The organism is Nocardia arthritidis NBRC 100137, assembly GCF_001612765.1.
In the GTDB taxonomy this organism is placed as follows: Bacteria; Actinomycetota; Actinomycetes; order Mycobacteriales; family Mycobacteriaceae; genus Nocardia; species Nocardia arthritidis.
In genome coordinates this window covers 56,888-114,558 of record NZ_BDBB01000013.1, presented here as the reverse complement: position 1 = coordinate 114,558, position 57,671 = coordinate 56,888, and the positions used below count along the sequence as shown (strand labels likewise).

Sequence of the window (57,671 nt, the reverse complement as noted above, 5' to 3'; positions counted from 1 at the left end):
GGAATCGACGTACCGGAGACGCTCGGTTCGAGGAGCCGCGACACCATGTCGGGCTTGGGTCCCGAGCCGTTGAAAGAGGGCGATCGCCTCCCGGTCGGGCCTTCTCCGAACACGATTCCGGTCGTGGACGTCGCCCCGGTCGCCGAGCTACCCGCGGACCTCGTCACCGTGCGCACGGTCCTCGGTCCGCGCGACGACTGGTTCACCGATGCCGCGGCCTTGTTCGAGGGTAAGTGGGAGGTCTCCACCGACACCGACCGGATCGGCGCTCGATTGGCCCGCCGGACCGGTCCGCCGCTGACCCGCAAGGTCATGCGTGAAATGCCGACCGAAGGCATGGCACTCGGCTCGATCCAGGTGCCGCCGAGCGGAGAGCCGGTCGTCTTCCTCGCCGATCACCCGGTCACGGGCGGCTATCCGGTGGTCGCGGTGGTCGTCGACGCCGACGTCGACGCCATCGCGCAGACCAGGCCCGGTCAGCCCGTGCGGTTCGTGCGTGCGGGCTGACCCTTGTTCGGGCTCGGCCGCAGCCGGGCGTGCATGAGATACACGTTGTAGCTGTCCCACGCCGAGAGCGTGAAATACAGGTCCTCGCCGGTCGACCACGGATGAATGAACCCGCCGTAGGACTTCGGATAGTCGGCGGTGGACACCAGCGGGATCGCATCCGTCCACGCCCCCTGCGGGCTCGCCGCGGTACGCAGCACGATCGCGCCCCGGGCGGAATCCAGGTAGACCATCTGCCACTGCTCGGTCTCCTGGTCGTAGCGCACCGAGAGCTCACTCGCCATACCGAGGATCAACGGGGTGGCTCGATTCTCGGCCGCGGGCGCCCAGCTGCCGCCCACCCAGTACTGATAGGCGGACTTGTTCAGGATCTGGCGCTTCGGGACCCTGGCCAGTGCGATCGTGCCTATGCGTCCGTTGGGCGTGCCGAACATGTAGACGTAGTCACCGTGCGGCACCATCGCCGCGACCTGGAACTTACCGAGACCGAACAGGTTCTCCCATTTGGCATGCTGATCTTTCTTCCAGGTGCGCCCGCAATCGTCGGAGTAGGCGATGCCGCCGTAGTTCGTCCACCACAGACCCGGGATGCGGCTCCACCTGTTCACCGACATATAGCTGAGGTACTGCCGGTTCCCGACGGCGAACCCGGAGGTCGGAATGGTGGTGGTCTCCCAGTTCTTGATCTTGCGGCTGCCCAGGATCTCCGCGGCGTGACAGCGGCTGTCCTGCGCGAAGGTATCCAAGGTCAGGCCGTCGGCCAGCTCGCGGTCGGTGCTGAAACCGATGACGTTGCTGCGCCAATCCTGGTCGTCGTTGCCCGCGCCGCCCACGCCCCAGCCTTCGCCGAAGGTGTCGCCGAAGACAACGGCGATCTCACCGGGCGCGGTCTCCCACATCAGGCCGAGATCCGTGCCGTCGACCTGCCAGCGCATGTCGGTGCGGTTCGGCGAACCGTGCCCGGTCACCTGCTCGACCAGCTCGACCGACTCGACCGCAGGCGCGGTCACCGGCGCCGTGAGCGGACCCGGTTCGGCCGGATGGACCACCTCAGGTGGAGCCGGTTGCGGCTCCTCGCCGGGACCACCGGGCACCGGGACCGGAATCGGCTCGACCTCCGGTTTGAACTCGATGCGCGGGAGTTTCACCGGCGCACCAGAGCCCGAGCCGGAGCCGCTGTCCGAACCGGATCCCGAGGCGGAGCCGGAACCACTGCCCGAATCGGGCGCCGAGGCGGAGCCGGAGGAACCGGTTCCCTCGTCGGTGCCGGTCTCGGGCGTCGGCCTCGGGTCGGGATCGGGTTCGGGGTGCTCGGGATAGTCCCTGATGTCCGGGCACGGGTTGTCGCACGGGTTCTCCGGCAGCGGGTCGGGGACGATCCGCGTGTTGTCCTGCGGCGGGTCGGGCACCGGAACCGGCGTGAGTTCCGGGATCGGCACCGGGATGTCGATCTGCGGCGGCAGCGGCGGCGGAGGCGGTTGCGCGGGATCGGGCTCGCGAGCGAGCGGGTCGAACCCGACCTCACCGCAGCTGTTCACCGGCGGCGGCGCCCACGGGAACGGCGCGCCTTGTGCGGTGGGTGGCGGCACGATGAGGACGCCGACGAGCAGTGCGCCGAACATGACCGGTGCACAGGGGGTTTTGATTCCACAGGTGCGCATCAGGTCGGCCCGGCCGCGGTCATCACGCGATCGGGTGCCCGGTGACGGACCGAATTTCCCACGCGCCCAGCAGTTCTCTTACCGCGTCGGGGTCGTGCACCGGAAAACCCATGTCGTATCGACTCCTGTCGGTCGGCCGCTGACAGGTCAACTTACCGGAACAACCACTGTGAACGGGGGACGGTGAATCGAAAAAGCGCCGCGTGATGGAACCCGCGCCGCACCGCGCGCGTCCAAGAACATATGAACGAGATCGAGTACGTGTTCGGTACCGGTGACGGACCCGTGCACGTCTGGACCAGCCAGGCCGATCTGCAACTCGGCGACACGGGCGCGGCCGACGCGGTGCGGCTGGACTTCGACGGAGACGGCATCGCCGATGACGCGCTGTGGGACCCGGCGGATTCGGGCCGCGCCGGCATCGCGGCGCTGGATCTCGACGACGACGGTGTGCCCGACCACTTCTTCACCGATCCCACCGGCCTCGGCACGTGGAACCACCAGATCACCGGCCTGCCCGGCGATGCGGCCAGCGAGCCGCTGGACTGGATCGTGCGCACGGAGGCGGACGTGCCTGATCGTGCGCTCGGCGACACACGACTATCGGAGGCACAGCCGAATTCCGATTCCACGGCCACATCGCCCGGCGATTCGGCGACCGAGAGTATGCCCGAGCACCTGACCCACCGGCTCAGCCGTGGCGTGCGCAACCTCGGCGACGAACCGTTCATCAGCTGATCGCGCGGCGGCGCGTGTTCAACGCGATGGCGGCGATTCCCGTGGCGTAGGCGGCGGCGCCGGTCAGCACCACGATCGCCGATCGGCCGTCGTCCGGAATGATCAGGGCCGCGGCCGCGATCGCCAGTACGAAGGTGATGTTGAAAACCGTGTCCTGCAACGCGAACACCTGACCGCGGCGGGCGTCGTCGATATCGATCTGCATGGTCGCGTCGCCGGTCAGTTTGATCGTCTGCCCGGCGAGTCCGAGCAGGAAGGCGCCGGCCAAGAGGAGTTCGTGCGCGCGCTCCACCGCGGCGACCGAATCGGCGAACGCGATCGGCGTGACCAGCGTCAGCTGCACCAGCATGGCGGTGATCAGACCGGCGACCACGGTGCGCGCCCGTCCCAGCCGGGGAATGAGCAGTGGCGCGACAACGGCGGCCACCAGCATGCCGGCCGCGGTCGCGGCGATCGCCACGCCGAAACCGACCAGACCACCACTGAGTCCGGTGCCGTCCACCGGGGCCTGGCGCAACACCAGCACCATGATCAGCGTATTCACGCCGAAGACGATCCGGTGGGTGCCGATGCCCAGCATCGCCGTCGTGACCGCTCTCGATTCCCACACCGCCGTGGCACCGGTACGCAGACCGGTGGCGATCGCGTGCACGGTGTTCTCGCCCTTCGCCGCGTCGGGGGCCGGACCGAGCACCCGCGGCCGGAACCCCGCTGCCAGCGCTGCGCCGAGCAGCGACCCGGTCCCGCTGATCGCGACCGCGACCGCCGAGGCGAAGTCACCCGCCCCCATCAGCCCGATCATCCCCACCGCCACAGCCGCACCCGCCCCGGCGCACCCGGAGGCGACCGTGGCGAGCACCGAGTTCATCGGCACCAGCCAGGACTGCGCCAGCACCCGTGGCAGCGCGGCCGAGACGCCCGCCAGGACGAATCTGCTGACGCCCACCACCGCCAAGGCCAGCAACAGCAGCGGTGTCTCGCCGACTCCGGCGAGCAACCCCACGCCGACCAGCGCGATCAGCACCGCGCGCAGCACGTTGGCCACCAGCAGCACGGCGCGCCGGTCCCAGCGATCCAGCAGCGCGCCCGCGTACGGTCCGATCAGCGAATACGGCAACAGCAGCACCGCGAAGCCCGCCGCGATGGCCAGCGGATCGGTCTGCCGCTCGGGGTTGAACAGGATCGCGCCCGACAACGCCGCCTGGAACATCCCGTCGCCGAACTGCCCGGCGAAACGCACCACGGCCAGACGCGACACGCCCGGGCTTTCCCGAAGTGTGGCGCGCAGTCCACCCGGCCGCTGCTCCGCGGGAGTGAGGCCTTCGGCGTGACCAGTCGACACATCCGCGAGCGTACTGCGTTCGCCGATGGCGCCGCGCGACCGCGCGTCGGCCGCGAACAACACGGCGCGCGAGTCAGACCCGGTCGACCAGCGCGCTCACCGTCGCGCGCATATCCGGCGCCATCGGCAGCTCGCCGAGCGCGCCCGCGTCGATCCAGGCGTACGCGTCGTGCTCCCCTGGCGCGAGGACGACATCGCCCGGCTCGGCCTCCACCACGAAGCTGTATTTCCGCACTTTCGACTTGGTTCGGGTCGCGTAATCGAATCCACCGAGGAAGTCGAGGACGGCGCGCAGCCGCAGCCCCGTTTCCTCCAGCAATTCCCGCTCGACGCACTCGGCGAAAGTCTCTCCCGATTCGACTCCTCCGCCGGGTAGTTCGTACATACCGCCGTGATAGTCGTCGGCGACCCGGCGCACCACCAGGAGCCGACCTCCGCGGAACACCGCGACGCCGATCACGAAATGCGCGATGCCATCGCGGCGCGCTTCGCTACGGAGTTGCTGCTCGATCCGGGTCAGGTCATCGGATTCCAGCACGTCGTTCCCTCCGGTCGGCGTTGTGGCGCTTGGCAATCGGGGCCGGACGACGATATCCGGCGAGGTGGCCCGACGTTTCGACGTACCGGTTGGTTCTGCTCGCCTCCCGTTCACCTTCCGGTCGCTCGCGTAAAATGCCGAGTGCGGCACAATTTACTAGGAACGCGGAGTACCGCGGCGGAAGTGCTCCTACCCTGAATGGCGATCGGTGCACGGTCCCGAGAGGAGGACCATGATGTCCACACTCACGACACCACACATCGATGTCCACCGCGGCGGCGACCGTATGAAGACGCGGGTCTCCTGGCTGGATTCGAAGCATTCGTTCTCCTTCGGGGAGCATTACGATCCCGACAACACCCACCACGGCTTGCTGCTGGTCAACAACGAGGACGTCGTCTCGCCCGGGCAGGGTTTCGACACCCATCCGCACCGGGACATGGAGATCGTCACCTGGGTGCTCGATGGCAGTTTGGTGCACCAGGACTCCCTGGGCCACAGCGGTGTCATCTATCCCGGGCTGGCTCAGCGGATGAGCGCGGGCACCGGCATCCTGCATTCGGAGAAGAACGACGCGTGGCGGCTGGACGGCCGCATCCGCGAACACGAGCAGCCCGTGCATTTCGTGCAGATGTGGGTCGTGCCCGACGAGCCGGGTCTGACTCCGGGCTACGAGCAGCTCGAGATCGATGACGAACTCGCGGGAGGCGGTCTGGTCACGGTTGCCTCGGGTCTGCCCCGATACCGTGATCGCACCGCCATCGCCATCGCCAGCAGCCATTCGGCGCTGCATGTGGCGCGCATGGCCGGCGCGGAGCCGGATGCCGAGCCGGTGATCGATCTGCCCGATGCGCCGTACCTGCACTTGTTCGTGGCGCGCGGGGAGGTGGACATGGAAGGAGTCGGCCCGCTCTATGAGGGCGATGCGGTGCGTTTGACCAGGTCGGGCGGCCAGCGTGTGGTGGCGCGGCGGCCTTCGGAAATCCTGGTCTGGGAGATGCACGCGCGGCTGGGCGCCCAGTAACCGGTTCGCATTAACATCCGTCCGCGGGGTGCGCGATCAGTAGGCGACGGCCGCGCCGCCCCGGACCACCTCGTCCGGACCGAGCACCGCGAGGCACCGACGGAGAGGAAGTCCATGTCGCAATATCCGCCCCCGCCCCCCGGCCAGTACCCGCCGCCTGGTCAGTACCCGCCGCCACCCGGCGGCCAGTACCCTGGCCGGCCCGCCTATTGGCAGGAATCGCCGAAGGGCCGAGGTCTGGCGATCACCGCGCTGGTGCTCGGCATCCTCGCGTTGCTGTTCTTCTGGACGATCATCGGCGGCTATGTCTGCGGCATCTTCGCCGTCATCCTCGGCATCGTCGCGATTTTCAAGGCCCGCGCCGGCACCGCGGGGGGCATGGGAATGGCGATCGCCGGTGTCGTTCTGGGTGTGCTGGGCATCGTGGGCGCCGTCCTGCTCACCATCGTGGGTTACAGCTTCTTCGTCGACTCGGGTGGCAAGGACTTCGTCGACTGCGTGAACAAAGCGGGCGACGACCAGTCCAAGATCGAACAGTGCGAGCGCGACTGGAATGAGAAGCTGCAGGACAAGTACAGCATCACGCTCACTCCGCCGCCCGCGCCGACACCCCGGTAGCCGCGGCGCACGCCCGGGTCGTGGCGATCACCTCGGCGAAGTCGCGGCGGAAGTCGCGGTCGGGCGCCGCGACCCAGATTCGGTAGCCGCCGTGCTCGTCGGCGGGTGACGGCAGCACGAGGTGGCTGCCCGGCAGTGCGATCGCGGCGCAGATCCGGAACAGGTCGGCGAACAATCCGGTGTCCAGGTACGAGTTGTCGGTGGGGCCGGTCAGGAAGGTCCATCGGTTCGCGCGCGGATGCGCGATGATCGGTCCCGGCCGGGGCTCGGGCCCTGCGGTCAAGCGTTCGCGCACCCGGCGACCGAACTCGGCGGGCATCACGACCGCTCCGACCGAGCCGACTTCCAGCATGATGCGACCCAGCATCGGTTCCACCAGGCCGTACAACCCATTGTGCTCGCGATAGGTTCGGCAGCGAGCGAACGCGTCCTGGATCGACGGGAAGTCCGTGGACGCGAGATGTCTGCCCGATTCGATGCGCGATGTACTCATGTCGAACAACCTCGCCTCGCTGTGGTGGACGCGTGCTCGGAAGAAACGATCGCTGCCATGACCCTAGCCGTGGGCAAGTCGCTTGACAATAGTCACCCGGGGCGCGCGTCGGCGTGGGCGTAGCATCCTGCCCATGGCACCCCTCTCGCCCACCGTTGCCCGCTGGGAGCTGGTGCTGCGGTTGCGTGAACTGCGGGAACAGCGGGGGTTCGACTCGGCGGGCTTCGCGAGGCGAGTGGGCTTCACACCGGCCAACTGGTCGCACGTGGAGAAGGGCAGACGGGTACTCACCACCGAGACCATCGGCCCGGTGCTCGAACTGCTCGAGGTGGAAGCCGAGGAGCGTGCGGAGCTGCTGACCCTGTTGGAGGCCAGCAAGCAGCGCGGATGGTGGGCGAAGTCCTCGGCGTTGATCGGACCGGAACTGCAGCGGCTCTACGGCATGGAATACGGCGCGCAGAGCATTCGCAGCTATGACAGCCTCGTCGTGCCGGGTTTGTTGCAGACCGAGGACTACGCCCGCGCGCTGATCAGCGCCGATGTGATGATCCGGCCGGTCCAGGTCGAGCAGTTGGTGGCGATCCGGATGCGGCGCCAAGAGCGGCTGCGCGGCGCGGATCCGGTGGAACTCACCGCGGTGTTCGGTGAGGGCACACTGCTGCAGCAGACCGGGGGCCCGGATGTGCTGCGCGGACAGCTGAACTACCTGGCCGCGTTGATCGAGGAAGTGGACACCGTGGAGGTGCGCGTGATCCCGTTCGCGGCCACCGCGGGCGCGGTGCTCGGCGGCTCCAGCTTCCACCTCATCGACTTCGCCGGTGAACAGCTGCCCACGTTCGGCTGGGTGGAGAGCGCGGTGTTCGGCGGGGCCGTCGAAGATCCGGATCTGGTCCGCGATCTGCGTTTCGCGTACCTGCGCGCGGTGGACCAGTCGCTCTCACGAGCGGAGTCATTAGCCCTGATCAGACGCTATTCTCGCGTGTAAAATCCTGCCCATGGCCATCACCGCACGGCCGGCACGCACCGGCTGGTTCACATCGACCAGATCGAACAATGGCAACCAATGCGTGGAGGTCAGGTTCGATGGTGACGCGGTGCTCATCCGTGACAGCAAATATCGCCGCAACCCGGCGAACCACCCCGGCGACGAGCCCGTCATCACCGTGACCGCAGCCGAGTGGATCGCTTTCCTCGACGCCGTGCGCACCCGCGGGCGATCGAATGGCGAACTGCGCGCGCACCCCGTCGCCGACGGTCACACCGCACTACGTCACGGCGGAATCACCCTCACCTACAACTCCGAGGAGTGGAACGCCTTCCTGCTCGGCGCACATGACGGCGAGTTCGATCGCGCCGTCGTGTCCGCCTGATCTCCCCTACTCGCCCCCCCCGGGCCCGTCGTGCCCGGGGGCCGACGCACACTCTTGTCGGCATACTGGACACCGTGACTTCCGAACTGACCCGTCCTTCCGGTATCGACCTGTCCCACCTCGACGAGGACGTGCGGGTGCAGGACGACTTGTTCGCGCACGTCAACGGCAAATGGCTGGCCGACTATCAGATCCCCGCCGACCGGGCGGTGGACGGCGCCTTCCGTGCGCTGTACGACCAGGCCGAGCTGGACGTGCAGGCAATCATCCAGAACGCCGCGGCCGCCGACGCCGAGCCGGGCAGCGAAGCCCGCAAGATCGGTGACCTGTACTCCAGCTTCATGAACACCGACGCGGTGGCCGCCGCCGGGCTCGCACCGATCGCGGCCGAACTCGCGGCGATCGCCGAGGTCGGCGACAAGGGGACTTTCGCCTCGCTGCTCGGCCGGCTGCAGCGCACCGGCGTCGGGGGCGCTGTCGGCGTTTTCGTCGACACCGACGACAAGGACTCCAACCGCTATCTGGCGCACGCCACCCAGTCCGGCATCGGCCTGCCCGACGAGTCGTACTACCGGCAGGACGAGTTCGCCGAGATCCGCGCGAAGTACATCGCGCACATCAACCGCATGTTCGCCTTGGCCGCCGCCGACCCGCAGGTCGCCGGGCTACTGCCGGACGACCTCGGCACCGTCGGAGAACGCGTCTTCGAGCTGGAGCGGAAATTGGCCGCCGGGCACTGGGACGTGGTGCGCCGCCGGGACGCCGAACTCAGATACAACCTGACCACCTTCGACGCGCTGGTCGCCGACAACCCTGAGTTCGACTGGGCCGCGTGGACTTCCGCGCTGGCCGAAGGCGCGGAAGCGGCCGGGCCCGAGCTGTTCGCCGAGTCGGTGGTGCATCAGCCGGATTATCTGCGCACGTTCGCCCGGCTGTGGGCCGACGAGCCGCTCGCGGACTGGCAGGCGTGGGCGGCATGGCGAGTGCTCCGCGCGCGGGCGCCGTATCTGACCGACGAGGTGGTCGAGGAGAACTTCGACTTCTACGGCCGCACGCTCACCGGCGCCGAGGAGAACCGGGAACGCTGGAAGCGCGGCGTCGCGCTGGTGCAGAGTCTGCTCGGTGAGGCGGTCGGCAAACTGTATGTGGCCGAGCACTTCCCGCCCGAAGCCAAAGCGCGCATGGTCGAGTTGGTGGCCAACCTGCAGGAGGCATACCGCCGCAATATCGCCGAACTGGAGTGGATGGGCGAGGGCACCAGGCTCGCCGCGCTGGCGAAGCTGGAGAAGTTCACCCCGAAGATCGGCTATCCGGACAAGTGGCGGGACTACTCGGGCGTGGTGATCGACCCGGCTGATCTGGTGGGCAACTACCGCAGAGGCTATGCGGCCGAACATGATCGGGATCTGAAGAAGCTCGGCGGTCCGGTCGACCGGGACGAATGGTTCATGACCCCGCAGACGGTGAACGCCTACTACAACCCCGGCATGAACGAGATCGTCTTCCCTGCCGCCATCCTCCAGCCGCCGTTCTTCGACATGGACGCCGACGACGCCGCCAACTACGGCGGTATCGGCGCGGTGATCGGCCACGAGATCGGGCACGGCTTCGATGATCAGGGCTCGAAGTACGACGGCGACGGCAACATGGTGGACTGGTGGACCGACGAGGACCGCGCCGAATTCGGCAAGCGGACCAGGGCGCTGATCGATCAGTACGATGTGCTGTCCCCGAAGGACCTACCGGACGAGCACACGGTGAACGGCGAGTTCACCATCGGCGAGAACATCGGCGACCTCGGCGGCCTCTCCATCGCGCTGGAGGCGTACAAGATCTCGCTGGGCGGCGCCCCCGCACCGGAGATCGACGGGCTCACCGGCCTGCAACGGGTGTTCTTCGGCTGGGCGCAGGTGTGGCGCACGAAAGCCCGGGCGGAGGAAGCCGTCCGCAGGCTCGCCACCGATCCGCACTCACCGGCGGAGTTCCGCTGCAACGCGGTCGTGCGCAACATCGACAGCTTCCACGAGGCGTTCGACCTGAAACCCGGTGATGCGCTCTACTTGGATCCCGCTGAGCGTGTGAAGATCTGGTGATCCGCCAGCCGAGGCGGTCGCGAGCGGTCGTCTCGGCTCGGACGGGCGTGGGCCGCGGGACAACCGGTCACCGGGCCGCACCTGAAAGCGGCGGTCGACTCTCGCGACCACCATCCGAAAAGAGCGAAAGCCGAACATCACGATCGACCGCTTCGAGGATCGATCGTAATGTTCGGCTTCGCGCCGATCCGGGGTTACCGACTCGTCAGTTCCAGTCGCCGAGGCCGTCGCTCGCGCTGAGCGTGCCGCCCTGGGTGTTCTGCACGATCACCGGGTCGCCGCGGCGCGCGTTCTCGAAGAACCACTTGGCGTCCTCGGTGCTGACGTTCAGGCAGCCGTGGCTGGCGTTGGACACGCCCTGCTGCGCGACCGACCAGGGAGCCGCGTGCACGAAGATGCCGCTGTTGGAGATGCGGGTGGCGTACTCGACCTCGAGCTTGTAGCCCTCCGGGTCGGTGACCGGCACGCCGTAGGTCGACGAGTCCATGGTCATCTTGCGCAGCTGCTCGCCCACGATGTAGGTGCCGTTCGGCGTCTCGTGCTTGGGCTTGCCCATCGAGGTGGGCATCTCCTTCACCACCTCGCCGTTGCGGGTGATGGTGATGGTGTGGGTCTCGTCGTCGGCGGTGGTCACGAAGGCGTCGCCGATGCGGAAGGAGCTTGTTGTGCCGCCCGCCTGGACCTGCACGTCGGTGTTGTCCGGCCAGAACTCGTCCGGACGCCAGCGCACCTGCTTGTCACCACGCCAGTAGAAGTGGCCGGGGGCGGCCTTCGACGAGGTGATCTGGATGGCCTTCTCGGCGGTGGCGTGGTCGGTCACCGGCTCCTTGAAGGTGATGATGATCGGCTGCGCGACGCCGACGACCTCGCCGTCGGCGATGTTGATCGAGGGCGGGGCGAAGTTCGCCTGCGGCGCGGGCTCGGTGGCCGCGGCGGCCGATCCGGTGCCGAGACCCGGGATCGGTTCGGCGTGAGCAGGCGCGACGAGCAGAACACCGGCCGCCGCGATAGCGGCGGACAGCAGGGCGCCCTCGCGCATCCGGCGGGTCAGCCGCGCTCCCTTGCGGCGAGCAGGCAACGATCCGGTGTGCAAAGCGGCATGCATAGGTTTCTCGTCCATTCCATCTCTCGCGCGCACGCGTAAGCGCGCGTGGCGAGATCTTTCATTTCAGCGCGGAGCCAGAAGAGCGCCCCACTGGTATCGACGGCCCGACCCGTCGTCCATTCCTACCGTCCCGGCGCGCCCCCTAGCCACCGGCGTTTCGGAGTGATACATCAACCGTGCTCGTTGTGGCTTCAGTCACAATCACTTCCTTTGGGTATCGGTGTGGGCAAACCTCCCGGTCACAACGGAACGGACAGCATCGGCGCGGAGCCGACAAGTGCGTGAAAGTTGGTTCACCGCAAACCAGTTAGTGACCAAGCTCACTGACGACTTCGAACGAAATCGGGCGACGCGGACCGGTCGCGATGTTGTGCGGAACCGAGCGCGGGACGCCTCTGCGCGCATATCGCGGGGGCAGCCGCAGGCTTACCCGCCCGAGGATGGTGGCCAGCGCGATCCGCAACTCGTAGTCCGCGAGGGCCGCGCCGACGCAGCGCCGGTGGCCGCCGCCGAACGGGGCGAACTCGAACGGCCGGTAGCGGCGCTCGGTGAAGCGACCTGGGTCGAAGCGCCGCGGGTCCGGCCACACCTCCGGATCGGAGTGCAGCAACGGCACGGCGATCCCCATGGTGTCCCCCGGGGCGAGCGCCACTCCGCGCAGCGCGAAAGGCTCGATCAGGCGACGCAGGACGATCGGAACCGGCGGGTGCAGCCGCAGCGTCTCCTGGCAGACGGCATCCAGGTAGGGCAGTGCGGCCAGTTCCGCCGGGCTCGCCTCCGGGCCTGCGTCGCGCAGCTCCCGCCGGAGCCGGGCCAAGACCTCCGGCGCGCGGTGCAGCCGCAACAGCGCCCAGACCAGGGTGGTCGCGGTGGTCTCGTGCCCGGCCACCAGCAAGGTGCGTATCTGCTCGCAGAGCTCGTCGTCCGCGGCGGTGCCCGGGGACGCGGACAGCAGCACGTCGAGCACGTCGCCGGACTGGGCGCAGACGTGTCCGCGCCTGCGTGCGATGTCGGCCCGGATCAATCGATCCAGTCGTTCGCGCGCGGCGCGAAACCGGTCCCAGGGTCCGTGCCCGCCCAGTCCGTGCCGCAGCGCCGGCACCAGGAGCAGCGGCCCGGAGAACGCGGTGAGGAATTCCGTCACCGCGGCGGTGTACTCCGCTTGCCGCCGCGGGTCGCACACGCCGAACACCGCCGTGGCGATCACCCGAAGCGTGAGCGCACGCGCCGCCGCCCGCGCGTCGACCCGCGCGCCCGCCGCCCATACCTGACCGCTCTCGCCGGCCAACTCCCGCAGGGTGGCTTCCCGGATGAGCGCGCCGTACCGCCGTATCCGTGCGCTGTGGAAGGCCGGGGCGAGCAGTGCGCGGTCGCGGCGGTGGCGCGTGCCCGAGGCCAGAATCAGCGACGCGGCGCCGACCATCGGTTCGATCGGGTTCGGCCGGGGTGGCTCGGAGAAATCCGCTGGCGAGCGGAAGATCTCCTGGGCGCCGACGGCCGTCCCGGTGAACAGCACGGCGCCGAATCCCGGAAAACGGACATAGAAGGGGTCGCCTTCGCGCGCTCTGCGCCACCGGAAGTACCGGTCGAAATCGATCCCCGCGGCCACGGCGTGCAGTGCGGTCGAGCGCGGCACATGCGGTCCGGCGCGGTGGTCATCACCCCCGTCGGCTCGACGCATGCGCACATCCATACTGAGAACTACGAAGCCGCCACCGCAGCGGTTCGACGCTAGCCCGGGGCCTGCTTGTGCTTGCGCACCGTGGTCTGCGCCGTCGCCGCAAGCCGCGCAAGCCTGGCGTCGCCGAGTGCGGTCACCATGCTGCCGAGCCCGTTGGTCACGAACGCGATCGACATGCCGAGATCCGGGTCCGCGTACGCGCCGGAGCCGCCCACGCCGTAGTGGCCGAACGCGTGTCGCGGTTGCTGCTTGGACATCAATACCGGGCGGTGATAACCGAGCGTGAAGGTGATCGGCAGACCGAGCACGTAATCGCGGCTGTGGGCCGACTGCGCCCGGCCGATCGTCGCGATCGTCTCCGGCGCCAGGAACCGCACGACGCGCTCGGATCCGGTCGCGCCGACCTCGCGCACGCCTCGCCCGGAGAGGCCGGCGTAGACCACTCCGCCATTGGCCAGCGCACCGTACATCCGCGCCAGTGCGCGCGCCGAGAAGACGCCGTTCCAGCCCGGCATCACCGCGTCGTGCACCCGGGGGTCGCGGACCAACTCGTCGAAACTCTCCGGCATGCCCGCCTCGGCGAGCCCGCGCACCGGCCGCACCCAGGACAGCACCGAGGAGGCGGTGTTCCAGCGGATGCCCGGCGGGCCGAGGGGGCGGAAGATCTTGGCGATCCGGTGTCGTTCGGACTCCGGGACGCGGAACCAGTACTCGTCCAAGCCGAGCGGCTCGGCGATCTCGGTGCGCAACACGTCGGTGAACGGTGTGCCCGTCGTCCGCTGCACGAGTTCGGCGACCAGCCAGCCGAAGGTGATCGCGTGGTAGCCGGAGGTGCGGATGCGCCGGGGGTCCGGCGGGCTGTCGGCCAGCGCCCGGACCACGGCGTCGTAGTGCAGGATGCCCTCGCGGCCGGGCACCAGGCCGCGCACCCGGTGCAAGCCGGCGCGGTGACAGAGGACGTCGCGCACCGTGATGTCGTCTTTGCCGTGCGCGGCGAACTCCGGCCAATACGCGGCCACCGGGGTGTCGTAACCGATCAGACCCCGTTCGGCCAGGCGGTGGACGACGGTCGAGGCAACGCCCTTGCCGGTGGAGAAGGTCAGCGCGACGGTATCGCCGTTCCAGCGCCGCTCTTTGTCCGCCCAGCCGGCCCAGATGTCGACCACGGGTCTGCCGTCGAGGTAGACCGCCAGCGCGCCGCCGCCGCGCGCGGGTTGGGCGAACATGCCGAAGAATTGATCGGCCAGTCGGATGAAACGTGGGTCGACCAGCATCTCGCGCGGTGCCGCCAGCTTCTCGCGGGCCGAATCGGCGGGTTCGAAGTCGTCCGCCGCCATTGCCGAAACCATGGGGTCACCTCCTGACCGCCGTTATCCGGGCTGGTCAACCAGCGTAACCCGTTCAGTGGGTCTGCCAGAGCCCAAAAGGGGTGGCAAGGCAGGCGTGGCCGCTGTCGGCGTTCCACGCGAAGGCCGCGACGCCCAGGCAGACGACCGACTGTTCGGCGGTTTCCACCCCCGCTCGCGATCCTTCGAGTGCGATGGAGATCGCGAACGTCCGTGCCGCGGGGTCATCGTTGGTCGAGGTCAGCGCGACCGCGTCCGGGCCGAGGCCGACCGCGACCGGAACTCCGCCCGCGCCTTCGCTCGCACCGACGCCGCCCGCCGCGCCGATGCCGATGGCCGTGGCGCCGAGAGTCGCGTTGGCATACCCGACCCCATCGATCCCGCTGGCCCTGGCCGATCCGTAGCTGTCGGTCGCCGCACGGCAGGCCGTCTCCCCATCGATGACGGTGATGTCGGTCCCGTGGTCCGATCGGCAGTGCACGTCGGCCGCGCCCGCCGTCCCCGGAACGACGAGGGAGCCTCCGATCGCGGCGGTCGAACACACGATTGCGCTGATCAGCTTCACCGGGGGACTCCTCTCGGACCAGAAATCCCACCATACCCAGACTCGTTGGCCGTGGTTCGTTTCCGCCTTCGGCTCGACGTGCGCTCGGTCCATGGTGTATTCATGGCGTGGTATTTCAAGCACAGCCAAGGCAACTTCGGATCACGGGGGCGTGAGTTCGCCGGCGTTACAGCTCGGGAGGACTGTACGTGTCTCGTCAACTGACCTGGGGGCGTCTCGCCTTCGCCGGATTCGCCATCGCGGCGGGATTGTCGTTGGTCGGCTGTAGTTCCACGATCAGCGGTACCGCCCAGCCTGCCGTGGACAACGGGACGATCGACGCGGTGTCGGTGACCAGCACGCCGAAACCGTCGTCGGGCAAGCCCACTCCGAGCACCAGCAAGCCGACGACGAGCAAGCCGAGCGGCAATACCGACTTCGACGCGAACGTCAACGACTGCGTGAAACTCGGCGGCACCACCACCAACGCCACCATCGAAAAGGCATCGTGCGGCAGCCGTGAGTCGAACTACAAGGTGATCGACAAGAAGGCGAAGAGCTCGCAGTGCAGCAGCGACGCCGACAACTACTACGCCGAGACCATCAACGGCATCGAGCAGGGTGCGTTGTGCCTGGACATCGACTGGGTGGTCGGCGGCTGCATGGACGTCGGCGGTGACGACCCCAAGCGCATCGACTGCACCGGCTCGTCGCCGTCGAAGGGCGTGAAGGTGGTCAAGATCCAGCAGGGCGCCGATGACGTCAGCGTCTGCGGCAGCGGCACCGGATACGTCTACGACAAGCGCCGGTTCGTCGTCTGCGTCCAGGAACTCTGACCGGGACTTCCCATCGCCTGCGGGCCGCTAGGTTGGGTTGGTGAGCACCACCGAGCTACCGCGGCTGCAATCCGGCACCGGTCGCTGGATCCTGCTGGCCACCATCCTCGGCTCGTCGGTCGCCTCGCTCGACGCGACGGTCGTGAACATCGCGTTGCCGCGGATCGGCGAATCGCTGGATACCGATGTCGCCGGGCTGCAGTGGACGTTGAACGGGTACACCCTGACCCTCGCATCGTTCATCCTGCTCGGCGGCTCGCTCGGCGACAAGCTCGGCCGACGCCGGGTCTTCGTGTGGGGAACCGTGGCGTTCGCGTTCACGTCGGTGTTGTGCGGCGTCGCGACGACCATCGAGATGCTGGTCGCGGCCCGGATCCTGCAGGGCGTCGCGGGCGCGATGCTCACGCCGGGCAGCCTGGCGCTGATCTCCTCGTCCATCGATCGGCGCGATCAAGGCGCGGCGATCGGCCTGTGGTCGGGCTTCGGCGGCGTGGCAGGCGCGCTCGGGCCGTTCCTCGGCGGCTGGCTCATCGAGGTCGCGGGCTGGCGGTCCATCTTCTTCCTCAATGTTCCGCTGACCCTGGTCGTCGTCCTGGTCGCGCTGCGGCACGTGCCCGAGAGCCGCGATCCCGGCGCCGCCGACGAACTCGACGTGCCCGGCGCACTGGTGGTGGCGCTGGCACTCGGTGCGCTGACCCTGGGACTGATCGACACCATGCCTTCGCTCATCGTGGCCGGTGTCGTGCTGCTCGGGGCCTTCGTCCTGATCGAGCTGCGCAGCGGTCACCCGCTGGTGCCGCCCGCGCTGTTCGGCTCGCGGGTGTTCACCGCGGCGAATCTCGTGACGCTCGCGGTCTACGCCGCCCTCGGTGGCGTGTTCTTCCTGCTGGTGCTGGAACTGCAACTGGTGGCCGGATACTCGCCGCTGATGTCCGGGGTCGCGACCGTGCCGGTCACCGTCATCATGCTGGCGCTCTCGGCTCCTGCCGGACGCTGGGCGCAAGTGCACGGACCGCGCATTCCGATGACCGCCGGACCGCTGCTGGCGGCGGCGGGGCTGGTGCTGCTGCTGCGCATCGGACCCGAGACCAGGTACTTCATCGACGTGCTTCCGGGCGTCCTGGTCTTCGGGCTGGGGCTCGCGGTGCTGGTCGCGCCGCTCACCGGCGCGGTGCTCGGCGCGGTGCCCGCGAGCGAGGCGGGCATCGCCTCGGGGGTGAACAACGCCGTCGCGCGCACCGCGCAGCTGCTCGCGGTGGCGGCGCTGCCCGGGATCGCGGGCATCTCGGGGGCGCTGGGTGATCCGGCAGCCTTCGACGACGGCTTCGCCACCGCTATGTGGCTGTGTGCCGGACTGCTGGTGACCGGCGCGGTGCTCGCCGCCGTGCTGTTGCGTCCCGAGCGGCACGCACCCGCGTTGGACAGCGTCGACTGCATGCCGCAGTGCGCCGTCGCGGGTCCGGCGGTGGCCCCGGCTCCCGGCGAAAGATAAGCGGCCCGAACGGATCGCTCCGCTCGGGCCGCAAGCCGAAAGTGTGGTCCGCTCAGATCGGGACGTAACCCGTGCCGACGCCGCCGCGCGCGTTGATGTCGGCCACGATCGCGCTCATGTTGGTACCGACCTCAGGACCGAAGCACGCGAGGGCGAGGTAGGCGTTCACCATGCCCACCAGCGTCGTCCCGACGACCACCGGCGCACCGGAGTCGCCTTCCACCACGCACATCTGGCTCCAGGTCTCGACGTTCGTCCGGAAGACGTCACCCCAGGCGATACCACAGGTGTTGCCGGTGGTGCGCCCTTCCTTGCACACGATCTGCGGGAAGCTGGCCGGTGCGCCCAGGCCGGTGATGGTGACGTTGCCGATCCGGTTCACCGGGGTGATCTTGCCCGGATCGAACTGGATGACGGCGTAGTCCAGGTCGTGGTTGGAGTAGGCGAACCGGCCGATCACGCCCGCCTCCCGATCGGCTTCGGCGTAGACCTGCGCGCCCGGGTCGCCGCAGTGGCCCGCGGTCAAGCCGACCAGACGTCCCGCGTTGTCGTGGCCGACAGTCGTGACCGTGCACTCGAATTGGTTGTCGATGATGATGCCGGATCCACCGCCCAACACCGGCGGGCCCGTTTGGGCGTTCGCGGCCCCTGTGCCCGTGCCGAGCAGCGCCGCGCCAAGGGCGACGGCGAAGGCGGCGTTGGCCACCTTGGCGAGTTTGCTGAACATGTCCCTCCAGACGTCGGAAGCCCGCACGATATCAATCTGTCGCACCCATCGTGTCAGTAAACGGTCTCGGGCGCGTCACCACTACGGGGTTGTCCCCACTGCTCCGCGCTTCAACCCTATTTCATACAACTGAGATGAGATGTATCTTACGCGCCTAATAGCATTCGGCTATCACAATTGTGAAAAGGCCGTGCCCGTTAGTGTCCGGGTGATAGTAAGGAGCCGTTGTGTTGGTCTCCGGAAACAAATCTGATTTTCGATGAGAATTATCCAAAGAAATTAGCCGAATCGCCGTCGTGGATCCCGGATTCGTGCAGTTGGGCTGTAGCTTGTGCCAGAGGTCGGGGCGCCTTCTTTGGGTTCGTTCCCAATGTTCCACGGCTTAACCATTGCTTTCCGGCATCGGTGAGCCACATCTATGACTGCGATCACAAGTGGATGGTGTGTTCTGCACTACTCCGTAGTAAGGTGCGTCAAGCAAACGAGTCGCCGGGGCAGCCAACCGGCGTCGAGGAGGATTAGCCAGTGCAGTCGACCGAGAGTCCACCATCAGGGTCACGGTTCAGCGGTGCGGTCGATTGGACGAGGTCTTACTGGCAGGATCATCCGAAGCGTTCGCTGGAGACCTTCGGCAGGCAGATCACGATGGGCTTCGCCGCTGTCGCCGAACTGTTCGTCTCGATTTTCCGCAGGCGCTTCCCCTTCGCCGAATTCGTCCGGCAGTGCGCGTTCATGGCCAGCGTCTCCGCGGCGCCGACGCTGCTGGTCGCCATCCCGATCGGCGTCATCGTCTCCATCCAGGTCGGATCGGTCGCCGGCCAGGTCGGCGCCACCTCGTTCATCGGCGCGGCCAACGGCCTCGGCATCATCCAGCAGGGCGCCCCGTTGGTCACCTCGTTGATGATCGCGGGCGCCGTCGGCTCCGCGGTCTGCGCCGATCTCGGCTCGCGCACCATCCGCGAGGAGATCGACGCCATGAAGGTCATGGGCGTCGACCCCATGCGCAGGCTGGTCGCCCCGCGGCTCGGCGCGGCGATGCTGGTGAGCGTGCTGCTGTGCGGCTTCGTCGTCTTCGTGGGATTCCTGACCGGCTACATCTTCAATATATTCGCGCAGAACGGCACGCCGGGCTCCTATGTCGGCACCTTCTCGTCGTTCGCCGTTACCACCGATCTTCTTGTCGCGCTGGTGAAATCGCTGATTTTCGGTCTGCTGGCGGCAATCATCGCCTGCGATACCGGATTGAACACCCGCGGTGGTCCCGGCGGTGTCGCGAACTCGGTGAATTCCGCGGTGGTGGGCTCCACCATCATGCTGTTCGGGGTGAACCTCATCATCACCCAGGTTTACAACGCACTATTCCCGTCACAGGTGGTCTGAGCCGGTGTCATCAACCTATGTACCGCCGCTGTTGCGGCCTCTCCAGACGATCCGGAAATCGGCCCAGGCGCCGGTCGATTGGCTCGCCAGGCTCGGCCACCAGGTCTTCTTCCTGTTGCGCTCGATCGGCTCGATTCCGCTGGCGCTCAAGCACTACCCCAAGGAAGTGTGGCGCCTGCTCTCCGACGTCACCTGGGGCAACGGCAATCTCGTCGTCGGCGGCGGCACCATCGGCGTCGTCGTCATTCTGAGCGCCTTCGGCGGCATGACCGTCGGGATCCAGGGCTACAACTCGCTGAACCTGCTCGGCCTGAGCCCGATCACCGGCGCGATCTCGGCGTTCGCCACGACTCGCGAACTCGGCCCGCTGCTCGCCACGCTGGCCTTCGCCGCTCAGGCGGGCTGCCGGTTCACCGCGCAGCTCGGGGCCATGCGCATCTCCGAGGAGATCGACGCGCTGGAATCCATCGCCATCCGGCCGCTGCCCTACCTGATCAGCACCAGGATGTTCGCGGCGATGATCGCCATCATCCCGCTGTACTGCTTGGGCCTCACGATGGCCTACGTCTCCTGCTCGGTGACCGTGCAGCTGATCGGCGGTACCGCCGCAGGCACCTACCAGCACTACTTCTATCAGTTCCTCGTTCCGGCCGACGTCGTCTATTCGCTGATCAAGGCGATCCTGTTCGTCGCGATCACCACGTTCATCCAGTGCTACTACGGCTTCTTCGCCTCCGGTGGCCCGGAGGGCGTCGGCGTGGCCGCGGGCCGCGCGATCAAGATGTGCATCATCGCGGTCGTTTTCGCGAACTTGTTCATGACATTGGCGATCTGGGGCGTCAACCCCGGCATCCGGATCTCGGGGTAGACACCAGATGATCATCGATCCCAGTGGGCGCGGGCCCACGATGCGGCAGCTGTTCATCGCAGGCGTGTGCGGTCTGGTCGTGTTCGCGCTGGTACTCAGCTTCCTGATGCTGCGCTACAAGGGGTTCTTCCAGGAAAAGGTCAACGTCACCGCGAACCTGACCACCACGGGTGACGGTCTGCCCGAGCAGGCCGACGTCAAGTTCCGCGGCGTTCTCGTCGGCGCTGTGAAGACCGTCGACGTCGCGGCCAAGGGCGAACTGCAGAAGGTCCGGATCGAGATGAAGCCGGAGTTCGCCGACGACATCCCGGCCAACGTGACCGCTCGCGTGGTGCCGAGCAACCTGTTCGCCGTCACCTCCGTCGAACTCGTCTTCAACGGCCCCGCCGACCAGTACCTGCACGAGGGTTCGGTCATCGAGGAAGACCGCAGCAAGGGCACCATCGCGCTGCAAGACACGCTCACCACGGTGCGCAACATCCTCGACAAGATCGATCCGGTGCAGTTCGGCCGGGTGCTGGGCACCCTGTCGCAGGCGCTGGACGGCAGCGGCCGGGTGCCCGGCTCCACCGTCGAGCGGCTGGACCGCTGGCTGCTGGCCGTGGACGAGTCGATTCCCGATCTCGGTGCGCTGCTGGGTGACTTCTCCGCCTCGTTCAACGCGCTCAACCAGTCCGCGCCCGAGCTGGTCGACGTGCTCGGCACCTCGGTGCAGACCGCGCGCACCATCGCCGACCGCCGCAGCGAGCTGGTCGCGTTGATCACGGGCACCTCGGGCACGATCGACACGGTCAACGACCTGTTCGCCCGCAACCCGAACGTGGGCATCGAGGTGACCGCCGGCACGAACGACATGTTCGGCGCACTCGCCGCGGACCCGGACGCGATCACCAGGAGCCTGCTGAACCTCAGCGAGACCATGCGCCGGATGGACACCACGTTCAAGTGGGGCCCGCAGAAGCAGCAGGTCTGGGACGCGGGCATCACGCTCACGCCGTACCGGCCCTACACCGTGGCCGATTGCCCGCGCTACGGCGACATGGTCGGGCCGAGCTGCTACACCGCTCCCGCCGTCGCCGACGTCGGCGAGCTGCCCGAACAGCTGAAGCCGCGCGCGCTCGCCTCGGCCGCCGGGCTTCCGCCGGTCGTGCCGATGCCGGGCCTGCCGCTGATCCCCGGCGTCACCACACCGGACCCGAACCGCGCCACCGCGGCCGCCCCCACCGGCGGTGCACCCGCTCCGTTCGCGGGCACTCCGCTCGAAGGCCTGTTCCCGATGCTGCCGCCGGGTCTGCTCCCGCCTGCCGCGGCTCCGGCGCCCGTCGCGCCTGCCGCCGCGCCCGAAGGCACCCCCTCGGCGGCGCCGATCTCCTACCGGGGTGACTCGGCGATCCCCGCGCTGCTCGGCCGCAAGCCGACCACCGCCGAATATCTGCTGCTGAGCTCGATTCTGAAGGGCGGAACCATGCAGGTGTCCGACAACGGTGCCGGACGATGAGCATTCGCAAGCCGCTGATCGGCTTCACCATCTTCGCCATCGTGTCGATCCTGGTCACGGTGGTGGTGTGGAACACGCTGGCGCGCATCGTCAACGGCGACACCTACACCTACTCCGCGACGTTCTCCGACGTGCTCGGTCTGCACGAGGGCGACGACGTCCGCATGGCGGGCGTGCGGGTGGGCAAGGTCGAGAAGATCGAGCGAGGCCGCGACGCGAATCTGAAGAAGTCGGTCGCCAAGGTGACCTTCGTCGTGCAGCGCGACCAGACGCTCTACAACGACACCAAAGCGCTGGTCCGCTACCAGAACCTGATCGGCCAACGGTACGTGGCGCTGGCTCCCGGCAAGGCGTCGAGCCCGGCGCCGCTGAAAAACAACGGTTCCATCCCGATCGATCGGACCGAGCCGTCGTTCGACGTCTCGGGTCTGCTCAACGGATTCCAGCCGCTGTTCCAGGTGTTGCAGCCCGAGCAGGTCAACCGGTTGTCGGAGACCTTCATCCAGGCATTGCAGGGTGACGGCGTCTCGTTGAGTGCGTTCATCGTGCAGGCCGCCCAGCTGGCCACCGACTTCCAGCGCAGGGACGCGATCCTGTCCGATGTGATCACCAACCTGTCGGGCGTGATGTCGGGGTTGGCGAAACGAGGTGATGAATTGGAGACCCTGGTGACCCAGACCCGGGCCTTGATCGGCGGGCTGTACGAACAAGGACAGTCGTTGCTCGGCTCGACCGAGCAGATCGCGACCGCGACCACGTCGCTGGTCGGCATGATGGACCGGATCCAGCCGAGCCTGCGCACGGCGCAGAACTCCACCAGCGCCGCGCTGACGCTGCTGCTGGACAACGGCGCCAAGCTCGATCAAGCGGCGATCGACCTGCCGAACGTCCTGTCCGCGGCGGGCAGGCACACCTCGGAGGGCGGTTACGCCAACGCCTACCTGTGCGGGCTGGACGTGTCGCTCTACGGCGTCCTCTTCCCCCGCGGTCTGTTCTCGCAGATCGGTGGCACCTCGCACTCGGCGGTGTGCCGCCCATGATGACGAAGCTCAGGTCCAGGTTCGACAGCAACCGGTACTTCTGGTTGGGCATCATCGGCGGTGTCCTCATCGTGGTGCTGCTGGTGGTGTCCAGCGTCTACAAGCTTCTCGGCGTCGGCGAGCAGTCGATCAAGGCCGAGTTCGTGCAGGCCGCCGGCATCAGGGTCGGCGACAAGGTGAACATCGCGGGGGTGTCCTCCGGGCGGGTGGTCGACGCCGAACTCGAGGGCAGTCACGTGCTGCTCACGCTGAGCGTCAGCGACGACGTGAAACTCGGCCCGGACGCGCGCGCCTCGATAAAGATGGCCACGCTGCTCGGCGCCAGGTACGTCGACCTCGAGCCGGGCGACGGTTCGGGCCTCGAGGGCAAGCGGATCCCGGTGTCCAACACCTCGGTGCCGTACAACCTGGCCGACGTCGTGCAGATCGGCACCCCGAAGTTCGAAGCGCTCGACACCAAGAAGCTGTCCGACTCGCTGAACCTGATCAACGAGCAGATGAACGGCTCGCCCCAGCTCACCGCCCAGGCGCTGGACAGCGTCGGCGCGCTGGCCAAGGTGATCGACAGCCGTAAGGCCGAGGTGGACACCCTGCTGAAGGACTTGGACCGGGTCACCCGGATCCTCGGCGACAACCGCAACAGCATCCTGCTGGTGATCACCCAGGGTGAGGCCATCGCCAATCGGGTGATGGAGCGCCAGGCGCTGCTGCGCCAGTTGCTGGACAACGTCGCCGCGCTGACCAAGCAGCTGGAGGCGATCGGCGCGGAGAACAACGATCAGCTCGGCCCGACCATCCAGCAGCTGAACACCATGGCCGAGGGCCTGCAGAAGAACAAGGACAACCTGGATCGGATGCTGTCGATCATGCCGCCGACCCTGCGCTACCTGGCGAACTCCTGGGGCGGCAGCGGTCCGTACGGCGATGTCGGCCTGCCGTGGCTGTTCCCGGACAACTGGTTGTGCTTCGCCCAAGTCATCGAGGGGTGCCAGGGATGAGATTCCGCACGGGCTTTCCGCTGAGGAGCGCCGCTAAGGCGCTCATGATCAGCGCCGCCGCGCTCACGATCGGCAGCTGTTCGCTGCTGCCGAGTTCGGTGAACAACACGCTGGGCACCACACTGCAGTTCACCGCGGACTTCGACAACATCGCGGGCATCTACGAGGGCAACCCGATCACGGTGCTGGGGCTCGATGTCGGCAAGGTCGACAAGATCGTGCCCAAAGGCACCCTGATCGAGGTGCACATGTCCATCGACAAGGACGTGAAGGTCCCGAAGGACGCCATCGCCGCGATCATCTCGCCGTCCATCGTGACCGACCGGCACATCGAACTCACCCCGGTCTACACCGGCGGCGCGACCTTGTCCGACGGCGCGCACCTGCCCAAAGCCCGCACCAAGACGCCGGTCGAGCTGGACACGATGATCAAGACCATCGATCAGTTCGCCGCCGCGCTGAAGCCGGAGCCGGGCCAGGAGGGCATCGGCCCGCTGTCGGGCCGGGTGCTCTACCCGATGCTCAACGGCAACGGCGAGAAGATCCGTGACACCCTCAACGCGCTGTCCAGCGCGCTGAAGGTCGGTGTGGACAACAAGGACGCGATCTCCAGCATCATCATCAAGCTGAACGACCTCACGACCATGCTGGCCGAGAACGACCAGTCGGTGCGCGATTTCAGCAACCGGGTGACCCAGATGACCGGTCTGCTCGCCGACCAGGCGCCCGGCCTGCAGGCCACACTCGATCAGCTGCTCGCCTTCCTGCGCAACACCAGCACCACGCTGACGCAGTACGAGAGCCAGTTGTCCGGCACGATGACCGGCCTGACCAACGTGACCCAGCAGTTGCGCGACAACGCCTACGGCCTCACCGAAGTCGCCGACTTGGCGCCGATGGTCATGCAGAACGTCGACAACATCATCAACCGCGAGCACGGGTACGTCCGGCTGCACGCGGTGATCGGCACCGCGCTGTCGGGTGAGATCGTCAGCCTGTTCTGTGAGCGCATCCAGATGAAGGCCGACGGCTGCCGTACCGGAAACATGCAGGACTTCGGACCCGACTACGGGCTCACCGCCGCACTGCTCGGACTGACGAAATGACGTACCGAATGACGATCAAGGCACGCAGGGCGCTGGTCGCCGTCGCCGCGGTAGCCGGTGTGGCGGTCACCTCCGGCTGCGGGCTCACCGTGGAGAAGCTGCCGTTGCCGAAACCGGGCCAGGGCGGGGAGACTTACACGATCCACGCGGTCTTCGAGAACGCGCTGAATTTGCCCGACCAGGCGAAGGTGAAGATCGGTGGCTCGGACGTCGGCGTGGTCACCGACATCAAGACCAAGAACTTCCAGGCCGTCGTGGACTTGACCATCCGCAAGGACATCGAGTTGCCCAAGGGCAGCACGGCGGAACTGCGTCAGGCCACCCCACTGGGTGATGTGTTCGTCGCGGTGTCCAAGCCCAAGACCGAGCCCGGCGCGGAAATGCTGCACGACGGTGACACGCTCACCCTCGACAGCACCTCCGCGGGCGCGACCGTCGAGCAGTTGCTCATCTCGGTCTCCATGCTGTTCAACGGCGGCGGCATCGCCAGCCTGTCCAAGCTGGGTTCCGAGCTGGACTCCATCGTCGGCGGCCGCGGCGAGCAACTCGCCCACCTGATCACCGAGATGACCGGCGTGGTCGGCAGTTTGAACGACAACTCCGCTCGGGTGGACAGTGTGCTCGGTGAATTCAGCACCCTCGCCAACACCATCGAGGGCAGGCGGTCGGAGCTCGGCGAGGTGGCCGACACGCTGCCGCAGATGATCGGCGCCATCGCCGAGAACAACCGGGCCCTCGGCGATCTGCTCGCCAAGTTGTCCACCGCCAGCGCGGCCCTCGGCGATTACGCGAACACCTCGACCGAGAGCTTGAACGGGCTGCTGGAGAACACCCACCAGCTCATGGACGCGATAGCCAAGACCGGTGACGGCTTCGGCGTCCTGCTCGATCGGCTGCGGGTGCTGCGGCCGAAGGTCGACGCGACCTTCCGCGGCAGCAGCTTCGCGGTGTACGCGACCGCGACCAACCTGGACATCAGCGCGCTCACCGATCCGCAGCACGGCAAGCTCCAGGACCTCAACGACCTGCAGGACTTCGCGGGCAGCCTGATCCAGGTGCTGCAACTTGTGCAGGGCCGGGTGGGAGGACAGCGATGACCTCGGCGCGCAAACTGTTCGGAAGCAAGATCTTCCTGTCGAACGTCGGCCTGGTGCTCGTGCTGCTGGTCGGCGCGACGTACCTGCTGCTGAACGTCATGCGGGTGAACCCGCTGCGGTCCGACTACACCGTCACGGTGAATCTGGACCGTTCCGGCGGTCTACAACCCGGCAACGACGTGACGTTGCGCGGGTGGCGCATCGGCAAGGTGACGTCGATCGAGCTGACCGATCGCGGCCAGGCCATCGCCGCCACCGCGCAGATCGAGTCGAAGTACAAGATCCCGGTGGACACCCAGATCGCGGTGCAGGCCCTGTCGGGCGCGGGTGAGCAGTACATCGACTTCCGGCCGAATGCCGAGCAGGGGCCGTTTCTGGCCAACGGCGCGGTGATCAAGTTCGATCCGGACAAGATCCACACGCCCACGCCGGTGTGGTCGGTGCTGGACAACTCCAGCGCCCTGATCGCGCAGATCAACCCGGAGCACTTCCAGGTCATCCTGAACGAGCTGGACATCGCGCTCAGCGGCGGCCCGGATCAGCTGCGCGGCCTGGTCAACGGGATCAGCCTGGCGACGGCGGGCCTGGACTCGTTGCTGCCGCAGACCACCAACCTGATCACCAACCTGCGCACCATCGCGAGTACCACGTCCAACGCACAGCCCGACCTGGCCACGCTGACCCGCAACTCCGGCGTGCTGTTCGAGCAGTTCGACAACGCGAACGCGGAATTGCAGCGCGTGCTGGACCAGGCGCCGGGTCAGCTCACCAGCCTCGGCGCGGTGGTGGACCGGACGGCCGATCCGATCACCAGCCTGGCGACCAACTTCCAGGCCATCACGAAGGCGGCGCAGCTGCGGCTGCCGGCGCTGCGCGCGCTGTTCCCCTCGCTCGCGCTCGGTGGCGAGGCGCTCGGCGTCCCGGCGCACGACGGCGAATTCCACGCGATGATCGACATCTGGCCGCGGCCGTTCTGCACCTACAACACTCCGAAGATGCGCAACGAGGTCGTGCAGGACGGCACGATCCCGATGTGGAACTACTGCGAGAACCCGCCGCCGGGTCAGCAGATCCGCGGTGCCGCCAACGCGCCGCGGCCCGACGTGCCCAACAACGGCGCGCACATGCCGCCGGGTGTGGATCCGAACGAGCGGACCCTGCCTCCGGTGCGGTGAGTCCCACCCGGCCCGGCGGTCCTCCCCTCGGCCGGGCATACTCGCCGGTGGAACGCGTAAGGCTCGCTGCCGCGGGCCGCTGAAGCCAATCGGTGCGCACCGATGCGCGCCGGGAAAGTGCAGGTTTTATCGATGTCTACCGACGACGCCGAGACCGACAAGGACGCCGAGACCACGGCCGCCACCTCCGACAAGGGCACCGACGCGGTATCCGGGAAGTCGGAGGACACCGCAGGCGCGGCGAAGCCCGAGCTGTCCAAGGCGGAGAAGGCAGACAAGGCCGAGGCCGGCACGAAGCCGGGCGCGAAGAGCGACTCGCCCAAGGCGGCCCCCGCGCGGGCCGGCAAATCCACCTCGCTTCCGCTGGTGGCCGCGTTCGTGGCCGGCGTGCTCGCGGTCGCGGCGATCACCGCGGTGGTGGTGTTCTTCTTGCAGGGCAAGGATCGCGGCGACAAGCTCGACGCGATCCGCGACTCCACCAGCGCCGCGTGCACATTCGGCAAGGACGTCTCGGTCTACGACTACTCGAAGAACCTGGACGACTACTTCACCACCGTGAAGGCGGGCTCCACGGGCGAATTCCTCAAGGAGTTCGACGACGCGACCAAGGCGCTGAAAGACGCCATGGTGCAGGCACAGGTCAAGTCCTGGGCCGACGATGTGCAGTGCGGCTACCAGGCCGGTGACAAGACCTCGGCCAAGGTGCTGGTGACCCTCACGCAGTATCGGACCAACTTCACCCAGGCCAACCCCGAGCGGCAGTTCGTCGTGGTGATCGCCCAGCTGCAGAAGTCCGGCGACAAGTGGCTGGTCGAGAAGCTCGATTCGCCGATGCTGAAGGGTGCCGGCACCGGTCTGCCCGGCGCTCCCGCCCCGGGCGCTCCGCAGCAGGCGCCGTCCGGGCAGCCCGCACCGTCTGGTCAGCCCGCACCGCAGCCGGGCAACTAGCCGAGCGCCTCCGGCGGTGGGCCGAGCCACCACCGCCGGAGGTCATTCGGGCAGCCTGCGACGATCCGGCGGATCAGAACAGCGTCAAAGCCTGTGGCGCCGACGGCGCGGCCGCCTTCCCCGCGGCCTTGTCTTTCGGCGCTTCCGGCGCCGTCGACGCTTCCTCCACAGTCACCGCGAGCATTTCCACGGTGTTCGCCTCGGCGACAGCCGCGGTGACCGCGGCCTGCCGAGCCGCTTCTCCGGCCAGCGCGTCGGCTTGCTCGTTGAAGTAGTTGCCGACATGACCGCGGACCCAACGGAAGCGGACCGGGCCCGGCCTGCTCGAGATGGCCCGATCGATCTGCCGGACGAGTTCGACATTCTTCACCGCGCCACCGGTGGACGTGCGCCAGCCGTTGAGCCGCCAGCCCGACACCCATTCCGAGGCGCATTTGATCGCGTAGAGCGAATCGCTCTCGATGAGCAGGGGTTCGGACCCGGGATGGGCGACGATCGCCTCCAGCACCGCGCGCAACTCCGCGACCTGGTTGGTTCCGGACGCGGCCCCCCCGCTGGCGGAGGAGCCCTGATGATTGACCCAAGCCCAGCCGATGGCGCCGCCGGGATTGCGGAGGCAGGATCCGTCGGTGCTCACGATGATCATGGGTGGCACCCTACGCAATCCGACCGACAAGATCGGTACCGTGGAATTCCTCTATCTCCCTCCGTAACCGGGCCTCCGTACGCCGCAGCGCCGATTTGACCGCGGCGTCCACCATGCCGGTGCTCAGGCGCCCGACCACTCCGCGAGGTGGACTGTACTCTGCCTCGGAGGTCAGCACCGAGCGTCCGTAACCGAGCGGGTCGAAGCGTAGCCTCAGCGTTCCGGAGAACCGTCCGCGCAGCGTGTACCCGATCACCGCGTTGTGGCGGTGCTCGGTGATCTCGCAGGTGGAAGTCGGTTGCCAGATCGCGAGGCGGGTGGTGGTGGCGAAGACCGCGCCGAGTCCGCGGTCCTGGTCGCCGGTCGGTACGAAGTCCGCGATGCCGAACATCCAATCCGGTACGAACAGATGGTTGTCCGTATAGCTGAAAGCGACCTCGACGGGCGCTCCGACGTCACTCGCGTACTTGATGTGGCCCATAGGCCCTCCCTGTCCCACGACTGGCGTTAAAAGTACTACAGCTCTCCTCTTTATTCGAGGGCTCTGCGGGAATTCGTCCGTTATTTCGCCAGGTTGCGACCGAATGGTTGCTTGGGAGGGAAGTCGTTCGCAGCGTGCTCAAAGCTGGTCGACGAGGTGCTCCGCGATCGGCATGGCCGAGGTCGCCGCAGGTGAGGGGGCGTTGAGCAGATGAACCGAGCGTTCGGTGCGCTCGATCATGAAGTCGTGCACCAACGTTCCGTCCCGCAGCACCGCCTGGGCGCGAATGCCCGCCACCCGGGGCCGCAGATCGGCGAGCGTCAGCTCCGGACAGTAGCGGCGGCACTGCTCGAGGTATCCGCGCTTGAACAGCGAGTTGCGCAGTTCCCGTAGACCGGTGCGAACATTTGCCTTGGCGACGCGATGGAATCCGGCGAATCCGAGCACTTCCCGCGCGTCCCGCAAGTCGACACTGCCTTTGCGGTAGCCCTCCCTCGACAGTCCCAGCACGGCGTTCGGCCCCACGGTCAGCGCTCCGTCGATCGTCGGACTCAAATGCACGCCGAGGAACGGCAATCCGGGATCCGGGATCGGATAGATCAATGTGCTGACCAGCCCGTGGCGCTCCTGCGGCAGCTGGTAGTACTCGCCGCGGAAGGGAACGATGCGAAAGTCGGTGCGCAGCCCGGCCGCCCGCGCCATCCGGTCGGCTTGCAGGCCCGCGCAGACCACCGCGCGGCGAGCCGTCCACGAGCCGGCCGGTCCCGCGGCGGTCACGGCATCCGAAGTCTCGGTGAGCGTGGTGATCTCGGCGCCCAGCACGAATTCGCCACCCGCGCCGCGGACTTCCTCGGCGAGCGCTTCGGTCACCCGGGTGAAGTCGACGATGCCGGTGTCCGGGACGAAGAGGGCCCCCACTCCGGTGACGCGCGGTTCCCGCCGCGCGAGTTCCGCGGCGTCGATCAGCTCGACGGCCACGCCGTTGGTGATCGAGCGTTCGTGCAGCGCGAGCATGCGTCCGTATTCGGTGTCGTCCGTGGCGACCAGGAGTTTTCCGCAGACGCGGTACGGAATGTCGTGGGCCGCCGCGAAGTCCTTGGTCCAGCGAGCGCCCCGGCGGCACAGCGTGGCCTTCAGGCTGCCGGGCGGATAGTAGATGCCGGAGTGGATGACTCCGCTGTTGTGGCCGGTCTGATGGGCGGCCAGCCGCTGGGCTTTCTCCAGCAGCACCAGGCTCGCACCGGGATTGCGCGCCAGGATCCGGTGCGCGGTCGCGACGCCGACGATGCCGCCGCCGATGACACAGAAGTCGTAGGCGCTCATGCCGAGCAGGGTAAGCGGTGGCTCACACGGCGGTGGAATCCGCTCCGCCGTGCGCGGGCGCGCGTTCGGTGGCCCGCTGTTCCAGGCCGGCGCTGGGCGCGGGCGTGGCGTGCCGGTTCAAGCGCAGGTCGTGCTCGCCCAGTCGCGGATCGGAGAAGGCCATGCGCACTTCACCGCTGTGGGTATCGAGGTCGGTGCGCATCGTGGTCACGCCCGGCGTCTCCGACGTGGGGCCGGAGCGGAGGTAGCCCGGCAGCATGATCAAAGCGTTGGTGTCCACGGTGACAGAGACGGTGTCGTCCTCGACCTGTGCGACTTGCGCGCCGACGTAGGCGTCGCCGAACCGCACCTTGCCGCCGACCGGTGTGGGCGCGGTCGGCGCGGCAGGCGAATCGACATGCGACTCGGCGGTTTCCGGCTCGGTGTCACGTGGAACCGAAACCGCCGCGGGCAGGGCGAAACTGGTGCCGGTCAGTACCGGATAGGGGATGTACCGGCGGCCATGGTCGGGCTCGTCCGGGGCGGGCGGGGTGACCGGCGCGGCGATCCGAGTCTCCGGGCGCTGCATGTCGGCGATCTGGTGTACGACATACGCGCCCGCCACGACGGTCAGGCTCAAGCTGGCGGCACCGGCGAGCACAATGGCGGCATGCCGCGCGACCTGGGCAGGTCGATGTGCTGTCACGATGCGGTTCCTTTCGCTGCGACGCTGCTCCCCACAGCGACCAGCACCGTGGGAAGCTGTACGCCCGTTCAGATTACCTGGGGGGTCGGGCGGGGTGCCGCATCGAAGAGAGCAGGATCACAGCCGGCGCGAAGGGTGGCCGGTCCGCGCGGTTCGGCGTGGTCGCGATTGGAATGACCAGGCGTCACCGCGGCGTACATGGCGTCGATGTTTCCGTGAACGCACCGACGGGTAAATAGTCGGGTAGCTGGCGAGCGCCATTCTCGACTGCCACTCGAGACACCCGGCCAACGGCGTCCGGCCGTCGACATGAAAACGGCGCACCCAAGTGTGGCGCTCGCCCGCTCCCGAATCGCCATCGATCGGGTCGGGTGTGGGCGGGTCAGGCGAACTGGCCCGCTGTCCTTCCCGCACCCGTCGGGCCCGCGAAAGCTTGTGCGAGAGTGAGCCATTCGGCGGCGTCGGCGCCGTGCGCCACGAGCGCCAGATCGTCCGGATGGCGGCGCTGGGTTACCAGCAGGCAGAAATCGAGCGCCGGTCCGGTCACGCGCTGTTCGGCGTCCTCCGGGCCCCACGACCAGATCGTGCGATCGGGCGCGGTCAATTCGATCCGGAATTCCGCTGCGGGCGGCGTCTTTCCGTGCACGGTGTAAGCGAAGTTCCTGGTGCGCACGCCGATGTGAGCCACGGTGCGCAGCCGCGCCGTAGGCATGCGGTGTACGCCGAGGGCGTCGGCCACGTCCTGTCCGTGCGCCCAGGTCTCCATGATGCGGGCGCTGATCATCGACGCTGCGCTCATCGGCGGACCGAACCAGGGCAACTTGGCGCCCGCGGGCGCGGCGCGCAACGCGGCGATCAGCGAGGCGCGTCCGCGCCGCCATCGATCGAGCAGATCGGCGGGCGGTTCGGTCGCGGCCTTCTCGGCGGCCTCGTCGACGAATGTGAGCGCACGGGGCCCCGCTTCGGTCAGCAACTCCCCGAAGCGCGCGGCATCCGCGGTGGCGATCGTCGCGATCTCGTCGGTCCAGGCCAGGTGGCCGATCTGATGGGCGATGGTCCAACCGGGCGCGGGTGTGGCGCGCGCCCACTCCTGTGGCGCCAACGGGCCGACGAGTCGTTCGAGGTCCGCGCATTCGTCGGCGTAGTCGCCGAGCAGCGCCTCCAGGTCAGCCATCAGTTCCCCTGCCGGTTCCGGGCGCACCGCCTCGTGCGCCGCCGCCGTCCAGCATCGCAGCGAGGCCAAAAAAAGGCAAGCATGCTTGTTTTATATTGGCCGGCGCGGGACCGCTACCAGCCGAAGATGAGCAGGTGGGCGGCTCCCACCACGAGACCGAGGACCGCACCGTGCAGATACAACAGCCACGCGTCCTGTTCCACGGACGCGTAGAACATCTCCATGAACTCCCCCGGCGTGAGCCGCCGCAACTTGCGCGCCGCGAATTCATCGATGGTCTTGGCCTGCTCCCGATTGAACTCCTCGTCCTCGACCAGGGTCGGGGCCAAGCCGACCGCCGCGCCCGCCGCGCCCACCGTGAGGTTGTCGAACTGGCGGCGTCCCAGGGCGGCCCGCACCAGTGTGGTGGTCGGGCCGAGCTGACGGTTGATCTCGTCGGCGATCAAGCGCTCCAGCAGCTGCCTGGTCTTGTCCCCGTTCGGGCCCTCCAGCAATTCCTTGGACAAGTTGGGCAGCGTCAGCACCTGGTAGGCCAGGATGTGCGCCAGATCGGTGGCGGCCTGCGGCTGCCGTTTCGCCAGCAGCGCTTGCTTCCACAGGTACTTGTACCTCGGTTGCGGGTCGCCCGGCTCGAATACCATCTTCACCGCTATGACGTTCACGATCACACCGATCGCCGCCGAGGCGAGCAGGACGATCACCCAGCCCGGCACCCAGCCCAGCACCGGAATGTTCTGGTGCACATGCATGTACAGCGCCAGCAGCACGCCGAAGGGCGCGCCGAGCAAGCCGACGCGGACCATGAATCGCAGCTCGGGCGCCGCGATGGTGGTGGTGAGGTCCTTCAAGATGGTCGGGTTGTCCTCCAGGTAGCGGATCACGAACCCCTTGATGCCGATCAGCTGGTCGACGTTGTCGCCGAGCGAGGCGAACGCGCGCCGCGACAGGGCGGGCAGTTCGCGATCCACCCGCTGGTAGATCAGCTGCTTGGCGGCGCGCGGCACGGTGCGCCACAGGTCCGGGTTATCCCGGTACATCAGCTCGTCCACCAGCGGTCGCACCTGTTCGCGCGCCAGCACCGCGATGTAGTCGGCGATACCGTCGAGATCGAGTTCGTGGATGAAGTCCTTCGGACTGCCGATCCGCATCAGCGCCTTGTCCACGCAGATGCTGGCCATCTTCTCCGCGCGTGCCGGGATGAAGCCCTGGAAGCCGAGGCGGCGGCCGTCGCCGGAAAAGGTCGGCAGCACCTGGACCCGGCGCGGGAAGTACGGGTAGAGCACGTGCAGGCCGGGAATGCGGACGCCGCGAAACCGGATCGGCCAGAACAGCATCAGCACGCCGGTCCAGTTGGTCAGCCAGCCCGCCAGCGCGCTGAAGATCGGAAACGTGATCAGGTCGACCACGAACTTCGGCTGCCCGGTCAAGTTCTCCCAGTCGATGAACACGCCAGCGGCGAGCGACGACATCGATGGGACTCCCTAAGCCGATCCGGCGGTACCGCCGGTATGAGATACCAAGGTCCCCACGTTCTCATTGCCTTGGACGGGGTGTCAACGCGAAGCGGGACTTCGCCGTCAGCGAACGGACCGGTCGGGGCGGAACAAACCCGGGTACCCCCGGGTTGAGTAGGCATCGCTCAACTTTTGGAAGGGTCGAAGACGTGACTACACCACAGAACCTGCCGGTGCTGTTCCTGACCGATCCGATCGTGCTGCCGGGCATGGTCGTGCCCATCGAACTGGACGAATCGGCGCAGGCCGCGATAGATGCCGCACGGGCCGCCAAAACCGAAGCCGTGCTGCTCGCGCCGCGGCTGAACGAGGGCTACGCCACCTACGGTGTGGTCGCCACCATCGAGCAGGTCGGTCGTATGCGCGGCGGAGCCCCGGCGGCCGTCCTCAAGGCCGAACGGCGCGCCAAGATCGGGCACGGGGTCACCGGCCCGGGCGCCGCGCTGTGGGTCGAGGCCGAGCCGGTCGAGACGCCCGCCCCGGACGGCCGCACCAAGGAACTGGCCGCGGAGTACAAGAAGCTGGTCGTCTCGGTGCTGCAACGCCGCGAGGCCTGGCAGATCATCGACGCGGTCAATCAACTGACCGACCCGTCGGCCATCGCCGACACCGCGGGCTACGCCCCGTACCTGACTGCCGAGCAGAAGCGGGAACTGCTCGAGACCCCCGACGTGGCCGAGCGGCTCACCACCCTGATCGAGTGGACCAAAGCGCACATCGCCGAGGCCGAGATCAGCGAGAAGATCAGCGAGGACGTTCGCGAGGGGATGGAGAAGAGCCAGCGCGAATTCCTGCTGCGCCAGCAACTCAACGCCATCCGCAAGGAACTGGGCGAGGATGAGCCGGACGGCGCGGACGACTACCGCACCCGCGTCGAGCAGGCCGATCTGCCCGGCGCCGTCCGCGAGGCGGCGCTGCGCGAAGTCGGCAGGCTGGAGCGGGCCAGCGATCAGAGCCCGGAATCCGGCTGGATCCGGACCTGGCTGGATACCGTGCTGGAGCTGCCGTGGACGGTGAAGACCACCGACAGCGCCGACGTCTCGGCCGCCCGCGCCGTCCTGGACGCCGACCACCACGGCTTGGACGAGGTCAAGGACCGCATGGTCGAGTACCTGGCCGTCCGCGCTCGCCGGGCCGCCCGCGGCCTGGAGGTCGTCGGTGGACGCGGGTCCGGCGCGGTGCTGGTGCTGGTCGGCCCGCCCGGCGTCGGCAAGACCTCGCTGGGTGAGTCCGTGGCGCGCGCCCTCGGCCGAAAGTTCGTCCGCGTGGCCCTGGGTGGCGTGCGCGACGAAGCCGAGATCCGCGGCCACCGCCGTACCTACGTCGGCGCGCTGCCCGGCCGCATCGTCCGCGCCATGAAGGAGGCCGGTTCGATGAACCCGGTCGTCCTGCTGGACGAGATCGACAAGGTCGGCTCGGACTTCCGCGGCGACCCGGCGGCCGCCCTGCTCGAGGTGCTCGACCCGGCGCAGAACCACACGTTCCGCGACCACTACCTCGATCTGGACCTCGACCTGTCCGACGTGCTGTTCATCGCGACCGCGAACGTCATGGAGACCATCCCCGGCCCGCTACTGGACCGGATGGAACTGATCACCGTCGACGGTTACACCGAGGACGACAAGGTGGCCATCGCGCGCGACTTCCTGGTGCCGCGGCAACTGGAGCGCAACGCGCTGACCGCTGAGGAGGTGACGGTCAGCGAGGAAGCGCTGCGCGAGATCGCCGCCAACTACACCAGGGAGGCGGGCGTCCGGCAGATGGAACGGCTGATCGCCAAGGCGCTGCGCAAGGCGGCCACCCGGCTGTCCGAGCGCGAAACCGTCCCCGCCACGGCGGGTTACGACCCCGAACTGGGTTACGAGGTGGATACCGACGCCTTGACGATCGGTCTGGCCGACTTGAAGGACTACCTGGGTCGCCCGCGCTTCACCCCCGATTCGGTCGAACGCACGGCCGTCCCGGGTGTGGCCACCGGCCTCGCCGTGACCGGCGCAGGCGGCGACGTCCTCTACATCGAGGCGAACGCCGCCGAGGGTGAGCGCTCGCTGACCCTCACCGGCCAGCTCGGCGACGTCATGAAGGAGTCCGCGCAGATCGCGCTGACCTACGTGCGCTCGCACCTGGAGGAGATCGGCATCGAGCCGACAGTGCTGGATCGCAACATCCACATCCACTTCCCGGCCGGCGCGGTGCCCAAGGACGGTCCGTCCGCGGGCGTCACGATGGTCACCGCCCTGGTGTCGCTGGCGCTGGGACGGCAGGTGCGATCGGACGTCGGCATGACCGGTGAGGTCACGCTCAACGGACGGGTGCTGCCGATCGGCGGCGTGAAGCAGAAGCTGCTCGCCGCCCAGCGGGCCGGATTGAAGACGGTGTTCATCCCGGCGCGCAACGAGCCGGATCTGGACGACGTCCCGGCGGAAGTGCTGGCCGCGCTGGATGTTCGCCCCGTCGCCGACGTGGCCGACATCCTGGCCTACGCCATCGAACCGGTGGCCGAACCCGCGTTGGGGCCCGCCTTCGCGGCCACTGCCTGACCTGGGCTGGAACGGCCGGGCACGGGAACTCCGTGCCCGGCCGTTCGCATGCTGCCGAGCGGGGCGGACAGACGCGGGCTGTGCGGTCATAGGCGGCGGCTCACCGGTCATCGGTCAGTAAGGTCGGCCTCCGCGAGCCGGGTGGTGCCTTGGGCCACTGCGCACAGAACCGGTTCCCGGCCCGGGCTTTCCGCCCAGATCTCGCAGTGGGCGACCGCTTGGCGGCGCGTCGCACCGGTGACAGCTGCCTCGACGCGCAAGCGCTCGCCCGCGGCGGGGCGGAGGTAGGTGATGGTGACACCGCCGGTGAGCACATTCGCGCCGAGCACCGTACCGGCGGCGAAGGTGAGGGCGTTGTCGGCGGCGTAGGCGAGCACGCCGCCGTGCACGTAGCCGAATTGCTGGGCCAATTCGCGGCGGACGGGGACGATCAGGGTGGCCGCGCCGTCGCCGAACGCGGTGATCTCGGTGCCGACCAGGGTGGCGAAGGGCTGGGCGGCCAGTACCTTCTTGGCGCTGTCGAGATCGAGGGTCATGGTTGTCGTCATCGGGAGACCTCCGCTGCGGCTCGGGTGCGATCGGCGGCGAGGGCGAGCCAGGCGGCGTCGGCGAGTTCACCCGCGACTTCGGCCGGGCCGACGCGCATTTCGCCACCCAGCCACTGTCGCGTGTATTCCTGCGCCGGGCCCAGCCACAGCGCGTAGACCAGATCGATCGGAAGATCGCGCACCACCCCGTATCCGGCGTGCGTGCGCCACCACCGCGTCACGTCGGAAAGGAAGCGGCGATTGCTCTCGCTCTCGCGCACCCCTGGCGGACGCGCGGAGGTGAGCACGGTCGCGCGGTATTGGTTTTCGCCGACCCACCGCAGGTGCTCGCGCACGCCCTCGGTGACGCCCGCGCGCGCGTCGGTGCTGTCGCCGACCGCTGCCCAGAAATGGTTCTGGTAGTCCGCGAGCGCGTTGGCCCACACCTGCCGGTACAGGTCGGCCTTGTCCGGGAAGTGGTGATAGAGCGCGCCGACGCTGGCGCCCGCCGCGGTGCGGATCTGCGTCAGCGTCGCGTCGAGCGCCCCGTGCTCGGCGAACTGGCGCTCGGCCGCCGACAGCAACCGATCTCGAATCTTCATAAACAGAACTTAGTTCTGTTCTGTGGTCGGCGCAATGCGCGATGTCGTCGGCGCGATGCGCGATGTCACGGCCCTGGGGTAGAACGGGATGTGGCCAAATGGCTGTTGCACGTCGATCTCGACCAGTTCCAGGCGGCGGTGGAGTTCCGCCGCCATCCGGAACTGCGGGGACTGCCGGTCATCGTCGGCGGCCACGGCGATCCCACCGAACCTCGCAAGGTGGTGACCTGCGCGTCCTATCCGGCGCGCGCGTTCGGCGTGCGAGCCGGGATGCCGCTGCGCAGCGCGCAGCGCAAGTGCCCCGACGGCGTGTTCCTTCCGCTCGACATGACCGCCTACGAGGATGCCTCGGACGAGGTCATGGCGCTGCTGCGGACGTTTCCGGGACGGGTCGAGGTGTGGGGCTGGGACGAGGCGTTCCTCGCCGCCGACACCGACGACCCGGAGGCCCTCGCGCAGCGGGTGCGCGGCGCCATCGCCAAGCTCGAACTGACCTGCTCGATCGGCATCGGTGACAACAAACTCACCGCCAAGCTCGCGACCGGGTTCGCCAAGTCATCGGGCAAGTCGTCGGCCGAGCCCGTCGCCGGTGCAGGCGCGGCCGCGGGTGTCTTCCGGCTCACCGCCGAGAACTGGACCGAAGTGATGGCCCATCGCCAGACGGACGCGCTGTGGGGTATCGGCACTCGGATCGCCGCACGGCTCGCCGAGCTGGGCATCCGAACCGTCGGCGACCTGATGGCCGCCGACCGGCATCGTCTCGCCGCGGAGTTCGGGCCGAACACCGGGCCGTATCTCTGGGTGCTCGGCCACGGCAAAGGCGATACGGACGTCACCACCGAACCACGAATACCCGTGGGCCGCAGCAAGTCCGAGACGTTCCCGCACGATCTGACCGATCCCGGCGAGATCCGCGCGCAAGTGGCGCGGCTGGCCACCGAGGTCGCCGAGGAGATGGCCGCGGCGGGCCGGATCGGCACCCGGGTTTCCGTGACGGTGCGCACCAACACTTTCTACACCCGCAGCAAGCAGGAGAAACTGCCCGAACCGACCATCGACGTCGCGCGGATCGCCGAGACCGCGCTGCGCATCGTCGAACGGTTCGACCTCGACCGCCCGGTTCGCCTGCTCGGCGTCCGGCTGGAACTCCTGCCGCAGTAGCTCCCGGACCCGTCCGGACCCTCGTATGCTCGTGCGCATGGAGTTCTGGGCGATGGTGGCACACGAGACGGATAGCGGGATCGTCCTGACCCGGCAGCAGGTCAACGAGGATTTTCTCGGGCCGGGCGACGTGACGATCAAGGTGCACTACTCGAGCGCGAACTACAAGGACGCTCTGGCGATCACCAAGGGTGGCGGTGTGGTGCGCAACTACCCGATCGTGCCGGGGATCGATCTCGTCGGCGAAGTGGTCGAGTCCGCCGACGACGATTTCGCCCCCGGCGACCAGGTGATCGCGCACGGATACGACATCGGCGTTTCGCACAACGGCGGCTTCGCCGAATACGCCAGGGTGCCCGCCGAGTGGGTGGTCAAGCTGGCGGACCTGAGCCCGCGCGACGCCGCCGCGCTCGGCACCGCGGGTTTCACCGCGGCCCTGAGCGTGCAGGCCCTGCTCGATCGCGGCCTCACCCCGGACGCGGGCCCGGTGCTGGTCACCGGCGCGACCGGCGGGGTCGGCAGCGTGAGCATCGACATCCTCTCCGGGCTCGGCTTCGAAGTGATCGCATCCACCGGCAAGACCGACGCGAACGACCTGCTCAGCGAGATCGGCGCGAACGATGTGATCGGCAGGTTGCCGGAGGAGCCGAACGCCAAGCCGCGGCCATTGACCAAAGCGCGGTGGGCCGCGGCCGTGGACAGCGTCGGCGGCGCCTCGCTCGCCTATGTGCTGAGCGCGATCGGCTACGGCGGCGTGGTCGCGGCCAGCGGGCTCACCGGCGGAGCGGAACTGCCCACCACGGTGATGCCGTTCATCCTGCGCGGCGTCGCGCTCGAAGGCATCGATTCGGTCAACCTCCCGATCGACCGTCGCCGCGAGGTATGGTCCCGGCTCGGCAAAGAGCTTCGCCCGCAGCATCTTTCCTCCTTGGTGAACTACGCTCCGATCACCGAGGCCGAGAAGGTGTTGCGCTCCATCCAAAGCGGCAGCCACCGCGGGCGAACCGTTATCGGCGTCCTGGGCGAATTCTGACCCGCCAGTTCTCGGTGTACTTCGGCAGGGCTCGGACGAATCCGCACCCGGTGGACGCATGGTCGTAGGACCGACGAAGCCCGGCTCGAGCGAATCGAGCCGGGCTTCGCTGATCGGTCTCACGCTGCGAAGGACTACGCGCGATGATCTTCGCACCGTGGATGGCTCGCGAGCCGAACACGCCGCGCGGGGGAAGACGCTGCCACCATCGCGTGCCCTGATCCGCTACGGTTCTTCGGCAAGCATGTGATCGCACCGGCCGAGAGGCGAACTTCGTTGTCCGCGAATCTGTTCTGGCGTTCGATGTCGATAGTGGCGGTTTCCGCGCTGCTCGCCGCGCCCACGTACAGCCGGGCCGATCCGGTGGCCGACCCGCAGCCGAACAGTTCGGACCGGTTCTATCGCCAGACGCTCGAATGGAGGCCGTGCGGCGTCGAGAATCTGGACAAGGCAGGGGGCGAGTGCGCGAACGTCCAGGTGCCGCTCGACTACGCGCGGCCCGGCGATCGCACGATCACCCTGGCGATCTCCCGGGTGAAGGCGAGCGATCCGGCACGGCGGCGGGGAATCCTGCTGTCCAATCCCGGCGGTCCGGGCGGCCCGGGGCTGGACAGTGTGGATCTGCTCGGTGACGTGCTGTCGCCGGACGTGCTGGCGAGCTACGACCTGATCGGGATGGACCCGCGCGGGGTCGGCGAGTCGAGCCGGAGTCCGCGATGCGGGTGGCCGGTCGGCGAGATGATCCGGTCGGCGGGCCTCGACCCGCTCGGCTTCCTGCACGACACGGTCCAATCCGCCGGCATGGCCGCTACGTGCGTCGTTCGCGATCCAGAGCTGGTGCGGCAGTTCACCACTCGCAACACGGCGCGGGACATGGACGTGGTCCGAGCCGCCTTGGGCGAACAGAAGGTCAATTTCTACGGCTTGTCCTACGGCACGTATCTCGGGGCGGTCTTCACCCAGATGTTCCCCGAGCGCAGTGATCGCATCGTGCTCGACAGCGCGATCGACCCGGACCGGTACTGGGAGGGCTTGGTCCAGGACTGGGGTCCCTCGGACGAGGTCGCGCTGGACGATTGGGCGGTGTGGGCCGCCGCCCGGGACGAAGAGTTCCGGCTAGGTGCGACGCCGCAGCAGGTGCGCGCGAAGGTCGAGGAGCTGGTCCGCGTCGTCAATCGCAGGCCGATCGTCGTCGATGACTTCGCGATCGACGACCACTGGTTGCCGTTCATCCTGCACTCCTTGCTGTGGAACTTCCGGTTGAACGAACCGTTGGCCGCGACGGTGCGCGAGCTCGCCGATGACGCAGGCGGCCCGCCCACCGTCTCGCGCACGCCGCGGTTGCGCGCCATCGTGGCGGCGTTGCGGGACAACGAGAACTCCGTCCTGGCGCAGATCGCCTGCGGTGATGTCGGCGCACCCATCGACCCGACCTGGTACTGGCGCAACATCGAGGAGAGCCGGGCCACGCAGCCGGTGTTCGGCGCGCTGGCGGGCAACATCCAGCCGTGCGCTTTCTGGCCTCGGCCGGTCGAACCGCCGACCGTGGTCCGGAATGCGGTGCCCGTGCTCATCGTGCAGGCGGCGGGAGATCCGCGCACTCCCTACGCCCACGCCGTCCGGCTGCACGAGTATCTGTCGGCGTCGCGGATGGTCACGCTGGAAGGCGTTCGCATCCACATGACCTTCCGGCCCGAGTTGAGCAGCTGTGTGAATAACGCGATCAACGGCTACTTCGGCGCGGGAACCCTGCCGGACACCGACACCACCTGTACCGCGGACCAGACGGCGAGCTAGGACGGCGGGTCAAGCCGCCGTCGTAACGGGCTCCTCGGCGAACTGGGTGCGGTACAGCTCCGCGTAGCGGCCATCGGCGGCCAGCAGTTGGGTGTGCGTGCCGCGCTCGATGATCCGGCCCTCCTCCAGCACCAGGATCTGATCGGCAGCGCGGATCGTGGACAGCCGGTGTGCGATCACCAGCGCGGTCCTGCCCTCCAGCGCTTCGGAAAGCGCCTCCTGCACGGCGGCTTCGGAGGTCGAGTCCAGTGACGCCGTCGCCTCGTCCAGGATCACCACGCGCGGTTGCTTGAGCAGCAGGCGCGCGATGGTCAGCCGCTGCCGCTCACCGCCGGAGAGCCGGTAGCCGCGCTCGCCGACCACGGTCGCCAACCCGTCCGGCAACGACGCGACCAGCTCGCGCAACCGGGCGCGTTCCAAGGCGTCCCACAACTCGTCCTCCGTGGCCTCCGGGCGCGCGAGCAGCAGATTGGCCCGGATGGTCTCGTGGAACAGATGCCCGTCCTGGGTGACCAGGCCGACCGTCTCGCGGATCGACCGGGTGGTCAGCTCGCGCACGTCCGCGCCGTTCAACCGCACCGCGCCGCCGTCGACGTCGTAGAGCCGGGAGACCAGCTGGGCGATGGTCGACTTGCCCGCACCGGACGAGCCGACCAGCGCGATCAACTGACCGGGCTCGGCGCGCAGCGACACGTTGTGCAGCACCTCCACCCCGCCGCGAGTGTCCAGATTCGCCACCTCCTCCAGCGAGGCCAGCGACACCTTGTCGGCCGACGGGTAGCCGAAGCTCACCGCGTCCAGCTCCACCGCCACCGGACCGGCCGGAACGGGCTTCGCGCCCGGCGCGTCCTCGATCAGCGGCTTCAGGTCGAGCACTTCGAAGACGCGCTCGAAGCTCACCAGCGCGGCCATGATCTCCATCCGGGCGCTGGCCAGCGCGGTCAGCGGGGTGTAGAGCCTGGTCAACAGCAACGACAGCGAGACAACCGCGCCCGCGTCCAACTGCCCGCGCAACGCGTACCAGCCACCGAGCCCGTACACCAGGGCGATCGCCAGCGCAGAAACCAGCGTGAGCGAGGTGACGAAGACGGTTTGCAGCATCGCGGTGCGCACGCCGATGTCGCGCACCCGGCGGGCCCGCAGCGCGAACTCGCCGGACTCCTGCTCCGGGCGGCCGAACAGCTTGACCAGCGTCGCGCCCGGCGCCGAGAACCGCTCGGTCATCTGGGTGCTCATCGCCGCGTTCAGCCGCGCCGCCTCCCGCTGCATGTCCGCCAGGCGGTTGCCCATCCGGCGCGCAGGAAACACGAACACCGGAAGCAGAACCAGCGCGAGCAACGTGATCTGCCACGAGATGCTCAGCATCACCCCGAGCGTCAGCGCCAGGGTGACCAGGTTGGCAACCACGCCGGACAGGGTGTCGCTGAACGCCCGCTGCGCGCCGATGACGTCATTGTTCAAGCGGCTGACCAGCGCACCGGTCCTGGTGCGGGTGAAGAAGGCGACGGGCATCTTCTGCACGTGGTCGAACACGGCGGTGCGCAGATCGAGGATGAGCCCCTCGCCGATTCGTGCCGACATCCATCGGGTCGCCAGCCCGAGCCCCGCGTCGAACACCGCGAGCACGCCGATCACCAGCGCGAGGACGACCACCACCCGCGCCGCCGCGCCGCCCACGATGTCGTTGACCACCCGGCCCGCCAGCACCGGCGTCGCCACGGCGAGAACCGCGGACACCACGCTGAACAGCAAGAACGCGCCGATCCTGCGGCGGTGCGGCGCCGCGAACCGGATGATGCGCCGGGCGGTGGCGAAGCGGAACGGCCGCTGTTCCTGCGGCGCGTTCGCCCGCCGGTACATCTGGCTCCACGCCACGGATTCGATGCTCACGTTGCTCTCCCTCTCGCTCCCCACCCATCCAAGACCTGGCCACCGACACTAGAACCTCAACAATGGTTGAGTTCAAGTCGATCCCGGTCCGATCCGATTCCGCCAACAGCGAACGTCTACAGGCAGGACGGTGTGCGCAGCGGGAGATGGCAGGCCACCGGTTTCGCTCGCCAGAAGCACCCCGCTCTGCACACACGGGTTACGTGGTAAGACAGATGTACGGTGCGGCGGACCCGGTCGTCGAAGTTTTGAGCGAAGTTCCACTCCACAACCACTGATCGAGAGTATTCGGGCAGAATCAGCCATTCGAGCGTGTTTGTGCCAGAAGTGATTGCGGGCAAGGCGCGCTCCAACGACTGATCGCTGGCGATAACGTCCCAGTCGGGGCTGGTGTGCTCCTCACCGCTGGGGCTTGCATCGATGTGTCCGACCACGCGCAGTTCGCGCCCCGGCTCACATCCGAGTGGTCGCCACGTCCGCGACGCGGACGCCAGCGGTGGGGCGCTCGGGCGCGAGCACGAAAGGGGCCGCGAACACCCAGCGCGGCAGGCGCTGGAGAATTGACGATGTGACCGAGAACCGGATGGCGGCACTGCGCGGCACGATCGCGGGTGAGGTCGATACCTCCGAGCGGCGGCGGGCGGAGTACTCCTCGGACGCGTCGAACTATCGGGTTCTCCCGGCCGCGGTCGTCTTTCCCCGCACCGAAGAGGACGTCGCGATCACCCTGGAATTCGCCCGCGATCACGGCCTGCCGGTGACCGCACGCGGCGCGGGAACGTCGGTGGCGGGCAATGCGATCGGTCCCGGACTCGTCCTCGACTTCAGCAGGCATATGAACCGGATCGTGTCGATCGATCCGGCCGCGCGCGTGGCCACCGTGCAACCGGGCGTGGTGCTGTCGGAGTTGCAGCGGGCGGCTCGTCCGCACGGCCTGCGCTTCGGGCCGGACCCTTCGACCCAGAATCGCTGCACCCTCGGCGGCATGATCGGCAACAACGCCTGCGGACCGCGCGCCGTGGCATGGGGCCGCACCTCCGACACCGTGCGCCAACTGCGCGTCCTGGACGGCACCTGCACCGAACGCAGGCTGGCCGCCGACCTGTCGGCGGTGCCGGGCCTCGCGGAATTCGGCCGGGCCAATCTCGCCGTGCTCCGCACCGATCTGGGGCGCTTCGACCGGCAGGCGTCCGGGTACAGCTTGGAACATCTCCTTCCCGAACGGGGCGCGTCGGCGGCCAAGGCGTTCGTCGGCAGCGAGGGCACCTGCGGCCTGCTGCTGGAGGCGACGGTCGACCTGGTCGCATTGCCCGCGGCCACCGTCCTCACGGTGCTCGGCTACCCGGACATCGCCACCGCCGCCGACGACGTCGCCGCCGTGCTGGCCTGCGCGCCGATCGCGGTCGAGGGCATCGACGCGCGGCTGGTCGACGTGGTCCGGGCGCACCGGGGGCTGGTGCCCGACCTGCCGCACGGCGGCGGTTGGCTGTTCGTGGAGACCGCGGGCGAGACGCGGGCCGACGCGTTGGCCGTCGCCCAGCGGCTGTGCCGGACCGCGGGCGCGATGGACACCCGGATCGTCACCGATCCCGGGACCGCCGCGGCGCTGTGGCGGATCCGAGCCGACGGCGCGGGGCTGGCGGGCCGCACGCCCGACGGGCGAGCGGCGTGGCCGGGGTGGGAGGACGCGGCCGTCCCACCCGCGCGGCTGGGCGCCTACCTGCGCGATTTCGCCGCCCTGACCCGCGACCACGGCCTCGACGGCCTGTTGTACGGGCACATCGGCGACGGCTGCATCCACGTCCGCCTCGATCTCCCGATCGCCGACGCGCCACGCCGTTTCCGTGCCTTCCTCTTCGACGCGGCGGAGTTGGTCGTGCGGCACGGCGGTTCGCTCTCCGGCGAGCACGGCGACGGCCGGGCCCGCTCCGAGTTGCTCTCGGTGATGTACTCCCCCGCGGTGCTCGACGTCTTCGCCGGCTACAAGGCGCTGTTCGACCCGGACGATGTCCTCAATCCGGGTGTCCTGGTCGCGCCGCGGGCGATCGACGCCGACCTGCGCCTGGCGGGAGTTCCGGACGTCCGGCCGTCGGGCGGCTACGCACTACCCGAAGACGACGGCGATATGGGCGCCGCGGTCCATCGCTGCGTCGGCGTGGGCAAATGCCGCGCCGATGGCGGTTTCATGTGCCCGTCCTACCAGGCCACCCGGGACGAGAAGGACAGCACGCGCGGGCGGGCGAGGGTGTTGCAGGAGGTGGTGCGCGGTGCGTTGCCCTGGTCGTCGGAGGCCGTCGCCGAGTCGCTCGACCTCTGCCTGTCCTGCCGGGCGTGCCGGTCGGACTGTCCGGCGGGCGTGGACATGGCCACCTACAAATCGGAGACGCTGTATCGGCGCTACCGCCATCGGCCGCGCCCGATCGACCACTACTCGCTTGGCCAGTTGCCCCGGTGGTTGTCGGTGGCGAGCCGGATGCCGCGCGTGGTGAACGCGCTGGCCGGGCGAGTCACGCTGCGCCGCATGGGATTGCGAGCGGCCGGCATCGATCCGCGCCGCGACGTGCCGCGCCTGGCCGCGCGCGGCTTCCGCCGGATCTGGCGTGATCTGGACGAGGGTGCCGCACTGGCCGAGTCGTCCTACGCGCCGGAGGAACGGGGTGGTTCCGGCGAGGTGATGCTGTGGATCGACACCTTCACCGACGCGTTCGCCCCGGAGATCGCCCTGGCCGCGGCACGGCTGCTGTCCACCCTCGGCTACCGGGTCCGGATTCCGCAGCGACGCGTCTGCTGCGGACTCACCTGGATCAGCACCGGTCAGCTCGACGGCGCCCGCGCGCGGTTGCGGGCCACATTGACCGCGTTGCAGGAGCATGTCGGCGCGGGCGGCCTGGTCGTGGGACTGGAACCGTCCTGCACCGCGGTCCTGCGCGCCGACCTCACGGAACTGCTGCCGGACGACCCGAGATCGGCCCCGACCGCCGCCGCGGTGCGCACCTTCGCCGAGTTCCTCGCCGAACAGCCGACCTGGCGCCCCCCGAAGCGAACCGGACAGTCGGTGGTAGTCCAGCCCCATTGTCACCAGCATGCGATTCTCGGATTCGATGCCGAGCGCCGATTATTAGCCAGCATGGGAGTCAAGGTGACGGAAATCACCGGATGTTGCGGGCTGGCGGGAAACTTCGGAATGCAGGAAGGCCATTACGACATTTCGGTGGCGGTGGCCGAGAACGGCCTGCTCCCCGCGCTGCGCGCCGTGGGCGAGGACACGATCTTCCTCGCCGACGGCTTCTCCTGCCGCACCCAGGCCACAGCCCTGGCCGGGCGGCAGGCACGGCATCTCGCGCAGTTTCTGCTGGGCGAGTGATTTTTTCGCACACACCCGTCGGTAAGCCGGACGGGCGCGCCGCGTGCGTCAGCTGCCGAAGGGCAGGGTGCCGGGCGGGATCTGGTAACCCGAGCTGCCCGCGGAAACCCCGCCCCAGGCGTTGAGCAACCAGTTGAGCAGATTGGTGATCATGAGAACCTCCGTCATTGCTACAGCCAGCTATTTGCCGAACGAAATCAATATCGCCGTGAATCTCGTTCCGTTACATCGGATTGCGAAACGGTAATAATGCACGATCGATATTGAAGGACTTCTGGTGTGGTCCAGATGATAATCCGTGGCGCCCAGCGGAGGGCGCTGCGGCGCCGCGCGCCGCACCGGGCAGAATGAGTGCGGTGCGCAGCGTGACGGTCGAGCCGGGAGCGAGCCGGACCGTGACCACGGATCGGCCGATCGATCTGGCGTGCACGCTCGCTCCGCTCGGCCGTGGCACCGGCGACCCGTGCCACCGGGTGACCGGCGACGGCGCCCACTGGCATGCTTCCCGGCTGCCGACTGGACCGGTCACCTACCGGTTGGCCCAGTCCAGCCCGTGCGCGGTGCAGGCACGCGCGTGGGGCCCGGGGGCGGCGGAATTCCTCGCGGGCCTCGAGCACATGCTCTGCCTGGACGAGGACGTGTCCGCGTTTCTCCCGGATCACCCGAAACTGGCAGATGCCCACCGCCGCTTCCCCGGACTGCGTATGTTGCGCACGGGTCTGGTCTTCGAAGCCTTGGTGCCCGCGGTGCTGGAGCAGAAGGTGCACACCGTCTCCGCACGGGCGTCGTGGCGGAAGTTGGTCCGGCAGTACGGCGAACCGGCGCCGGGCCCCGCGCCGGACGGAATGCGGCTACCGCCGGACGCCGACACCTGGCGGCGGATTCCCTCCTGGGTCTACCACCGGGCCAATGTCGGACCGCAGCGCGCCCAGACCATCGTGCGTTCGGCTCGGATCGCCGAGTCGCTGGAGCGCGCCGCGCGCGCCGACCCGGCCGAGGCGGCACGCATGCTGCGCAGTGTGCCCGGTATCGGGGTGTGGACCGCCGCGGAGATCGCGCAGCGGGCTTTCGGCGACGCGGACGCGCTGTCGGTCGGCGATTATCACCTCGCCGCCGCGGTCGGCTGGACCCTGCTCGGCCGCCCGATCGATGACCAGGCGATGGTCGAATATCTGGAACCGTTGCGCCCGCACCGCTATCGAGCGATTCGCCTGCTCGAGATCAGCGGCCACTTCCACAAGCCGAAGTTCGGCCCTCGCACCGCTCTGACGGACCATACCTGGCACTGAGTCACATCTTTCACATGTCCCCCGTCGGGAATCATTTTTCCACAATTTTGCACATTCTTTATCAGTCGAAGCTGCCCGCGGCGAAGCGAAACTAGAGCGCGTCGCGCCACACTCGGCCATCGCCGCATTCACGTCGGTACGCGAGCGGGAGCCGTGGTCGGATCGCAGGGGCTTCGGTATGGCGCGCACCTCATCGTCGAACCACACAACTGCAGGGGGTTGTCAGTGGAGCAGAGGCCACTTGGGGATACACCACGGTCCAGATGCCAGTTCTACCGGCGGGAATGTGATCTGCCCGCCGTTGTCGACCCACCCGGACTCGGCCGGATCGTGATGCGCGCCGGATCGGTGTGGGCGTTGACGATGCCGAGCAGCCTGGGACAGGCGGTCAAGGCGCATATGCAGAGCAAACGCGTCCGGCTCGGCCCTATCCTGGCGCACCCGCGCTCGAATCGATGGACCTTCTTGATCGTGCCGGATCTGCCCGAAAACGATACGCGCCTGTTCGCGGAATTGTTCCGGCTGAACGTCTCGGTATCCCGCACCGGATCGACGATCGCGTTGCCATCCCCGACCGCTTCGGTCGGAGCGATCCGATCGTGGATCGTGCCGCCGCGCAACAGGTTTCGCCCGTCCGGGCGGGAGGTGGTCGCGGCCATCCGCGCGTGGGCGGATCCGGCGCCGCGCCGCCGTTGAGGGCAGGCGGAGCGCGCTGCGGCGACGGGCGGGAAACCGTGGCGGTGGGGGGATACCGGGCCCGACTTTCGGCCTGCTGTTCGCCCTACAGCGCCGGTCGGCGGCGGTAATATCGGGCGCGCGTGAGTGCGTCCAGTGGGAGTGCTGGGGTTCTCGGTCCGTACACGTCTGCCGCGGCAGACAACGAAGGAGTCCAATTCGTGAGCATTCAAGGCAACGCGAACATAGACCTGACCGGCGCCACGTGGCGGAAGGCCGGAGAAGGGCCGGGGAACGACAGCGTCGAGGTGGCGCTACTGGCAGACGGCCATGTGGGAATGCGCAACGGACAGGACCCGGACGGGCCGGTGTTGATCTTCACGCCCGGCGAGTGGGCCGCCTTCACCGCAGGTGTGCAAGACGGTGAGTTCGACCGGCCGCGATAAGGCGCGGCGGGTTCCGAAGATCACGGAACGACGCATATTCGGCAACGAAAAGACGTTTGCCTGGTCCCGATACGGGTAGCCAACAATCTGTGGACCGTGGGCTCAAGAGTTCCCATCCCCGACACAAGAGATTGCGGCCGGACGATTGGGTGGAATGGCTGATCGTCGCGCTGTTGTTCGCAGTGGCGGCGGTCGGAGTCTTCGTCCTCACCCACTCGCTGCTGTCGGCGTTGCTCGTCGGCCTGCTGGTGTGGATCGTTGCCTTCGGTGTCGTGGCCATGTTGTAAGGGTGCGCCGACCGGCCGGGGATCGCCCCGGCCGGTCCTCCCCGCCGCTAACGGCGAAACAGCTTGTTGCCCAGCCAGACCAGCGGATCGTATTTGCGGTCGGCCACCCGTTCCTTCATCGGGATCAGCGCGTTGTCGGTGATCTTGATATGTTCCGGGCAGACCTCGGTGCAGCATTTGGTGATGTTGCACAGACCGAGCCCGTGCTCGTCCTGGGCGAGTTCGGTCCGGTCTCCGACGTCCAGCGGATGCATCTCCAGTTCGGCGATCCGCATCAGATAGCGCGGCCCCGAGAACGATTTCTTGTTCTCGTCGTGATCGCGTACCACGTGGCAGGTGTTCTGGCACAGGAAGCATTCGATGCACTTGCGGAATTCCTGGGAACGCTCCACATCGACCTGCTTCATCCGGTACTCGCCCGGTTTGAGATCGGCGGGTGGTGTGAACGACTGGATCTCCCGGGCTTTCTCGTAATTGAACGATACGTCCGTCACGAGATCCTTGATCACGGGGAAGGTGCGCATCGGCGTCACCGTGATCACTTCGTCCTCGGTGAAGGTGGACATCCGCGTCATGCACAGCAGGCGCGGCCGCCCGTTCACTTCGGCCGAGCAAGAACCGCACTTGCCCGCCTTACAGTTCCAGCGCACGGCCAGGTCCGGCGCCTGGGTGGCCTGTAGCCGGTGGATGATGTCGAGCACCACCTCGCCCTCGTTCACCAACACGGTGAAGTCGTGCAGTTCTCCGCCGTCGAGATCGCCGCGCCATACGCGGAATTTGGCGTCGTAACCCATCGTTACGCCTCTCGCTCCGTCGATTGCCCGGCCGCGGCCGGGTGCCCGGCGAGTTCATCCGGGGTGTAGTACTTCTCGAGCTCGCCGAGATCGAAGAGGGCGAGCAGGTCCGATCGCATCGGTTGCTGTTCCTTGCGTGTCACGGTGACGCCCGGGATCGGATCGCCGGCCGTGCTCGGATCCACCGCGCAGACCAGCAGTTTGTTGCGCCAAGCGGGATCCATCGACGGGTGGTCGTCGCGGGTGTGCCCGCCGCGGCTCTCGGTCCGCAGCAGCGCCGCGTGTGCCACGCATTCGCTGACCAGCAGCATGTTCTGCATATCGAGGGCGAGGTGCCAGCCGGGATTGAACTGGCGGTGGCCCTCCACGGTCACCTGACGGAACCGGGCGCGCAACTCGGCGAGTTTGTCGATCGCCTCACGCACTTCGTGTTCCTTGCGGATGATGCCGACCAGGTCGTTCATCGTCTGCTGCAGATCGGTGTGCAAGGTGTACGGGTTCTCGCCCTTGCCGTCGGCAGGAGGATCGAACGGAGCGACGGCGGCCTTCGCGGCCTTCGTGACGTCGTCCTCCGAGACCGACGGCCGCGCGCCGAGCCGCTCCACGTAGGCGGCGGCGCCGAGTCCGGCCCTGCGGCCGAAGACCAGCAGGTCGGACAGCGAATTCCCGCCCAGGCGATTGGAGCCGTGCATGCCGCCGGAGCACTCGCCCGCGGCGAACAGTCCCGGCACCGTGGCCGCACCCGTGTCCGGATCGACCTCGACACCGCCCATCACGTAGTGACAGGTCGGCCCGACCTCCATCGGCTCCTTGGTGATGTCGACGTCCGCGAGTTCCTTGAACTGGTGGTGCATCGAGGGAAGCCGCCGCACGATCTCCTCGGCGGGCATCCGGGAGGCGATGTCGAGGAAGACGCCGCCGTGCTCGGTGCCGCGCCCGGCTTTGACCTCTTCGTTGATGGCGCGGGCGACCTCGTCACGCGGCAGCAGATCCGGCGTGCGACGTGCGGAGTCGTTATCGCGCAGCCATTGGTCGGCCTCTTCCTCGGTCTCGGCGTACTGCCCTTTGAAGACCGGCGGAATGTAGTCGAACATGAACCGCTTGCCCTCGGTGTTCTTCAGCACCCCGCCGTCACCGCGCACACCCTCGGTGACCAGGATGCCCTTCACGCTGGGCGGCCAGACCATGCCGGTCGGGTGGAACTGCAGGAACTCCATGTTGATCAGCGTCGCGCCCGCGCGCAGCGCCAGCGCGTGCCCGTCGCCGGTGTACTCCCAGGAATTCGAGGTCACCTTGTACGACTTGCCGATGCCACCGGTCGCCAGCACCACCGCGGGGCTCTCGAACAGGATGAAGCGGCCCGATTCGCGCCAGTAGCCGAACGCGCCGGAGATGCGGTCACCGTCCTTGAGCAATTCGGTGATGGTGCATTCGGCGAAGACCTTGATGCGCTTCTCGTAGTCACCGGTCTCGGCGAAATCTTCCTGCTGCAGCGAGACGATCTTCTGCTGCATCGTGCGGATGATCTCCAGGCCGGTCCGGTCGCCGACGTGGGCCAGCCGCGGGTAGGTGTGGCCACCGAAGTTGCGCTGGCTGATGCGGCCGTCGGGCGTCCGATCGAACAGCGCGCCGTAGGTCTCCAGTTCCCACACCCGGTCGGGCGCTTCCTGGGCATGCAGTTCCGCCATGCGCCAGTTGTTGAGGAACTTGCCGCCGCGCATCGTGTCCCGGAAGTGAACCTGCCAATTGTCCTTTTCGTTGGCGTTGCCCATCGACGCCGCGCAGCCGCCCTCGGCCATCACGGTGTGGGCCTTGCCGAACAGCGATTTGCACACCACCGCGACCGACAGCCCGTGCTCTCTGGCTTCGATGACCGCCCGCAATCCGGCGCCGCCCGCTCCGATCACGACGACGTCGTAGTTGTGCCGTTCCACTTCTGCCATGCAGAAAAACTCCTCGATGAGGCGGTCAGTCGATGAACCGCAGATCCGAAATCGTTTGGCTGGCAACCAACATGACGTAGAAGTCGGTCAGCACGAGCGTGCCGAGAGTGGTCCAGGCCAGCGCCATGTGCCGGGTGTTCAGCTTGGAGACCTGCGTCCAGAACCAATAGCGCACCGGATGGCCCGAGAAATGCTTGAGCCGTCCGCCCGCGATATGCCTGCACGAGTGGCACGACAGCGTGTAGGCCCACAGCAGGATCACATTGACCAGCAGCACGATATTGCCGAGGCCGAAACCGAAGCCTCCGGATTTGCCGTGGAACGCGACGATGGCGTCGTAGGTGTTGATCACCGAAACGACCAGGGCCACATAGAAGAAGTAGCGGTGCGCGTTCTGGATGATCAGCGGCAGCCTGGTCTCACCGGTGTACTTGGCGTGCGGCTCGGCCACAGCGCAGGCGGGCGGCGAGAACCACACCGACCGGTAGTAGGCCTTGCGGTAGTAGTAGCAGGTCAGGCGGAAGCCGAGCAGGAAGGGCAGCACCACGAAGCCCAGCGGCAACAACACCGGCAGTTCGCCCAATGGGGTGCCGAAATGGCTGGAACCCTCGACGCAGGAAGTGCTCAGGCACGGTGAGTAGAACGGGGTCAGATAGTGGTAGTCCGGAACCCAATACGCCGTGCGCACATACGATCTGACCGTCGCGTAGATGACGAACGCGGCGAGTCCGAGCACCGTGACGAGTGGGGGGATCCACCATCGGTCGGTGCGCAATGTGCGTTCCGAGATCCGGGCCCTTGTTCTGCTGAATACGCCGGTGCCCGCTTCCGGGGCGGCGGTCGGTGCGGCACTCACAGGTGGATGCCTCGCTGATCTTGTGTGCGGTTGGTCATCGTTACCTCCGCAATCGAATGTGATGCTGAGCACCATACGACACGTGCGCTATGGATCGAGCGGGGTCTCGACAAACCAAGCCCGCCGTCAACCGTATGATTTGCGCCACATCCCGCGTGCCGCTTGATTGCTTACGTCGCGTAGCGGGCTAACCGGACTTTTCGAACTCGACTCGTGCGAAACAAGATTCGGGCGAGGCGACCGATGCCGCCGGACGAGGTGCTCATGCCGGGTGATCCGAGCTCGCGGCACCGATGCGGGCGGCTGTGGTACGTGGCTCGGACCGAGGAACTCGAACTCACCGGATGGTCGTCCTGGTCGGCGGTGCGGGTCCGATTCCGGCGCCTTCGGGCTTGGGGGCGCCCGCCGCCTCGATTGCGAATCCAACCGGTTTCGCACGCGATTGCCGGTCGAACCGGCGTCGCCGTTGGGTGCCCGGTCGTACCGGTTTCGCACTCGATTGCGGGTCGAACCGGCTTCGTACTCGGGTGACCCCGTCGCACCGGAGTCACACTCGGTGGCCCGTCGCACCGGCTTCGCGCTCGAGGACGCCGTCGAACCGGCTTCGCACTCGGTCGCCCCGGGTCTGCGCAGTTCTGCGGAAAGTGCCGCCTCGGGACATCAGCGTGACATCGACCGCGCCCCGAGATCGACGTGAGCGATGGCGAGTCGAGCGGTCACGGCACACACGTTGGTCGAGCGGGTGTCGACGACGGCGGTCGATCGCGCTGAGAGCGGTCCGCCCGCGCATCGTGTCGACGTCGCTGCTCTCGAACTCTGGCGGCACGCGGACGCCGCGCATCGAGGGCCATGGCGTTCGGCCACGATCGCCGCCCTGTTCGAGCGTGGATGCCGCGTGCCCCACTGACACGCGGACCCTGCCGCCGCCGGGCCGCAACGCACCGTGATGGGCGGCTCCGCACCGCCCAGCACGGGACTACTTCGTCCGCGGACGGGAGTGAAAGCCCAGCCCCTCGTCCTGCGCGCCCATCCAGGCGGCCTCATCGGACTTGCTGTCCGGCACGTAGATGACGTCCTGGGCGCTGCGCCGCACCTCCGGCGGCGGTGACTTCTCGAACTCGTCGGCGTCGATGACGAGCCGCTCGAGGTCGTTCTCCAGCCTGCGTACCGTGCTGGCGTCGCCGTACTGGTTGCGCAGTACGCCGATGGATTGCCGGAGCTGGCCGACCGCGTAGCGTAGTTCCGCAAGTTCGCTGCGTGTCATCGAGACCTCCTGAATTCCCTGGCGGATATGCGAACTCGATGCCGTGATGCGCGGTTGCCCGTCTGCCTTGGACCGCGCGACATCAAGCTGTGTGACCCACCGCACAACGTGATCTACAACACAGTACAGAAAGATTTTGTTCCTGGCTCGTGCCGGGCGGAAATCAGATGATTGCCCCTCGGTTGCCGAGGGTTCAGCCGGCAGTGGCGTACCCGGTGCCGGAGCATGCCGCGGCGAAGGCTCGTTCCACGAGTCCGGCGATGGACAGCGCGACTTCTTCGGCCCGTTCGAGCATCACACTGTGTCCGGCGCCCTCCAGGCGGACCAGCTCGGCGCCGGCCAGTTGAGAGGCCAGTGCCACCGAGTGCGCGAACGGGAAGATGATGTCCGCGGACCCTGCCAGCACCAGCGCGGGAATGACGCCGAGGCGGTGCAGGCTCGCCGTCTCGTCGAAGGTGATCAGTGAATGCAGGAAGCCGGCCATGGTCAGCAGCGGCGTTTCGTTCAGCATCGCGGTGGCCAGCGCGGTCATGCGCGGGCTCGCCTTTCTGGTGCCGAATTCGGCCTCGCGCAGGATCGGCGTGCACAGGCGACGAGTCAGGCGCCTGGACGCCTGCATCACGCGCGGAGCTCGGGTGACGGCCGCTTGCAGCGAGCTCACCGCCCGCCGGTTCAGCAGGCGCGCCAGCCCGACCTCGGTGATTCCGGCGGCCGCGGCCGCGAGCAGCCCGACGCCGGTGATGCGCGTGCCGATGGCCTCGGGATGGAGCCGGGCGTAGGCGAGCACCACCATGGCGCCCATGGAATGGCCGACCAGGATCACCGGCCCGGTCGGCGCGACCGTGCGCAGCACGGCGTCCAGGTCGTGGCCGAGCTGCTCGATGGTGTAGGTCGACGGGTGCGCCGTCCCGGATCCGCCGTGGCCGCGGTGGTCGTAGAACACCATCCTGGTGTCGCTCTCCCATTGTCGCAGCAGCAGCTCACGCAGGTAGGACCAGGATTCGCCGCCAAGGCAGTGGCCGTGGACGAAGACCACGGTGGCGGTGGCGTCGTCGGCGCCGAAGACGCGGACCGCGAGGGGAATGCCGTCATCGGCCGACACCGTGACGCGGTGTCCGTCGTGATCGGCGGCGCGGCGGGCGATGCTCGTGGACATGACACTCTCCTGTGAGCGAGGCGCATGTTCGGCGCTTCTGTCCAGTTGTCGAACTGGATTTCCGCGCCGTTAGCGGCCCACACCCGCCGTTACGCATACGTTGCGCAACTGAGGCTGCCGGTCGATCCGGCAGCTGCCGTCGCGTTCACAGGAAAATCTACGAGTGAATAGCTCAGAAACTAGATTCATTTAGATTGCACTGCGCACTTCGGGCTTCCGTGCGAGCGGTAGGGAGAATCGGGGCTTTCTAGGATATATCCGAGACTCGCGAATAATGCGCGAGCGACCGCCCGCCGCGGCCGACGTCGGGCGGCCGCGACGGACCGGCGGCGATCAGGACCCGGCGCGGGGGCGCGTAGACGGCAGGAACGGGCGCAGCAGGTTCTCCTCGGTCGACGGACCCATCTGCCACTCCGCGATCCACGGCCCGGTTCCCTCGCTCGGGTCGAGCACGCCGTCCTCCAGCCACTCGTAGCGGCCGTCGAGCACGCCGCGGGTGAGGGTGCGGTCGTCATCGTCGGTGTTCTCCCACAGCGAGTCGAACAGCCTGCGCACGCGCACGCGGGACTGCCTGCAGAAGGCGTCGGCCAATTCTTCGGCCGCCTTGCTCTCCGGCGCGTCGGCGGCGCGCAGGGCCTCGGCCCGCACGCAGGCCGCCGACATGGCGAACAGCTCGGCGCCGATATCGACGATGCGGCCGAGGAAGTTCTGCCGGTATTCCAGGCCCGCCTGCCAGCGGCCCATCGCGTACATCAGCGACCTCGCCTGCTTGCGCGCACTGCGCTCGACGAACCGTAAGTGCCGGGCCAATACGCCGAATTCGGTGTACGCCGCGGGCACCGTCCCCGCTCCGACCGCCAGCTGCGGGAACCACTTGGCGTAGAAACCCGTCGCCCCGACCGCCGCCTTCGCCTTGTCCTTGAGTTCGGCCTTGCGGTCGACCAGCGCGCCCGCGGCGGCCATGTGCGCGTCGGCCATCTCCCTGGCGATCAGCAGCCGCATGATCTCGCTGGAGCCCTCGAAGATGCGGTTGATCCGCAGATCGCGCACCAACTGCTCGGCCGGGACAGCCCGCTCGCCCCGAGCGGCGAGCGAAGCCGCCGTCTCGTAGCCGCGGCCGCCGCGGATCTGAACCAGTTCGTCGGCGATCTGACAGCTCATCTCGCTGGCCCACAGCTTGGCCAGCGCCGCCTCGATCCGGATGTCGTTGCGGCCCTCGTCGGACATGGTCGCCGACAGGTCGAGCGCCGCTTCCAGCGCGAACGTGGTGGCCGCGATGAAGGCGATCTTCTGACCCACGGCCGCGTGCTCGCCGACCGGCCTGCCCCACTGCACGCGCTGCGTGCTCCACTCGCGCGCGATCTTCAACGACCACTTTGCGGCGGCGGTGCACAGGGCGGGGATGGCGAGCCTGCCCGCGTTCAGCGTGGTGAGCGCGATCTTCAGGCCGTCGCCCTCCCGGCCGATCAGGTTGCGCTTGGGCACCCGGACGTTGTGCATCCGGGTCAAGCCGTTCTCGATGCCGCGCAGGCCCATGAAGGAGTTGCGCCGCTCCACGGTGATCCCCGGGGAATCGGCCTCGACCACGAAGGCCGAGATGCCGCCGCGATGCCCCTCGCTCTTGGGCACCCGGGCCATCACCACCAGCAGTTCGGCGACCACGCCGTTGGTGGTCCACAGCTTGACGCCGTTGAGCACGTAGGCCTCGCCGTCTTCGGTCGGCGTCGCGGTGCTGGCCATCCTGGCCGGGTCGGAGCCGACATCGGGCTCGGTGAGCAGGAACGCGCTGACCGCCCCGGCCGCGCAACGGGGCAGGAACTCGGCCTTCTGCTCGTCGGTGCCAGCCAGCTTTAGCGGCTCGGGCACGCCGATGGACTGGTGCGCCGAGAGCAGGACGCCGAGGCTCGGGTGCGTCGAGCCGACCAGCATCAGCGCGCGGTTGTAGCCGAGCTGGGAGAGACCCTGGCCGCCATACGATTGCGGGATCTTCAGGCCGAAG

General features: G+C 68.0%; 51 protein-coding genes (2 of these 51 running past the window's edge). 27 read left to right on the top strand and 24 right to left on the bottom strand.

The window, feature by feature from the left end; translation table 11 throughout:
- On the top strand, positions 1 to 507 hold the 3' portion of the coding sequence (locus NA8_RS11385) for a 5-oxoprolinase subunit C family protein (RefSeq protein WP_063050338.1). Its footprint begins 351 nt before the window's first position; the window shows 507 of its 858 coding nt (coding positions 352–858); the start codon falls outside the window, past its left edge; it ends in the stop codon at positions 505 to 507.
- Here NA8_RS11385 and NA8_RS11380 read toward each other — a convergent pair.
- Positions 477 to 2,129 (bottom strand): glycoside hydrolase family 183 protein, encoded by a 1,653-nt coding sequence (locus tag NA8_RS11380; RefSeq protein WP_245663778.1) that lies wholly within the window; start codon positions 2,127 to 2,129, stop codon positions 477 to 479. The genes NA8_RS11385 and NA8_RS11380 overlap by 31 nt on opposite strands.
- 282 nt (positions 2,130 to 2,411) lie before the next feature.
- Between NA8_RS11380 and NA8_RS11375 the strand changes: the two genes are divergently transcribed.
- The gene (locus tag NA8_RS11375; RefSeq protein ID WP_063050336.1) at positions 2,412 to 2,906 is read left to right on the top strand and encodes a hypothetical protein; all 495 of its coding nucleotides are present in this window, start codon (positions 2,412 to 2,414) and stop codon (positions 2,904 to 2,906) included.
- On the opposite strand, the gene NA8_RS11370 is transcribed toward NA8_RS11375, so the two are convergent.
- Together NA8_RS11370 and NA8_RS11365 are read right to left on the bottom strand one after the other, a co-directional pair.
- Positions 2,899 to 4,248: an MFS transporter gene (locus tag NA8_RS11370; protein ID WP_174550067.1), complete on the bottom strand. Its 1,350-nt coding sequence runs from the start codon at positions 4,246 to 4,248 to the stop codon at positions 2,899 to 2,901. The two genes, NA8_RS11375 and NA8_RS11370, sit on opposite strands and share 8 nt — an antisense overlap.
- A 73-nt stretch (positions 4,249 to 4,321) precedes the next feature.
- The gene (locus tag NA8_RS11365) at positions 4,322 to 4,786 is read right to left on the bottom strand and encodes an NUDIX hydrolase (protein ID WP_245663777.1); all 465 of its coding nucleotides are present in this window, start codon (positions 4,784 to 4,786) and stop codon (positions 4,322 to 4,324) included.
- 235 nt (positions 4,787 to 5,021) lie between these two features.
- Between NA8_RS11365 and NA8_RS11360 the strand changes: the two genes are divergently transcribed.
- Together NA8_RS11360 and NA8_RS11355 are read left to right on the top strand one after the other, a co-directional pair.
- Positions 5,022 to 5,810: a pirin family protein gene (locus NA8_RS11360; protein ID WP_063050417.1), complete on the top strand. Its 789-nt coding sequence runs from the start codon at positions 5,022 to 5,024 to the stop codon at positions 5,808 to 5,810.
- 114 nt (positions 5,811 to 5,924) lie between these two features.
- Positions 5,925 to 6,428, top strand: a complete 504-nt coding sequence (locus tag NA8_RS11355) for a DUF4190 domain-containing protein (protein ID WP_063050335.1) — start codon at positions 5,925 to 5,927, stop codon at positions 6,426 to 6,428.
- Here the strand turns inward: NA8_RS11355 and NA8_RS11350 are convergent.
- Positions 6,397 to 6,921, bottom strand: a complete 525-nt coding sequence (locus NA8_RS11350; RefSeq protein ID WP_063050334.1) for a hypothetical protein — start codon at positions 6,919 to 6,921, stop codon at positions 6,397 to 6,399. The genes NA8_RS11355 and NA8_RS11350 overlap by 32 nt on opposite strands.
- 133 nt (positions 6,922 to 7,054) lie before the next feature.
- Between NA8_RS11350 and NA8_RS11345 the strand changes: the two genes are divergently transcribed.
- The 3 genes from NA8_RS11345 to NA8_RS11335 all read left to right on the top strand — a co-directional run bounded on the left by NA8_RS11345 (position 7,055) and on the right by NA8_RS11335 (position 10,384).
- Complete coding sequence (locus tag NA8_RS11345; RefSeq protein WP_063050333.1) at positions 7,055 to 7,906, top strand: Scr1 family TA system antitoxin-like transcriptional regulator; 852 nt, start codon at positions 7,055 to 7,057, stop codon at positions 7,904 to 7,906.
- A gap of 10 nt (positions 7,907 to 7,916) precedes the next feature.
- Positions 7,917 to 8,291 carry a DUF397 domain-containing protein gene (locus NA8_RS11340; RefSeq protein WP_063050332.1) on the top strand — a complete coding sequence of 125 codons (375 nt, stop codon included), beginning with the start codon at positions 7,917 to 7,919 and terminating at the stop codon, positions 8,289 to 8,291.
- Between the two features lie 74 nt (positions 8,292 to 8,365).
- A complete protein-coding gene (locus tag NA8_RS11335; RefSeq protein ID WP_063050331.1) occupies positions 8,366 to 10,384 on the top strand; it encodes a M13 family metallopeptidase in 2,019 nt (672 codons plus the stop codon).
- A gap of 205 nt (positions 10,385 to 10,589) precedes the next feature.
- Here the strand turns inward: NA8_RS11335 and NA8_RS11330 are convergent, their stop codons facing one another.
- From NA8_RS11330 to NA8_RS11315, 4 genes are all read right to left on the bottom strand, one after another.
- A complete protein-coding gene (locus NA8_RS11330) occupies positions 10,590 to 11,489 on the bottom strand; it encodes a L,D-transpeptidase (RefSeq protein WP_169810489.1) in 900 nt (299 codons plus the stop codon).
- Positions 11,490 to 11,796: 307 nt separating this feature from the next.
- Positions 11,797 to 13,170 carry a cytochrome P450 gene (locus NA8_RS11325; protein ID WP_063050416.1) on the bottom strand — a complete coding sequence of 458 codons (1,374 nt, stop codon included), beginning with the start codon at positions 13,168 to 13,170 and terminating at the stop codon, positions 11,797 to 11,799.
- Between the two features lie 50 nt (positions 13,171 to 13,220).
- On the bottom strand, positions 13,221 to 14,444 hold the full coding sequence (locus NA8_RS11320; RefSeq protein ID WP_157106653.1) for a serine hydrolase domain-containing protein: 1,224 nt from the start codon (positions 14,442 to 14,444) through the stop codon (positions 13,221 to 13,223).
- Positions 14,445 to 14,571: 127 nt separating this feature from the next.
- Positions 14,572 to 15,081 (bottom strand): DUF6764 family protein, encoded by a 510-nt coding sequence (locus tag NA8_RS11315; protein ID WP_063050328.1) that lies wholly within the window; start codon positions 15,079 to 15,081, stop codon positions 14,572 to 14,574.
- Positions 15,082 to 15,269: 188 nt separating this feature from the next.
- Between NA8_RS11315 and lppU the strand changes: the two genes are divergently transcribed.
- On the top strand, positions 15,270 to 15,896 hold the full coding sequence (gene lppU / locus NA8_RS11310; RefSeq protein WP_063050327.1) for an LppU family putative lipoprotein: 627 nt from the start codon (positions 15,270 to 15,272) through the stop codon (positions 15,894 to 15,896).
- 40 nt (positions 15,897 to 15,936) lie between these two features.
- Positions 15,937 to 17,388, top strand: coding sequence for an MFS transporter (locus NA8_RS11305; protein WP_063050326.1), 1,452 nt, complete (start codon positions 15,937 to 15,939; stop codon positions 17,386 to 17,388).
- Between the two features lie 52 nt (positions 17,389 to 17,440).
- Here the strand turns inward: NA8_RS11305 and NA8_RS11300 are convergent, their stop codons facing one another.
- Positions 17,441 to 18,115 (bottom strand): S1 family peptidase, encoded by a 675-nt coding sequence (locus tag NA8_RS11300; protein ID WP_063050325.1) that lies wholly within the window; start codon positions 18,113 to 18,115, stop codon positions 17,441 to 17,443.
- A gap of 525 nt (positions 18,116 to 18,640) precedes the next feature.
- Here NA8_RS11300 and NA8_RS11295 point away from each other — a divergent pair.
- The 9 genes from NA8_RS11295 (at position 18,641) to NA8_RS11255 (ending at position 28,225) form a co-directional block, all read left to right on the top strand.
- On the top strand, positions 18,641 to 19,495 hold the full coding sequence (locus NA8_RS11295; protein WP_063050324.1) for an MlaE family ABC transporter permease: 855 nt from the start codon (positions 18,641 to 18,643) through the stop codon (positions 19,493 to 19,495).
- A gap of 4 nt (positions 19,496 to 19,499) precedes the next feature.
- Positions 19,500 to 20,363 carry an ABC transporter permease gene (locus NA8_RS11290; protein WP_063050323.1) on the top strand — a complete coding sequence of 288 codons (864 nt, stop codon included), beginning with the start codon at positions 19,500 to 19,502 and terminating at the stop codon, positions 20,361 to 20,363.
- A 7-nt stretch (positions 20,364 to 20,370) separates the two neighbouring features.
- Positions 20,371 to 21,861 (top strand): MCE family protein, encoded by a 1,491-nt coding sequence (locus NA8_RS11285; protein WP_063050322.1) that lies wholly within the window; start codon positions 20,371 to 20,373, stop codon positions 21,859 to 21,861.
- Positions 21,858 to 22,901 (top strand): MCE family protein, encoded by a 1,044-nt coding sequence (locus tag NA8_RS11280; protein WP_063050321.1) that lies wholly within the window; start codon positions 21,858 to 21,860, stop codon positions 22,899 to 22,901. The genes NA8_RS11285 and NA8_RS11280 overlap by 4 nt, the downstream gene beginning before the upstream one ends.
- On the top strand, positions 22,901 to 23,899 hold the full coding sequence (locus tag NA8_RS11275; RefSeq protein WP_063050320.1) for an MCE family protein: 999 nt from the start codon (positions 22,901 to 22,903) through the stop codon (positions 23,897 to 23,899). Before NA8_RS11280 ends, NA8_RS11275 begins: the two co-directional genes overlap by 1 nt.
- Positions 23,896 to 25,005: an MCE family protein gene (locus NA8_RS11270; RefSeq protein ID WP_063050319.1), complete on the top strand. Its 1,110-nt coding sequence runs from the start codon at positions 23,896 to 23,898 to the stop codon at positions 25,003 to 25,005. The genes NA8_RS11275 and NA8_RS11270 overlap by 4 nt, the downstream gene beginning before the upstream one ends.
- Positions 25,006 to 25,013: 8 nt before the next feature.
- The gene (locus tag NA8_RS11265) at positions 25,014 to 26,102 is read left to right on the top strand and encodes an MCE family protein (RefSeq protein WP_063050318.1); all 1,089 of its coding nucleotides are present in this window, start codon (positions 25,014 to 25,016) and stop codon (positions 26,100 to 26,102) included.
- Positions 26,099 to 27,277: an MlaD family protein gene (locus NA8_RS11260; protein WP_063050317.1), complete on the top strand. Its 1,179-nt coding sequence runs from the start codon at positions 26,099 to 26,101 to the stop codon at positions 27,275 to 27,277. The genes NA8_RS11265 and NA8_RS11260 overlap by 4 nt, the downstream gene beginning before the upstream one ends.
- 132 nt (positions 27,278 to 27,409) lie before the next feature.
- A complete protein-coding gene (locus NA8_RS11255) occupies positions 27,410 to 28,225 on the top strand; it encodes a hypothetical protein (protein ID WP_063050316.1) in 816 nt (271 codons plus the stop codon).
- A gap of 73 nt (positions 28,226 to 28,298) precedes the next feature.
- Here NA8_RS11255 and NA8_RS11250 read toward each other — a convergent pair whose 3' ends face one another.
- The 6 genes from NA8_RS11250 to NA8_RS11225 all read right to left on the bottom strand — a co-directional run bounded on the left by NA8_RS11250 (position 28,299) and on the right by NA8_RS11225 (position 34,003).
- Positions 28,299 to 28,871 carry a ribonuclease H family protein gene (locus NA8_RS11250; protein WP_063050315.1) on the bottom strand — a complete coding sequence of 191 codons (573 nt, stop codon included), beginning with the start codon at positions 28,869 to 28,871 and terminating at the stop codon, positions 28,299 to 28,301.
- 10 nt (positions 28,872 to 28,881) lie between these two features.
- The gene (locus tag NA8_RS11245) at positions 28,882 to 29,352 is read right to left on the bottom strand and encodes an SRPBCC family protein (protein WP_063050314.1); all 471 of its coding nucleotides are present in this window, start codon (positions 29,350 to 29,352) and stop codon (positions 28,882 to 28,884) included.
- Positions 29,353 to 29,490: 138 nt separating this feature from the next.
- Complete coding sequence (gene lhgD, locus NA8_RS11240) at positions 29,491 to 30,675, bottom strand: L-2-hydroxyglutarate dehydrogenase (protein ID WP_063050313.1); 1,185 nt, start codon at positions 30,673 to 30,675, stop codon at positions 29,491 to 29,493.
- 22 nt (positions 30,676 to 30,697) lie between these two features.
- Positions 30,698 to 31,360: a hypothetical protein gene (locus NA8_RS11235; RefSeq protein WP_157106644.1), complete on the bottom strand. Its 663-nt coding sequence runs from the start codon at positions 31,358 to 31,360 to the stop codon at positions 30,698 to 30,700.
- A 382-nt stretch (positions 31,361 to 31,742) separates the two neighbouring features.
- Positions 31,743 to 32,534, bottom strand: coding sequence for a TIGR03084 family metal-binding protein (locus NA8_RS11230; RefSeq protein ID WP_063050415.1), 792 nt, complete (start codon positions 32,532 to 32,534; stop codon positions 31,743 to 31,745).
- 113 nt (positions 32,535 to 32,647) lie between these two features.
- Positions 32,648 to 34,003, bottom strand: a complete 1,356-nt coding sequence (locus NA8_RS11225; protein WP_063050311.1) for a DUF445 domain-containing protein — start codon at positions 34,001 to 34,003, stop codon at positions 32,648 to 32,650.
- A 254-nt stretch (positions 34,004 to 34,257) separates the two neighbouring features.
- Here NA8_RS11225 and lon point away from each other — a divergent pair, with 254 nt between their 5' ends.
- Positions 34,258 to 36,588: an endopeptidase La gene (gene lon, locus NA8_RS11220; RefSeq protein WP_063050414.1), complete on the top strand. Its 2,331-nt coding sequence runs from the start codon at positions 34,258 to 34,260 to the stop codon at positions 36,586 to 36,588.
- 107 nt (positions 36,589 to 36,695) lie between these two features.
- Here the strand turns inward: lon and NA8_RS11215 are convergent, their stop codons facing one another.
- Complete coding sequence (locus NA8_RS11215) at positions 36,696 to 37,136, bottom strand: PaaI family thioesterase (protein ID WP_063050310.1); 441 nt, start codon at positions 37,134 to 37,136, stop codon at positions 36,696 to 36,698.
- The gene (locus tag NA8_RS11210) at positions 37,133 to 37,717 is read right to left on the bottom strand and encodes a TetR/AcrR family transcriptional regulator (protein WP_063050309.1); all 585 of its coding nucleotides are present in this window, start codon (positions 37,715 to 37,717) and stop codon (positions 37,133 to 37,135) included. Before NA8_RS11210 ends, NA8_RS11215 begins: the two co-directional genes overlap by 4 nt.
- A 90-nt stretch (positions 37,718 to 37,807) precedes the next feature.
- On the opposite strand from NA8_RS11210, the gene NA8_RS11205 reads away from it, so the two are divergent.
- The 3 genes from NA8_RS11205 to NA8_RS11195 all read left to right on the top strand — a co-directional run bounded on the left by NA8_RS11205 (position 37,808) and on the right by NA8_RS11195 (position 41,708).
- A complete protein-coding gene (locus NA8_RS11205; protein ID WP_063050308.1) occupies positions 37,808 to 38,878 on the top strand; it encodes a DNA polymerase IV in 1,071 nt (356 codons plus the stop codon).
- 37 nt (positions 38,879 to 38,915) lie between these two features.
- A complete protein-coding gene (locus NA8_RS11200; protein WP_063050413.1) occupies positions 38,916 to 39,911 on the top strand; it encodes an oxidoreductase in 996 nt (331 codons plus the stop codon).
- A 276-nt stretch (positions 39,912 to 40,187) separates the two neighbouring features.
- Entirely contained in the window at positions 40,188 to 41,708 is a 1,521-nt protein-coding gene (locus NA8_RS11195) for an alpha/beta hydrolase (protein WP_157106643.1), read from the top strand.
- 9 nt (positions 41,709 to 41,717) lie between these two features.
- Here the strand turns inward: NA8_RS11195 and NA8_RS11190 are convergent, their stop codons facing one another.
- Positions 41,718 to 43,598, bottom strand: coding sequence for an ABC transporter ATP-binding protein (locus NA8_RS11190; RefSeq protein WP_063050411.1), 1,881 nt, complete (start codon positions 43,596 to 43,598; stop codon positions 41,718 to 41,720).
- Between the two features lie 583 nt (positions 43,599 to 44,181).
- On the opposite strand from NA8_RS11190, the gene NA8_RS11185 reads away from it, so the two are divergent.
- The 5 genes from NA8_RS11185 to NA8_RS33700 all read left to right on the top strand — a co-directional run bounded on the left by NA8_RS11185 (position 44,182) and on the right by NA8_RS33700 (position 49,659).
- Complete coding sequence (locus tag NA8_RS11185; RefSeq protein WP_063050307.1) at positions 44,182 to 46,962, top strand: FAD-binding and (Fe-S)-binding domain-containing protein; 2,781 nt, start codon at positions 44,182 to 44,184, stop codon at positions 46,960 to 46,962.
- A gap of 347 nt (positions 46,963 to 47,309) precedes the next feature.
- Positions 47,310 to 48,251, top strand: coding sequence for a DNA-3-methyladenine glycosylase family protein (locus tag NA8_RS11180; protein ID WP_063050306.1), 942 nt, complete (start codon positions 47,310 to 47,312; stop codon positions 48,249 to 48,251).
- A gap of 363 nt (positions 48,252 to 48,614) precedes the next feature.
- Positions 48,615 to 48,947, top strand: coding sequence for a DUF1616 domain-containing protein (locus NA8_RS11175; RefSeq protein ID WP_245663775.1), 333 nt, complete (start codon positions 48,615 to 48,617; stop codon positions 48,945 to 48,947).
- Between the two features lie 200 nt (positions 48,948 to 49,147).
- The gene (locus tag NA8_RS11170; protein WP_063050304.1) at positions 49,148 to 49,372 is read left to right on the top strand and encodes a DUF397 domain-containing protein; all 225 of its coding nucleotides are present in this window, start codon (positions 49,148 to 49,150) and stop codon (positions 49,370 to 49,372) included.
- A gap of 89 nt (positions 49,373 to 49,461) precedes the next feature.
- Positions 49,462 to 49,659, top strand: coding sequence for a hypothetical protein (locus NA8_RS33700; RefSeq protein ID WP_063050303.1), 198 nt, complete (start codon positions 49,462 to 49,464; stop codon positions 49,657 to 49,659).
- A gap of 47 nt (positions 49,660 to 49,706) precedes the next feature.
- Here NA8_RS33700 and NA8_RS11160 read toward each other — a convergent pair whose 3' ends face one another.
- The 6 genes from NA8_RS11160 to NA8_RS11125 all read right to left on the bottom strand — a co-directional run.
- Complete coding sequence (locus NA8_RS11160) at positions 49,707 to 50,453, bottom strand: succinate dehydrogenase/fumarate reductase iron-sulfur subunit (protein WP_063050302.1); 747 nt, start codon at positions 50,451 to 50,453, stop codon at positions 49,707 to 49,709.
- Between the two features lie 2 nt (positions 50,454 to 50,455).
- Positions 50,456 to 52,396 (bottom strand): fumarate reductase/succinate dehydrogenase flavoprotein subunit, encoded by a 1,941-nt coding sequence (locus NA8_RS11155; RefSeq protein ID WP_063050301.1) that lies wholly within the window; start codon positions 52,394 to 52,396, stop codon positions 50,456 to 50,458.
- 25 nt (positions 52,397 to 52,421) lie between these two features.
- Positions 52,422 to 53,252, bottom strand: coding sequence for a succinate dehydrogenase subunit SdhC (sdhC, locus tag NA8_RS11150; RefSeq protein ID WP_063050300.1), 831 nt, complete (start codon positions 53,250 to 53,252; stop codon positions 52,422 to 52,424).
- Positions 53,253 to 54,228: 976 nt separating this feature from the next.
- The gene (locus NA8_RS11135) at positions 54,229 to 54,516 is read right to left on the bottom strand and encodes an Rv0250c family protein (protein ID WP_040871251.1); all 288 of its coding nucleotides are present in this window, start codon (positions 54,514 to 54,516) and stop codon (positions 54,229 to 54,231) included.
- A 193-nt stretch (positions 54,517 to 54,709) separates the two neighbouring features.
- Positions 54,710 to 55,672, bottom strand: a complete 963-nt coding sequence (locus NA8_RS11130) for an alpha/beta fold hydrolase (protein WP_063050297.1) — start codon at positions 55,670 to 55,672, stop codon at positions 54,710 to 54,712.
- A gap of 333 nt (positions 55,673 to 56,005) precedes the next feature.
- On the bottom strand, positions 56,006 to 57,671 hold the 3' portion of the coding sequence (locus NA8_RS11125; RefSeq protein ID WP_063050410.1) for an acyl-CoA dehydrogenase family protein. Its footprint extends 290 nt past the window's final position; the window shows 1,666 of its 1,956 coding nt (coding positions 291–1,956); its start codon lies off the right edge, out of view; its stop codon occupies positions 56,006 to 56,008.

Excerpts from the sequence above, each read along its gene's own strand:
- NA8_RS11380 (WP_245663778.1), bottom strand. The coding sequence starts at position 2,129 with ATGTTCGGCGCACTGCTCGTCGGCGTCCTCATCGTGCCGCCACCCACC.
- NA8_RS11375 (WP_063050336.1), top strand. The coding sequence starts at position 2,412 with ATGAACGAGATCGAGTACGTGTTCGGTACCGGTGACGGACCCGTGCAC.
- NA8_RS11360 (WP_063050417.1), top strand. The coding sequence starts at position 5,022 with ATGTCCACACTCACGACACCACACATCGATGTCCACCGCGGCGGCGAC.
- NA8_RS11355 (WP_063050335.1), top strand. The coding sequence starts at position 5,925 with ATGTCGCAATATCCGCCCCCGCCCCCCGGCCAGTACCCGCCGCCTGGT.
- NA8_RS11350 (WP_063050334.1), bottom strand. The coding sequence starts at position 6,921 with ATGAGTACATCGCGCATCGAATCGGGCAGACATCTCGCGTCCACGGAC.
- NA8_RS11345 (WP_063050333.1), top strand. The coding sequence starts at position 7,055 with ATGGCACCCCTCTCGCCCACCGTTGCCCGCTGGGAGCTGGTGCTGCGG.
- NA8_RS11340 (WP_063050332.1), top strand. The coding sequence starts at position 7,917 with ATGGCCATCACCGCACGGCCGGCACGCACCGGCTGGTTCACATCGACC.
- NA8_RS11330 (WP_169810489.1), bottom strand. The coding sequence starts at position 11,489 with ATGCATGCCGCTTTGCACACCGGATCGTTGCCTGCTCGCCGCAAGGGA.
- NA8_RS11325 (WP_063050416.1), bottom strand. The coding sequence starts at position 13,170 with ATGCGTCGAGCCGACGGGGGTGATGACCACCGCGCCGGACCGCATGTG.
- NA8_RS11320 (WP_157106653.1), bottom strand. The coding sequence starts at position 14,444 with ATGCTGGTCGACCCACGTTTCATCCGACTGGCCGATCAATTCTTCGGC.
- NA8_RS11300 (WP_063050325.1), bottom strand. The coding sequence starts at position 18,115 with ATGTTCAGCAAACTCGCCAAGGTGGCCAACGCCGCCTTCGCCGTCGCC.
- NA8_RS11285 (WP_063050322.1), top strand. The coding sequence starts at position 20,371 with ATGATCATCGATCCCAGTGGGCGCGGGCCCACGATGCGGCAGCTGTTC.
- NA8_RS11280 (WP_063050321.1), top strand. The coding sequence starts at position 21,858 with ATGAGCATTCGCAAGCCGCTGATCGGCTTCACCATCTTCGCCATCGTG.
- NA8_RS11275 (WP_063050320.1), top strand. The coding sequence starts at position 22,901 with ATGACGAAGCTCAGGTCCAGGTTCGACAGCAACCGGTACTTCTGGTTG.
- NA8_RS11270 (WP_063050319.1), top strand. The coding sequence starts at position 23,896 with ATGAGATTCCGCACGGGCTTTCCGCTGAGGAGCGCCGCTAAGGCGCTC.
- NA8_RS11265 (WP_063050318.1), top strand. The coding sequence starts at position 25,014 with ATGACGATCAAGGCACGCAGGGCGCTGGTCGCCGTCGCCGCGGTAGCC.
- NA8_RS11260 (WP_063050317.1), top strand. The coding sequence starts at position 26,099 with ATGACCTCGGCGCGCAAACTGTTCGGAAGCAAGATCTTCCTGTCGAAC.
- NA8_RS11255 (WP_063050316.1), top strand. The coding sequence starts at position 27,410 with ATGTCTACCGACGACGCCGAGACCGACAAGGACGCCGAGACCACGGCC.
- NA8_RS11250 (WP_063050315.1), bottom strand. The coding sequence starts at position 28,871 with ATGATCATCGTGAGCACCGACGGATCCTGCCTCCGCAATCCCGGCGGC.
- NA8_RS11245 (WP_063050314.1), bottom strand. The coding sequence starts at position 29,352 with ATGGGCCACATCAAGTACGCGAGTGACGTCGGAGCGCCCGTCGAGGTC.
- lhgD (WP_063050313.1), bottom strand. The coding sequence starts at position 30,675 with ATGAGCGCCTACGACTTCTGTGTCATCGGCGGCGGCATCGTCGGCGTC.
- NA8_RS11230 (WP_063050415.1), bottom strand. The coding sequence starts at position 32,534 with ATGGCTGACCTGGAGGCGCTGCTCGGCGACTACGCCGACGAATGCGCG.
- NA8_RS11225 (WP_063050311.1), bottom strand. The coding sequence starts at position 34,003 with ATGTCGTCGCTCGCCGCTGGCGTGTTCATCGACTGGGAGAACTTGACC.
- lon (WP_063050414.1), top strand. The coding sequence starts at position 34,258 with ATGGTCGTGCCCATCGAACTGGACGAATCGGCGCAGGCCGCGATAGAT.
- NA8_RS11215 (WP_063050310.1), bottom strand. The coding sequence starts at position 37,136 with ATGACGACAACCATGACCCTCGATCTCGACAGCGCCAAGAAGGTACTG.
- NA8_RS11210 (WP_063050309.1), bottom strand. The coding sequence starts at position 37,717 with ATGAAGATTCGAGATCGGTTGCTGTCGGCGGCCGAGCGCCAGTTCGCC.
- NA8_RS11200 (WP_063050413.1), top strand. The coding sequence starts at position 38,916 with ATGGAGTTCTGGGCGATGGTGGCACACGAGACGGATAGCGGGATCGTC.
- NA8_RS11185 (WP_063050307.1), top strand. The coding sequence starts at position 44,182 with ATGGCGGCACTGCGCGGCACGATCGCGGGTGAGGTCGATACCTCCGAG.
- NA8_RS11180 (WP_063050306.1), top strand. The coding sequence starts at position 47,310 with ATGAGTGCGGTGCGCAGCGTGACGGTCGAGCCGGGAGCGAGCCGGACC.
- NA8_RS11175 (WP_245663775.1), top strand. The coding sequence starts at position 48,615 with ATGCCGAGCAGCCTGGGACAGGCGGTCAAGGCGCATATGCAGAGCAAA.
- NA8_RS11160 (WP_063050302.1), bottom strand. The coding sequence starts at position 50,453 with ATGGGTTACGACGCCAAATTCCGCGTATGGCGCGGCGATCTCGACGGC.
- NA8_RS11155 (WP_063050301.1), bottom strand. The coding sequence starts at position 52,396 with ATGGCAGAAGTGGAACGGCACAACTACGACGTCGTCGTGATCGGAGCG.
- NA8_RS11135 (WP_040871251.1), bottom strand. The coding sequence starts at position 54,516 with ATGACACGCAGCGAACTTGCGGAACTACGCTACGCGGTCGGCCAGCTC.
- NA8_RS11130 (WP_063050297.1), bottom strand. The coding sequence starts at position 55,672 with ATGTCCACGAGCATCGCCCGCCGCGCCGCCGATCACGACGGACACCGC.